The following is a 54201-nucleotide window of genomic DNA, read 5'->3' as shown; positions in this document are numbered from 1 at the left end:
TGAGCCGTTACCCCACCAACTAGCTAATGCGCCGCAGGCCCATCCCCAAGTGACAGATTGCTCCGTCTTTCCAGTTTCCTTCAGGAGAAGAAAACAACTATTCGGTATTAGCTACCGTTTCCGGTAGTTGTCCCAAACTTGAGGGCAGGTTGCCTACGTGTTACTCACCCGTCCGCCGCTAACCATCGGAGAAGCAAGCTTCTCTTCAAGTCCGCTCGACTTGCATGTATTAGGCATGCCGCCAGCGTTCGTCCTGAGCCAGGATCAAACTCTCCAATAAAGTATTGAAAAGAGCGATATGCTCATTTTGAATCTGACGAGATTAAAAATCTCATTTGTGCTCCAGTCGATTCAAGCCAAGGCTTGTTTCATACTTTCGCGTTCATTCTGCAAGCAGAATGTTTACTCACTCGTTGTTCAGTTTTCAAAGATCAAACTTGTTTCGCTACTAAGTTTCGTTCAACTCAGCAACTTTTATATCTTATCACATCCGAACCAACTTTGCAAGCTGTTTTTTTAAGTTTCTTTCGAAGCTTATTTGTTTCGCTTGCCGCACCGTGTTTCTCGTGTTTTCTTGGCCGGAATTAGAATATACCATGTACAGATTCGAAACGCAAGCTTTATTTTCAATTAATTTATCTCTTCTACGCTCTATTTAATATAGATGCCCTTAATTGGTTATTCATCTCTATATTAACTAGCTCTTTATATCAAGATTGAAAATCTTTCCCCTTCTAATTCCTGCTATCCGCTTGCTTCTCATCCTTTACTTATGGACATCCATTAAAAAAAGCCATTCCTATTCGGAAAGGCTTTTTTTAATGGATTAGCCGATGACTTCCTGGATGTGGAGCTGTCTTTGCTGCATCAAATTAATAATCGTTCCCTCTACCGATACCATTGGCCTTGTAGGATGATCCCGATCCGAGAAAATGATTTCACCAATTTGATTATTGCTGAGTTTCACTCGGATACCATTATGGATCTGTGTAGAACGCTGAATAAATACATTCACGATAGCAGGGTCTAATTTGCCAAATGCCTCACTCTGAATTTGTTCCAGAACCAGGTATGGTGACTGCGCCTTACGATAGATCTTCTCCAGAGTCATGGCGTGAAAGATATCAGCGATGGCTACAATCTTGGCATAGATATGAATTTGCGTGCCGCTGAGCTGCAGCGGGTAACCTGATCCATCCACTTTTTCATGATGCTGCAACGCTGCGAGTCTGGCTCCTTCATTGATGGCCTTTGCCTGTTTCAGCACCTGATAGCCATATTTCGTATGCTGCCGGATCTCTGCCTGCTCTGAGGCCGTTAACGTTGATGGTTTATGGAGGATCTGTGGGTCTACTTTGCTATTACCGATATCATGGAACAATCCTGCAAAAGCTACCTGCATCCAGTCCTTAGACGGCAAATCCATCCACTGGGCCAATTGATAGGATGTCATGGCACTCAATACGGCATGGTGATATACATAATCATGTTCTTGAATAACTCGTGGACTAAAAGTAAGCACATTATATTGTTTGAGATGAACAAACAATGCCTCAAGCTGTGTACGCAGCTCATATACAGGTAATTCAGCCGCCAAGGAGGACAGGAAAGCCTTTTTGGTCAATCCAACCATCTTTTCATACTCTTCGTGAAGGGACGTTAATACCGGGGTTGAGACTGCGCTGCCGCCTTTGCCTACCCGTTCTCCGTTCTTCTCATTACCTGCATGGCCTGAAGACGTGGATGAAGCCTTGGAACCTGTGCTGCTTGTCCCCGTTCTCTCTTGCTCGATGTCTACTTGATGAATCATAAAAGCTCTGAGCACTTCCACATCTTTGGGCAAAATGACTTTGCCTTTCTGAAACAAAACATTTCCACGAAGCGTTTGCACGTCATTTCCCAGTTTAAGTCCTGGTTTGACTTCTGACAGGGTGATTAATCCCATGTAAATTCCCCCCACTCCTCGTTCTTCTATGATGAAACAAGACCATAGTCCCGGTTTTTCACGTTAATTCCCATTATATTACTCAAGAATCAGGCTGTACATCCTATATTTCCAGGAGAGAGGTCCTGAAGCTGTGAAAATAACAAAGGGCCCCCATATGGGAGCCCTCCAACTTCATTGCAATCATAAAATGATTTTCGTTATAGAAAAATGGATCCTATGCTTCGGAACCTGAATCATCGCCCTCAACTTCAGCATCGGAAACCGAGCCCTCATCCAGAGTTGACTCTTGACCTTCAGAATCAGAGGATTCCGCACCTTCAATCCATTCTTCGTCTTCAGGTTCTTCCTCATTCTTGTCAATTCGGCTGACTGTAGCTACGGAATCTTCATCGCGAATATGAATCAGCTTCACACCTTGCGTGTATCGACCCATGGTGGATATGCCTTCCATACTCATCCGAATGAGCGTACCGCTGGAAGTGATGATCATCAGATCCTCTTCCGTCTTAACCATTTTCAGGCTGACTACTGCACCATTTTTATCTGTGACGTTAATGGTTTTAATCCCTTTACCGCCACGAGTCTGCATCCGATAATCGCTGACAGGGGTACGTTTACCGTAACCTTTGGCTGTAACAATCAGTACATCCAGCTCCTGATCTACAACGTCCATGCCGATTACGACATCCTGCTCATCCAACGTGATCCCTTTAACCCCGGTCGCACTCCGTCCCATGGAACGGACATTTCCTTCCGAGAATCGGATCGACATCCCGTGAGCTGTACCCATAATGATCTCTTGCTGTCCATCTGTCAGCTTAACATCAATAAGGGCATCATCATCACGCAGGGAAATCCCGATCAGACCGCCTTTGCGAATATTGGTGTAATCCTCAAGTGGCGTCTTCTTCACAACCCCTTGACGGGTAGCAAAGAACAGATACTTGTCACTTTCGAATTCCTGAACTGGAATCACGGCATTGACCGATTCACCCTGCTCGATCTGAATCAGGTTGATAATCGGGGTTCCCCGTGCTGTACGTCCAAGCTCTGGAATCTCATAAGCTTTAAGACGGTACACTTTACCTTTGTCGGTAAAGAACATGAGGTAATTGTGAGAGTTGGTCACAAACAGATGCTCAACAAAGTCGGTATCTTTGGTGTCCATACCCACTACCCCACGTCCGCCACGCTTCTGACTGCGGTATGTGGATACCGGCAGACGTTTCACATAGCCTGTATGGGTAATCGTGATGATAACCTCTTCACGTGGAATCAGATCCTCGTCCAGAATGCTCTCTTCACCTACAGTAATCTCGGTACGACGATCATCGCTGAAGCGATCACGGATTTCTTGCAGCTCCGTGCTGATAATTTCAAGCACCAGGTGCTCGTTGGCCAGAATTTCGCGATACTCCTTAATTTTGACCATCAGTTCGTTGTATTCATTTTCGATACGTTCGCGTTCCAAACCTGTAAGGCGTTGCAGACGCATATCGAGAATAGCTTGAGCCTGATCGTGACTGAGTGAGAAACGCTCGATCAGACCTTCTCTGGCTGCATCGGTATTGCTGGAAGAACGAATCAACGCAATAATCTCGTCGATATGATCCAACGCGATACGCAAGCCTTCCAGAATGTGTGCGCGTGCTTCGGCTTTTTTCAGTTCAAACTGCGTACGTCTGCGTATAACCTCAATCTGATGCTGCAAGTAGTGATACAACACTTCACGCAGGTTCAGAATTTTAGGTTCTTTATTTACAATCGCGAGCATGTTAATCCCAAAGGTGGACTGCATCGCTGTATGCTTGTACAGGTTGTTCAGCACAACACCCGGATTCACGTCTCTGCGAAGCTCAATCACAATCCGCATACCGTTACGGTCAGACTCATCACGAAGATCCGTAATGCCATCAATCTTTTTATCACGTACCAACTCAGCAATTTTCTCAACGAGTCTTGCCTTGTTCACCTGATAAGGAAGTTCCGTAACGATAATCCGTGCCTTGTTGTTGTTCTCTTCGATGTTGGTTTTGGCCCGCATCGTTACTGAACCACGTCCGGTTTGATACGCTTGACGAATTCCGGAGCGTCCCAAAATGTAACCGGAGGTTGGGAAGTCTGGTCCTTGAATGTAATCCATCAATTCCATGGAAGTGATGTCCGGATTTTTGATCATGGCCTGTACGCCGTCAATGACCTCTCCCAAGTTATGAGGAGGAATATTTGTCGCCATACCTACCGCAATCCCGCCAACACCATTGACAAGCAAGTTAGGAAAACGAGCTGGAAGAACGATAGGTTCACTTTCTTCACCGTCATAGTTCGGCTGGAAGTCAATTGTATCCTTGTTGATGTCTCTGAGCATTTCCATTGCAATCTTGGACAACCGAGCTTCCGTATAACGCATGGCTGCTGCCATATCGCCATCCACCGATCCAAAGTTACCATGCCCATCTACGTGCATGTAGCGCAGGGAGAAATCCTGTGCCATCCGTACCATTGTTTCGTATACAGCAGAGTCACCGTGTGGGTGATACTTACCGATAACTTCGCCGACGATTCTGGCTGATTTTTTATGTGGTTTATCGGGTGTCATGCCTAGCTCGGACATTGCGTACAGAATACGCCGGTGAACCGGCTTCAATCCGTCACGCACGTCAGGTAAGGCACGGCTCACAATAATGCTCATCGCATAATCCATAAACGATTCACGCATCTCGACGCCAATATCCCGATCTTTAATCTGCGAGTTCATTTCTTCCGCCATGCTGGACCTCCTTCTTGTCCTTCAACAAACATTCCATTCGGTCATTCAAAAATCGATTATATGTGAAGAGCCTAACAAGGCTAAAACCGCACAAGGACGCTACTCTTTATTATATTACTTTCACAAAAGGTAAACAATTAAACGTCCGCTGGGCAATAGCCTTTCTTCCGGGAACTTCAGAGAGTCTGGGGGTTCGCCCTGCCTTCCTCTCCATTTGCACATACAATGCTAAAAAAAGCGGCAAATGTACTGTGTATATTCAGGCTGAAGCTGTTCCCGTTCTACGATCAAACTACATCTGTGCAACAAAACCGCACAAAACGCCATATTTCTCTATTATACCACTGAAATCATCTCTTGTCCTTTGATTTCTCCGCGTCTGTCACTCTTAGAAACCCCATCATAACAGGAAAGGACTGATGGCTCTTGGGTATCCAGCGTGTCTCCAGCAAATGGACCAAGACAGCTGTGTTACAACGCAGCCGTAATGTGAATGGATATATACCGGTAACACGACAGTATAGCCGCCAAGCCCTTGAACGAATGACTGAACTATTTGAGTCAAACTATATCAAACCGGATCGGGGAACTTATGGCAATGGCGTCATGCGGGTAAAAAAAATCCGTAAATTTCCACTGGCAATCCCTTCAGCCGTATCCACCATCGAGGAAACACGATCCGAAAACGTTGACGAGCAACTATCTGCTTCAAGCGATGAAATTAGCGCTGAAATCTCTGCTGCAATCCCCATGACAACATATGAGCTTCGATATGGGACCGACAAGAGATACTTCCATTCCCTAGATGAACTGGACTTGGCGCTCACTAAACGTATTCAGAAGCGTGACTACATCATTCAACAAGGTATTCCACTGATGAAGCATGATGAATTGCCTTTTGACCTGCGGGTATTAACCCAGAAAAATCTACAGCGCAACTGGGAAACGACAGGCATTCTGGGAAGGATTGCTGCACCAGGCAAGATCATTACCAACATTCATGGCGGCGGACGATTGGCCACCTTTGATGAGTTGGTACGCCCTCATTTTGACAAGGATCGGTTTCAGCAACTGCGCAGTGAGCTATATCGTTTAGGCATTCATACAGCGGTACAACTGCAGAAGTCATTTCCAAGGCTCAAAGAGATCGGGATTGATATTGCACTGGATGAAGATGGACGGCCATGGATTATTGAAGTCAACACCTTGCCAGGCATCTATGCTTTTGGCCTGTTGCCTGATAAGGAAACGTACCGGAAGATCAAACGTTACGCGAGGGCGTACGGCAGATTACCCTCCAAAAAAGGGAAAACATCTCGTACCTCCCCCAAAGCCCAGGCCCCCTCTGCCAAAAGCCGTATACACCGATAACAGCCACGCCAATGTCCAGACTAAGATTCTCTAGACTATGATCCCATAATGTAAAAAGGCGCCCTCGCAGGCGCCTTATCGAATATCGTTAGATGTCGAGGTTTTTCACGTATTTTGCATTTTCCTGAATGAAGTCACGACGAGGTTCAACATTATCTCCCATCAGGGTATCGAACATGGCATCAGCCAGCATCGCATCGCTGATGGATACTTGCAGCATCGTCCGGCTCTCAGGGTCCATCGTCGTTTCCCACAATTGTCCGGCATTCATCTCACCGAGACCTTTATAACGCTGGATGTTAAACTTCGCATTTTCGCCGAGCGTTGCAATGATTTCATCGCGTTCCTTCTCGGAGCCAGCATAACGAATCACTTTATTGCGCTCAATCTTGAACAATGGCGGTTGGGCAATGTATACATAACCTGCCTCAATGATTTTGCGCATATAGCGATAGAGGAATGTCAGAAGCAATGTCCGGATGTGGGCGCCATCGACGTCGGCATCCGTCATCAAAATAATTTTGTGATAACGTGCTTTGGCAATATCGAAGTCATCACCAATTCCGGTACCCATTGCGGTAATGATCGCTCTGATCTCCGCATTGCCCAAAATCCGGTCAAGACGTGCTTTTTCCACGTTCAGAATCTTACCACGCAGCGGCAAAATCGCCTGGAAGTGACGATCTCGTCCTTGCTTCGCTGATCCACCGGCGGAGTCACCCTCGACGATGTACAATTCACTGATTGAAGCATCCTTGGATGAACAGTCGGCCAATTTACCTGGCAAAGAGCTGACTTCGAGTGCACCTTTACGACGTGTCAGTTCACGGGCTTTACGTGCTGCTTCACGTGCACGGGCAGCTTGCAGTCCTTTTTCCAAAATGCGACGGGATACGGAAGGGTTCTCTTCCAGGAATTCCTGCAGCTTCTCAGCAAACAGGGATTCGACAATTCCGCGCACTTCACTGTTACCCAACTTGGTCTTCGTCTGTCCCTCAAATTGCGGTTCAGGGATCTTGACTGAGATGATCGCTGTTAGACCTTCACGTACATCATCCCCGGACAGGTTGCCTGTGCTGTCTTTGATTACGCCCGCTTTGCGCGCATAATCATTGATAATCCGGGTAAGAGCGCTCTTGAAGCCAGATTCATGCGTTCCGCCCTCATGTGTGTTGATGTTGTTCGCAAAAGAATAAATATTCTCGGTGTAGCTGTCATTGTATTGCAACGCCACTTCCACTTGGATGTTGTCTCTTGATCCTTCCACGTAAATCGGGTTTTCGTGCATCACTTCACGCTTCTGGTTCAGGAAGGAGACATACTCGATAATACCGCCCTCATACAGGAAAGAGTTGGTTACACCTGTACGTTCATCGGTTAAAGTCATGCCAATTCCCTTGTTCAGGAACGCGAGCTCACGAATACGAGTCAGCAAAATTTCATAGTCATACACTCTTGTTTCCGTGAAAATCTCCGGATCCGGATGGAACGTAACTGTTGTTCCCGTTTCCTCCGTTGTACCGATCGTTTTCAGATCGTACTGAGGAGCACCGCGACGGTATTCCTGTTGATACACGTGGCCGTCAACCTTAACTGTAACAACAACTTTTGCTGATAGAGCATTGACGACGGATACACCTACCCCATGTAGACCACCGGATACTTTGTACCCGCCACCGCCAAATTTACCGCCCGCATGCAGAACAGTCATTACAACCTCAAGCGCAGGACGTTTCATTTTGGCATGTTCGCCGACAGGAATTCCCCGCCCATTATCGACTACAGTGACGCTGTTATCTTCATGAATAGTAACTTCGATATGATCACAATAACCTGCGAGTGCTTCGTCAATACTGTTGTCCACTACTTCCCAAACGAGATGATGCAGACCTTTGGCACTGGTGGAACCAATATACATCCCCGGTCGTTTACGTACGGCTTCCAGCCCTTCAAGTACCTGAATTTCATCTGCACCATATGACGGTTGATTCATAGACATGCCTTTCACCTACTTCTATAGATTCAATATCGTAAATATGCGTTAACTAAGAATGCATGCTGAAACGAACAAATCCCCTTAATTCCAGTAAGCAATCTAAATAAAAACAAGCAGCAAAAGGTACAATAACTCGTACCGCCGATAGGCTAGAGATCAGGAAAAATGTGAGCTCGCTTCTTGAGCGTAGCTGAGGAAATAGGCGAGTAGTACACAATGTTTTTGGTCACAACAATGGACTTGGCTTCCTCTTCACCGATATGCTCCACTGTTTTTTCCTGCTCGGCATGCGTGACATACTGCTTGGAGATTTTTGAGGATTTTTCAATCGATATATCAAAAATAGCAACCAATTCGGAAGAACGGATGATCTTCTCACCGCCCAGATGAATGTACATAAGCCCTCACTCCTTAGCGTTCAACCTGTCCGGCATGAACGTGATAAATACTGGCATCCTTGAGTTTGTCAACGTTCAGACTCTCGATACCGGTAGCCGTAATAAAGGTTTGCACCTTGCTCTGGAAAGTTTCGATCAGCTGCGTCTGACGAAAAGGATCCAGTTCAGACAGTACATCGTCCAGTAGCAGGACCGGATATTCTCCGATTTCTTCGTGAATCAGTTCAATTTCCGCAAGTTTAAGGGACAACGCCGTTGTGCGCTGCTGCCCCTGCGAGCCATACGTTTGTACTTCCCGATCGTTAATGAAAAAGGACAGGTCATCCCGATGCGGCCCACTAAGCGTTGTGCCTCGGCGAATCTCCTGCTCTTTCATTTGTGATAATTTTATCATAAATTGGTCCATTAAGACAGCTTCATCTTCCTCAGCGGCTTCGCTGAAGGAAGGAAGGTAGGCCAGGCGCAGGACTTCTCCGCCTCCGGTGATGCCCTGATGAATCGTTTCAGCCCACTTTTGCAGTTTCTTTATGAATTGTTTCCTTTTTTTGACGATTTTAACACCGTGCTCCACCAGCTGTTCATTCCACACCTCAAGCATGGTCTGGGCTGAAGCATTCTGTCCCCATAATTGCTTGAGCAGATTGTTACGCTGGACGAGCACTTTTTGATATTGCTGCAAATGATACAGGTAGCCCGGAGCCACCTGGCCAATCTCCATGTCAAGAAACCGACGGCGGACCCCCGGTGTGCCTTTGACAATCTCAAGATCTTCCGGTGCAAACATCACCACATTGAGCGCTCCGACAAAATCACTCAGCTTGCGCTGTTCCAGTCCGTTGATTTTTGCTTTTTTGCCTTGTTGCGACAAAGATAGCTCGAGCTTGACTGATCCGTACTTTTTGTCGACCTCTGCTGCAAGCCTGGCACGTTCTTCACCGAAACGAATCAGTTCCTTGTCGCGGGATGTACGGTGGCTCTTGGTGAGTGCAAGCACAAAAATGGCTTCTGCAAGATTGGTCTTGCCTTGGGCATTTTGCCCGATTAATAGATTCACAGGACCAAAAGAATCCAGTCTCAGATGTTCATAATTGCGGAATTGCTGCAGATCTATGCTGTTCACAAACACGCGGTAACCTCCCTTTTATCCCGTCCGTCAGGAGGCAGCAGGATCTAACTGGTCTTCTTATTGTGCGACAACTTCGAACGAACCTTCTCCGTCCACCTCAACGATATCCCCAGGGTATAACTTGCGTCCCCGGCGTTCCTCAGGCTCTTTATTCACACGTACAAGTCCGTCCTGAAGCAGAGCTTTGGCCATGCCTCCGGTTGGGATGCAATCGGCCAGTTTCAAAAATTGGTCAAGCTTAATATATTCCGTACGTATCGCTACTTGGTTCACTATGATCTTCCTCTCGTTAGTTGGTCGTCCGGTAAGGCAATATGACGTACAAGCTGTGACTGTCGTCCAGCGGTTTAAGGATGATCGGGCTCATGACGCCAGTAAAAGCGATCATCAGCTGCTCACTCTCCACCACTTTCAGCACATCCAGCATATATTTGGAGTTGAACGAGATTTTCAGCGGTTCGCCGTTAAAGTCGGCAGGTTCGATCTCTTCTCTTACTTTTCCCAGTTCGGAAGAGCTTGATGAAATTTCGATCGATCCCGAATCCATCGTTTGCATCCGCACAATGTTTGTTTTTTCTTCACGCGACAGCAAATAAGCCCGGTCGATAGATTCGCTTAATTTTCTGGTATCCAAAACAAGTTCTGTTTTGTACGAAGTCGGAATAATTCTAGAAGTATCCGGATAAGTTCCGTCCAAAATACGCGAATAGAACAGAACACGGTCGATTTTGAACAGGACTTGATTGTCAGCGACAACGATATCCACAAGTGTATTTTGATCCGGCACAATTTTGCTGAGTTCGTTCAGCGTTTTACCCGAGATCACGACATTGTTGAATCGCACACCTTCTGCATTATCCAGCATTGCTGAACGAGTAGCAAGACGGTGACGGTCCGTTGCCACAAATTTCAGTTCATTGTCACCCAAACTCCAGAGTACACCTGTCAGAATCGGCGTGGTTTCATGGGTGGAAATGGAGAATACGGTTTGTTTGATCATATTTTTGAGCAAATCTCCTGGGATGGAGACGGTTTGGTTTTCTTCGATGCTTGGCAATACTGGGAATTCTTCCGGATCAAGACCAACCAGTTGAATTTCGGTAGCTCCTGCGGAGATAAAGGTGTTGAAGTTTTCTTTTACCTCCATGTGCACTTCTTGCGAAGGCAGCTTTTTGATGATCTCGACAAAAAACTTGGCTGGCAGTACAACACTACCTGGTTGTTCTACCTGAACCACACTTTTATCTCCATCTTCAAGCGGGATGAAGGATTGAATTGAAATATCGGTGTCGCTTGCTGTCAACGTCACCCCTTGATGATTAACGTCGAATTTGATACCGCTCAGAATCGGAATTGTCGTACGGCTTGAGATGGCTTTGGAAACTTGCTGGATGGATTCGTTCAAGTAGTTTTTCATTATGCTGATTTTCATGGTTTCACTCCTAGCGGGTTTTTTGGGTGTTGAGGTGTTGAAATGTGTTTTTCAAAAGGCCGGAGGCCGAGCTTCAAAATCGCTTATTTGGAGATGATATCTTTTAGATCTTTATAGTAATAATAGTAATAGGGGCACTGAATATGTGGATAAGTGGGTATAAACCCATAAGCCCAAGCCTATCCACATGTGTATACGTTGTGCACAGGCTTGGGACTTATTCAGGTTGGATTCTTGATTTTTTCGGTTAAGTTGTTGATAACTTTATAGAGATCTTGATCGACTTTAATCGCCTGGGAGATCTTTTCATGCGCATGTATGACCGTGGTGTGATCTCGGCCTCCGAATGCTTCCCCAATCTTGGGCAGAGAGAAGTCAGTTAGCTCACGAGAGAGATACATGGCGATCTGTCTTGGAAAGGCAACAGCCTTGGTCCGCTTCCGTGCTTTGAAATCTTCAAGTTTAAGGCTGTAATACTCGCCGACCTTTTGTTGGATGTCGTGAATAGTGATCATTTTCGGACGACTGGAAGGAATAATATCCTTCAGTGCTTCAGCTGCCAGATGAGTGGTTACATCTTGATTCGTCAACGAAGAATAGGCAACAACCCGAATCAAGGCACCTTCCAGTTCGCGAATATTGGTATCAATCTGGTTGGCGATGTACATCATCGCCTCATTCGGAATATCCAGATTTTCCGCACGCGCTTTTTTACGCAAAATAGCAATCCGTGTCTCCAGATCTGGAGGCTGGATATCCGTAATTAGCCCCCACTCAAAACGGGAACGAAGCCGTTCTTCCAGAGTCGGAATTTCCTTCGGCGGTCTGTCGCTGGAGATGATGATCTGTTTCCGTTCCTCATGCAGCGCATTAAACGTATGGAAAAATTCCTCTTGCGTCGATTCTTTTCCCGCCAAGAACTGAATATCATCAATGAGCAGAATATCGACACTACGGTATTTGTTACGGAAGCTCTCCCCGCGGTTGTCACGGATCGAGTTAATGAATTCGTTCGTGAATTTCTCAGATGACAAATAAACAACTTTGCTGCCCGGATCATGCTCCAGGACGTAATGCCCGATTGCATGCATCAAGTGAGTTTTGCCGAGACCTACCCCTCCATAGAGAAACAGAGGATTGTATGCTTTGGCGGGCGCTTCAGCGACCGCCAGCGATGCCGCGTGGGCAAAACGGTTGCCCGGCCCAATGACAAATGTATCGAATGTATATTTTGGATTCAGCATGCTGAGTACCGCTTCTTCCTGAACAACTGTAGGCGTTGGCGCTGGCAGTTGAGGATCCGGTTCAGCAGGCTTGTTCTCCTCGATGACAAATTTCACATCGACCTGTTTGCCAAGCAGCTCATATACCGTCGATCCGACCAGTTTGGTGTAACGGCTCTCCAGCCATTCGACGGCAAACGTGGTTGGTGCGGATATGACGATCGAACGATCATTCAGCTTGGTTGCTTTGGTTGCTTTGAACCAAGTGTCAAAGCTGGGTTTGCTGAGCTTGTTTTGTATAATTGATAAAATTTGCTGCCATAAATCAGAAGTATGGCTGTCCACAGACTGTCACTCCTTTTACATGTTCCAAGTGTGGCTTAAGCCATGATGCAGTGTCGAAATACGAGATATATTGTTGAATTTATCCCCAAACCCCCGCAGGTCGAAAACAAAAAAAGAATGAACAACGGAAAATTGTTCACAACTTTATCCACAGGCTGTTGATAATATTATGGGTCAGATCACATATTCACATCCAAAAGTAATACAATCATAGCAAAAGAAGCCCGGCATTTCAATGTATCACGTGATTTTATCCACAAATTCAATAACTTGTGTATAATTTTTAATCACAACACAATATATTGTTTATAAATTGTTTAACTTTCGACAAGATGACCCAAAAACCCAAATTATTTTATACACAGGTTATTCGTCAAATGATGCCGAATTGTGTGTAAAAGTATTCTCGATTTGTGAATAACCTCTCTGTGGATAACCGTAAAGTGAAAATGGTCGTATTGGGGATTTACAGGAGGGTGCCTCTTCATGCTCGTCTTCCTTTTTTCGAAAAGCGGAATGGAGGAACGACAAAATGAATGGTATGGGAGATCAAGGAGAAGCCTGATAGTACGTGAGGAGCGTTTACTAATTTGTATGATCTGAATGAAGAATTTATACCTAAAAGAGGTAGGATACTAGATATGCACGCAAACATTGAAGATGGATGTGACTCCATTGCAGCAGATTGGTTTATGCCTAAAAGAGGTTGTTCTTTAAGACCGAATGGTGGTCAAAGAGAACAACCTCTTTTAGGTGGTTATAAGAGGAGGATTTACTCGATATGAGCAGAAAATTTACGCTGGAATTCCGCGATGTCTGCATATTCTTCTTCCAATTTTCGCGAAATGCGAATAAAGATGGGGAGCAGCTCCTGGTAGATCGATGCATGTTCTTTGATAGGGGTATGCTTGTGCGTTGTACCTACCATAGATGAAACGGCATGAAGGGACTTAATTCGCCCTGTAGCATAGAGACCGAGCACAACGGCCCCCAGACAGGAACTCTCGAAGCTCTCGGGCACAATGACTTCTTGGTTGAATATATCGGACATCATCTGACGCCACAGTGGGGAACGAGCGAAACCACCGGTTGCCTGAATGGAGGTTGGTTGTCCGATCTGTTCTTCCATGGCCAGCAGTACCGTATACAGGTTGAAAATAACCCCTTCCAGCACAGCACGGATCATATGCTCTTTCTGATGATGAAGGGTCAAACCAAAGAAGGAACCGCGGGCGTCCGGATTCCATAAAGGGGCACGTTCCCCTGAAAGGTACGGATGGAATAGAAGTCCTTCCGAACCGGGGCTGACGCGTTCAGCAATTTTGGTGAGTACATCATAGGAATTGATGCCGAGCCGTTTGGCTGTTTCCACTTCCGAGGCAGCGAATTCGTCTCGTACCCAGCGGAAAAGCATGCCACCGTTATTCACAGGTCCTCCGATGACCCAAAGATTCTCGGTGAGGGCGTAACAAAAGGTTCTGCCTTTCGGATCGGTAACGGGACGGTCCACAACGGTGCGGATGGCACCGCTGGTGCCGATCGTTGCTGCCACAACGCCAGGCTCAATGGCATTCACGCCCAGATTGGACAAAACCCCGTCACTTGCACCGATGACGAAGGGTGTAGAGGGGGAGAGAGCCATTTTTTCAGCCCATGTCCGATCCATTCCTTCTATAGTATGTGTGGTCGGGACGAGCTTCGATAGATGGTCAGCTGTAATGCCTGCAACCTCAAGGGCTTCGGCATCCCAATCCAGCTGTTCCAGATTGAGCAGGCCGGTACAGGAGGCGATGGAGTGATCCACGACATATTGACCAAACAGTCGGAAGAACAAATATTCTTTAATAGAAACAAATTTGGCCGTGCGTTGAAAAAGTTCAGGTTCGTCATGGCGCAGCCACATTAATTTGGTCAGTGGCGACATGGGATGAATCGGTGTACCTGTTCGCGAATAGATCCGATGTCCCAGTCCATTCTCCTGCAGCTTGGCAGCCCAAGCTGCACTCCGGTTATCAGCCCAAGTGATGCAGCGGGTGAGGGGAGTATCATCCTTCCCCATCGCAATTAGACTGTGCATGGCAGAGCTGCAGGACACGAACATAATTTGTTCCGCAGTTACGCCACTATTATCCATCACGCCGCGTACGGAGCGAAGGGCAGCTTGCACAATTTGTTCTGGATCCTGCTCAGCCACATCCGGAGCTGGGGTGTATAAAGGATATTCCTGAGTTGATGTGCTTACCACTTCACCCTGCTCCGTAAATAGTACGGATTTGGTACTGGTTGTACCAATATCCATACCAATCATATAGTTGTTCATATTACATAAACCTTCTTTCTTTTGAACCCGTAAAATTAAAACTCTAAGTGTGTGAATTTAAATTCTTCTTCTATATAGATATTCAATTTACAGGACTGTATTTAGCAGCAAAATAAAGATCAGTCCAACGACAGATAGTAGTGTTTCCATAACGGTCCACGTCTTCAACGTCTGTGAGACGCTCATATTGAAGAATTCCTTGATCATCCAGAAGCCTGCGTCATTCACGTGGGAGAGAACAAGTGAACCTGCACCGGTAGCGAGTACAACCAACTCAATATTGGCACCTGGTGTTAGTGCAAGAACCGGAGCTACAATACCAGCAGCTGTCGTCATTGCCACAGTTGCTGAACCGGTAGCAACCCGAATGAGTGCGGCTACAAGCCAGGCGAACAGGATTACATTAATATTGGCATGTGTTGCGACCTCAGCAATGGCATTACCTACACCACTGTTAATTAACACCTGTTTGAACGCACCGCCCCCGCCAATAATGAGAATGATGGTCGCCGTAGGCGCCAGACATTCACTGGTGAAGCGGGAGATGTCATGTTTGTTGAACCCGCGTGAGAATCCGAGTGAAAAGAGGGCGAACACGACAGAGATCAGCAAAGCTATAATTTCATGGCCGATAAATTCACAGAAAACGGTAAATCCGCTTGTGGCGTCCGGGTCTACGATATTGGCGATGGAGCCAATGAGCATCAGAATGACCGGCAGCAAGATGGTAAACAAGGTTATTCCGAAACCGGGCAAGTCGTTACTTTTTTTCGTAGCGAATTGTTCAGCCAGCTCTGCAGGCGGTTCGGTATGTATTCTTTTACCGATAAATTTACCGAACAGAGGTCCAGCGATAATAGCAGTAGGGATACCTACAATAAGAGAGTACAAGATCGTTTTACCCAAATCGGCGCTGAACGCTTCGATGGCAATCATGGGTGCCGGATGAGGTGGAACCAGACCATGTACAGTAGAGAGACCTGCCAAAATCGGAATACCGATCTGCAGCAGCGACATATTGGTTTTACGTGCAACGGTGAAAATGATCGGGATCAGCAGAATGACGCCAACTTCGAAGAATACAGGAATACCGACGATAAAACCGACAATCATCATCGCCCAGTGCACACGTTTCACACCGAAACGATCCACAAGTGTGGTAGCTATACGCTCGGCTCCGCCGGATTCAGCCATCATCTTACCAAGCATGGTGCCCAGACCGATAACGATGGCGATCGTTCCAAGTGTGCCGCCAAGTCCGCCAGTAATAGAAGTAATTACATCGGCAGGCTTCATACCCGCGAGTAAACCAAGCATTAATGCTGATAACAAAAGAGTAATGAAAGGATTCCATTTATATTTGGAGATCAATACGATTAGAAATACAATTGCAATCAATGTCCATACCAATAATGTTGCATTGTGGGATAGCCCAAAAAGAGTGCTCATGAGGTTTGCTCCTTTTTTTATGATATATAGCGCTTACAACTGATCTAGGATCAGGTGGAGGGAATTTGCTCTACGTTTCATGTAGCGTGGGATGCTTAATCCTCCTTAATATGCCCCAAAAAATTGAAACAAATCGCATTTTGTATACTTGTCGACAAGTTGGAGAGCAATCATTCACAATGGATATGATTGCAAACTCCCTGCACGATATGCCATCAAGTGAATGAAATTTCACCACCGTGTCATTAGGAATCAAAGCTTTCGTGCAGCGTCTGGCCTGAATCCTGGAAATACGTGCGGACTCCAGATTGAATCCGTGCCTGGTCACCTGATTCAAGGGCCTCAATTAGCAGACGGTGTTTATCAATAACAGCGCTTACTTTCTGTTCGCCCTGAATAAATACCCTGCGGGTGGTGAGCAGCATGACTGTCATGACAACATAACGAATGCTTCTCCATAGATGTAAAATACGGGAATGCTGGGCGGCTTCAATTATGGTCTCGTGAAAGACCAAATCCTGATAAGCAAATTCAACTGCATCTTGGTGGCGTCCAGCCAAATCCATTTTGTCTATTACATTACGAAGCTGGGTAATCAATTGTTCTGGCACATCCCCGGCAAGTCGCTGCTGTACAAAACTTTCAATCAGGAAACGGACGTCATACAATTCCTCGACATCTTTAATTTTCAATCCAATGACAACGACACCCATACGCTCCAGCCGAATAAGTCCTTCATTCGACAATGTTCTTAATGCTTCACGTACAGGCGATCGACTGCTGTCAAAATCAGCGGCAATCCGATTTTCTGACAAAATTTCGCCAGGGCGAAGGGTTCCGCTGATGATCCGCAGCCTTAATTCGCAGGCAATGGCTTCCCCGCGGGAAGCTCCCTGAAGCCAGGATGATGGAAACAGCATAATGGCTAACGCTCCTATTATAAGTAATCAGTTCAATACTGATCATAGCACAACTATTTTGTGGATTGAGCATATTGAATCAATCCTTATAACGAGAATAAATGGCAGCTTCTCTGTGCGCGTGCAGAATATAGGAACGTCATACTGTTTCCAATGGATTTTTCAAAGAGCTTGAGGACGTAATGTATTCCCTTAGATAAGGCTAGATATTCACTTCATTTTGGATGAGTATACTTGTATACAAGATGTGATTTTTTTATCCTACACCTTTCTTGAAAACTTGTAAACCATAATAATAAAGCGGATACATTAAATTTTAAGAATATCATTTTCTAAAGCCATAATTCATTGGTCTCTTAAGTTATAACTATCTATAGCTAACGACTACAGTCTTTAGAAACGTATCTATATTAACCGAAAGTAGAGCCAGTGAAACAAACCTGTGAATCGGCAAATAATCCTTATCCACATGTGAATAACTTGGAAATAATAATCAAACTTAGAATGAAGGGGTTTAAAGGGTGTGGATAACCGTATAAATCGATTTTTGGTGAATGAAACGGGACTTGGGGATAACTTTTGAAGCTTCTACATGCTGCTGTAAGAAGGTTGTAAACAGGGGGACGTATCCATGGCCGTTAAAACAGGGTGGAATAGGCATTAAAAGGAGAAAGGAGGCAAGAGGCTCGCAGTTGACTTTTCCAGTTGTTCGTGGTTAAATGTATAAAGGTGTTTTCTGTGAAGATGAAAGTGATTCATCACATAAGTATTTCCTTGTAAGGAGGTGCAATACATTGAGACCTACATTCAAACCGAACGTTAGTAAACGTAAAAAAGTTCATGGTTTCCGGAAAAGAATGAGCACGAGCAACGGACGTAAAGTTCTGGCTGCACGTCGCCTTAAAGGCCGTAAAGTCCTGAGTGCTTAATGCATGTGAAGACCACCGAGGTGGTCTTTTTTTTCTTAAATAGGTCATTTCAGACTGGATGCTGGTATAGGTCAGGTCTGAATTGGCTGCGCAAAAGCATAAGTGCATATTGATGTTCAATGAATGAGATGTCCGTTTTTTCGAAAACGTTCCTTATATAATGAAGTTGCCGCCAAGACGGTTTATCGTTATTCAAGAAAGCCTATACTAAATCAGTAATGAGGGCTTCGTCAATAATGTTGGTGGAAAACAGCAAGGAGAAGCGCCGTGTATAAAAGACTGCGTTTACGAAACCGGGCGGACTTTAGCCGCGTATACCGGTATGGGAAATCGTTTGCCAATCATCAGTTTGTGGTGTATGGCTGTCGTCGTAAAGATACAGAACAATTCCGAGTGGGTGTATCTTGCAGCAAGAAAATCGGAAACGCTGTCGTACGCAACCGGATGAGACGCATGATTAAGGAAATTGTACGTCATCATGAGAAAGAGATTGTCACGCAGATGGATCTGATCTTTATCGTCAGAAAAGGTGCATTGGACATGTCCTATAAGGATATGGAAAAAAGCCTGCTGCATGCGATGCGCAAGGGCTCTCTTTTGAAGTCGGGCAAGCGGTAAGCTTCGGTTTATTTGTCCTCCTAATTATGGTATGATTTACGGTGGAATGGAATGGTTAAGAGAGGGGTTATGAAGTGTCGCGATTGAAGACATCAAAGGGGAAGTGGATTCTCCTCATTGCAGTCATTGCAATGGTCACCGTGCTCGCCGGATGTACTCCGCAAGGGGCCGGGGTCACTACGGAAGATCTAAGAAACGGATCATTCTGGCAAAGCAATGTTATTTACTGGTTCTCCCTGGCGCTCGATACATTTGCCAACTGGTTTAACGGTGAATATGGACTAGCCGTCCTTGTGATGGTGTTGATTGTACGGACGTTAATCTTGCCGCTGACAATGAAGCAGGTACGCAGTTCCAAGGCGATGCAGGCTATTCAACCGAAATTGAAAGAAATTCAAGCCAAGTATAAAGATACACCTGAGAAAGTTCAGCAAGAAACAATGAAGTTGTTTCAGGAGAACAAAGTTAATCCGATGGCGGGTTGTTTACCACTTCTGATTCAGATGCCGATTTACATCGCACTTTATAACTCAATTTACGGAAACTCGAGTCTGAGAACCCATGATTTCTTGTGGCTTCAACTCGGATCGCCGGATCACCTGTTTATTCTTCCAGTGCTGGCTGCCATCACAACATTCGTGCAAACGTGGATGATGATGCGCATGAATCCTGCACAGCAGGTTGGACCGATGCAGTTCATGCTGTGGGTGTATCCGATATTGATCTTCGTCATGTCGTATCAATTCCCGGCTGCATTGCCGTTGTACTGGTTCTACAGTAACATCTACACGATCGTGCAAAACTATTTCCTTTACCGGAATAATGATAAAGTCGTGGCTGAGGTCAACGTGAAGCAGAGCAGCTCTTCCAGAAATGGAAATGGAGCTAAACGCAAAAACGGTGGCAAGGCAACTGTCTCTGGAAAAGGGTCGAAAGGGGCCAAAAAATCGAAATGACCAAAGTCATTGCGTCAGGAAAAACCGTTGAAGATGCTGTAAACCAAGGATTGGCTGAGCTTGGCGTGAGCCGGGACAAGGTCGAGATACAAGTGTTAGAGCAGCCGTCAAAAGGATTCCTGGGTTTGATCGGGGTAAAGGCCGCTAAAGTGGAAGTGAAACTTATGTCTGTGCCTGAACCTGTTCCACAGCCGATCAAGCCGGCCGCACAGATACCTCAGGTTGAAGCAACACTTGAGGGTGTGGCTGCTAAAAATCCCTATGAGGAAGCGGCTGCTTTCTTAAAAGAAGTGGCAGCAGGTATGGGACTGGATGTTGAAGTGCATATCAAAAAACAGCGTGATGGACATATCTTCAATATTGCCGGTGAAGACCTGGGCATGATTATTGGCAGACGTGGACAGACACTGGATGCCCTTCAATATTTAACAAACATTGTAGCCAACCGTTATTCGGAAAGCTTCGTTCGCATCGTTCTCGATGCTGAGAACTTCCGCCAACGTCGACGCAAGACGCTGGAGGATCTGGCTGAGCGTTTGGCTGGACAGGCCATTCGCACCGGCAAGGAAGTTGTGCTGGAGCCTATGCCCCCGCTCGAACGCAAAGTCATTCATGCGAAACTGCAAAATCACTCGCAGATTAAGACATACAGCAAGGGCGAGGAGCCCAATCGGCGCGTGGTCATTACGACGAAATAACATGAAATTGAAGACGCAATGGCTTCCTGCTCGGTGCAGAAGCCATTGCTTTTTTCGTACAGAAGTATATTTTACAGAACCAAAAAGCGGCTTTAATAAAGTCATTTAAAGATTGAATGATGCGGTTAGAAGCATTGTGAACTGAACTTATATTGAAATTAATATGGCGTCCCGAGGGGCGCAATTTTAAAATAGAGCAAGGAGAGATAACCATGATTAGTGATACGATTACAGCGATATCAACAGCTGTCGGAGAAGCGGGTATCGCTGTAATCCGGGTAAGCGGCCCGGATGCAGTGACGGAGACGGAGAAGATTTTTCGCAGCAAAACCCCACTAACGCAGGCAGCATCCCACACGGTTCATTACGGTCATATTATAGATCCAGGCACCAGCGAGAAGATTGAGGAAGTATTGGTTACGGTGATGCGGGCGCCACGTTCATTCACAACAGAAGATGTCGTGGAGATTAGCGCCCATGGCGGAGTGGTTTCGGTTAAGCGCGTCATGGATCTGTTGTTGCAGCTCGATATTCGTCTTGCTGAACCCGGCGAGTTCACGAAGCGTGCTTTTCTCAATGGACGGATTGATCTGTCCCAGGCGGAAGGGGTCATGGATCTCATTCGTTCCAAATCCGATCGGGCCTTCTCGGTTGCACTCAAGCAAGTGGAGGGCAAATTGTCATCCAAGCTGCGTGATCTAAGATACACATTAGTCGAGACGCTTGCTCACATTGAAGTCAATATCGACTATCCCGAGCATGATGTAGAGTCACTAACATCTGAATTTATTAAAGAAAAATCCAGTCAAGTGATGACTGAAATTGATAAATTGCTGGTAACTGCAGAGCAAGGTAAGATACTGCGGGAAGGGATTACAACCGCTATCGTAGGCCGTCCAAACGTAGGGAAATCTTCTTTGCTCAATACGTTGGCCCAGGACAATCGCGCAATTGTAACGGATATTCCGGGTACCACGCGTGACGTTATTGAGGAGTTTGTTACGATTAACAATATACCGCTCAAGCTGCTCGATACGGCAGGTATTCGGGAAACGATGGATGTCGTGGAGAAGATCGGCGTGGAGCGTTCCCGGTCTGCTGTGAACGAGGCGGATCTGTTATTGATGGTTATCAATGCTGCCGAGCCGCTGCACCCGGACGAGATTGAATTATTGGAACAAATACGCGGTAGACAATCCATTATTATTATGAATAAAATGGACTTAGCGCCGCAGGCGGACCGCGATGTGCTGCTTCGTTATATCCCCGAGGAACGGATTGTTCCGATGTCGGTGAAAGATGATCTGGGCGTGGACCGATTGGAAGATGCCATCTCAACGTTGTTCTTCAGTGGCAAGCTGGAATCGGCCGATCTGACATATGTCAGCAATGTGCGTCATATTGCTTTGCTCAAAAAAGCGAAGCAGTCGCTCATTGATGCTTATGAGGCGGCAGAGCAGCTGATACCCATTGATATGATTCAGATTGATGTTCGTCTGGCATGGGAGCAGTTGGGTGAAATCGTGGGCGATACAGCGCATGATGCATTAATTGATCAGATTTTCTCTCAATTCTGCCTTGGAAAATAACCCGGGGTAAACATACCGGCTCTGAAAAGTAGTATGATAATAAAGTCCATCTGTGGGTGGTCAAAGAATCCGCGAAAATGTCTGAAGTACGTATAGACTTGATGGCTTAATATAGATCGAAATGCATTCCGTGGCGTATGGATCGTGTTTCGTGATTTTTACAAAAAATTGATCGTATGCATGAATTTAGGCGTGCAGCGGCAAAAAGGAGGTAAACTGGAATGGCTTTTGATGGCGGAAGTTATGATGTAATCGTCGTTGGGGCAGGACACGCTGGTGTGGAATCGGCACTGGCTGCAGCTCGTATGGGCTCTAAAACGCTAATGATTACAATCAATCTGGATATGGTGGCCTTCATGCCTTGTAACCCATCTATTGGGGGACCGGCAAAAGGACATGTGGTACGTGAGATTGATGCACTCGGTGGAGAGATGGGACGGAATATTGATAAGACCTTTATTCAGATGCGAATGCTCAACACAGGTAAAGGACCTGCTGTTCATGCGCTTCGTGCTCAGGCCGATAAATTCTCTTATCAGCATACGATGAAAGAAACGATGGAGAATGAACGCAACCTGACAATGCGTCAAGGCATGGTTGATCGCCTGATCGTTGAAGACGGACAGTGCGTAGGTGTAGTTACTCAGACGGGTACAGAGTATCGGGCCAAAGCTGTTGTTCTGACAACAGGTACGTATCTGCGCGGTAAAGTAATTATGGGTGAATTGATGTACGAGAGTGGTCCGAACAATCAACAGCCTTCACTTAAGTTATCCGAACATCTGCGTGAGCTTGGTTTCGACCTGGTTCGTTTTAAAACAGGTACTCCACCACGTGTGCATAAGGATACGATTGATTTTAGCAAAACGGAAATTCAGCCTGGCGATGACAAGCCAAAATTCTTTTCCTATGAAACGGAATCTTCCGATAACGAGCAGCTGCCTTGCTGGCTGACATATACGTCTGTGGAAACACACCAAATCATTAACGATAACCTTCACCGTGCACCTATGTTTTCGGGAGTTATTGAAGGTACCGGACCACGTTATTGTCCATCGATCGAGGATAAAATTGTGCGTTTCAGCGATAAGCCGAAGCATCAGATTTTCCTGGAGCCAGAAGGCAAAAATACATCAGAATACTACGTACAGGGTCTGTCCACGAGTCTGCCTGAGGATGTTCAATTAGCGGTTCTGCGTTCTATCCCGGGTATGGAAAAAGTAGAAATGATGCGTAACGGTTACGCCATTGAATATGATGCGATGGTGCCTACACAGCTGTGGCCTTCACTGGAAACAAAACGTCTGCCAGGTTTGTTCACAGCAGGGCAAATTAATGGTACCTCCGGGTATGAAGAAGCGGCAGGACAAGGCGTAATGGCTGGTATCAATGCTGCACGTAAAGTACAGGGTAAAGAGCCTGTCGTACTTGATCGCTCCCAAGGGTACATTGGTGTACTGATTGATGATCTCGTAACCAAAGGTACGAATGAACCTTATCGTCTGCTGACTTCCCGCGCAGAATACCGTTTGTTGCTTCGTCATGATAATGCAGATATGCGTTTGACGGAAATGGGCCATGATATTGGATTGATTCCTGAAGAGCGTTACGCCAAATTCCTGGACAAAAAAGCTAAGGTAGAGCAGGAAGTGGCTCGTCTGAAGGCAGCCAAAGTTCGTCCTGTCGAAGTGAATCCGAAGCTGGAAGAGATCGGCTCTACACCAATTCAGGATGGCAGTACACTTCTGACATTGATGCGTCGCCCAGAGATCGGGTATGACTGGATTGAGCAGATCTCACCGTCCAAGGTGGAGCTGACTGCTGACATGAAAGAGCAAGTGGAAATTCAAATTAAATATGCGGGTTATATTGAGAAACAATTGATCCACGTGGAACGTTTGCAAAAAATGGAGAAAAAGAAAATTCCGGATACGATTATATATGACGAAATTCATGGCCTTGCGATGGAAGCAAAGCAGAAGCTCGCTACAATTCGTCCAATCTCGATCGGGCAGGCATCCCGTATTGCCGGGGTTACTCCTGCGGATATCTCCATTCTGCTGGTTTACCTGGAGCATTATAACCGTGTAACCGCAGCAAGGGGACAATAATGGACGATATTCAACAGCAGCTACAACGACGCCTGAAGAAACATGGGTTGGAGCTGGATGAACGCCAGCTGGAGCAATTCGAGTTGTATTTTCAGGAGCTGGTAGCTTGGAATGAAAAGATGAATCTAACCGGTATTACCGAACGTGAGCAAGTATATACCAAGCATTTCTATGATTCGGTATCGCTGGCGTTTTATACAGATATGTCAAAGGTAAACAAACTTGCTGACATTGGTTCAGGGGCAGGGTTCCCTGGACTACCGCTTAAAATTTGTTTTCCGCATATCAAGCTGACCATCATTGATTCGCTGAATAAACGTATTGGCTTTCTGCAGCATGTTGTGGATACGCTTGGCTTAACGAATGTGGAACTGATTCACGGGCGTGCGGAGGAGCTTGGACGCAAAGAAGGATATCGTGACAGCTACGACCTTGTTACTGCTCGTGCAGTTGCTAAGCTAGCGGTGCTTAACGAATTCTGTCTGCCATTTGTTCGCAAAAGTGGATTATTCGCTGCTATGAAGGGTGGAGACCCGCGCGAAGAAATGAAGGAAGCCGAGTTCAGCTTTAACCAGCTGAAAGGACGGGTAAAAGCAGTTCATCCGTTCCAGCTACCTGTTGAAGAATCGGCACGTCATATCATTCTGATTCAGAAGTTTGATAAGACACCATTTAAATATCCGCGTAAACCAGGAACACCACTAAAAACACCTTTGGTATAGTTTTGTTATAGGTTCAACTGTTTTTAGTTGGAAAAGTTCTTTATGCAACATCGTTTGTGTGTAAAAGGTAAGATGATATTTGCTCGGTTTCTTAACGAAGAATGTAGATAAGGGAAAGAGGATGTTTCACGTGAAACATCCTCTTTTTGTGTTTTGATTTATTAATCTATGAGTAGATCGGTTCTACATCTCCATTTCCATTACATAATTAGAGAAAAGTAAATTAAAGATTCATTTCGGGTTTGAAAGTTATTTTGTTATAGCTATCTTCTAGTAAAGATATGATTTGTTGGATAAAGGGCTGCTTGTAGGAGAAAGGCAGAGGATTGTACAGGGGAGCAAGCAAGCGCAAACTTGTTCTGCCGCGGAAGCTGTCTTTTGAAAATTCAATTTCAAATGGTATTAAACCAGTACACAATTGTAGCTACTAGAAGCAGGTGCAGTGTGTTGAGATCTTCCATATCTTATTGTGTATAAGCAGTCATATTGCTAATGTTCATGAAGAAAAAGCAGGAGAATTAGAAGAGTTTAAAGAATAGGTAAACATAGGATTATGGAAGAAAAGATGATAGAATAGAAGTAGCCGATCCTGAATTACAGAGATCATAGATTATATGTATAGATAGATTTTCTAGCAATACGGACTTGGATACAGAAAGCGTCATGAAAGGCAAAACTTATTCGAAGAACGACAGCATTTGAAAGGGTCGCATTTTGAATAAGAAGCACCTGCAACTCTGCGGGAGCTATTACGAAACTAGGTGGTAATATACGGAATGAAAGAACAATTTTCGAAGTTGTTTGGTTTGGCGGAGCGCAATAACGGAGATGAGATTAAACAAATTCCGGTCAACGAAATTGTGAGCAGCCCATATCAGCCCCGTACTATCTTTGATGATGATAAAATTGATGAGTTGTTGCAGACGATCAAGACACATGGAGTTATACAACCGATTGTCGTCCGCGTACGAAATGGATCATATGAGATTATCGCCGGGGAGCGTCGCTGGCGTGCAGTTCGGAAACTTGGCTTGGATCACATTCCGGCCATTGTACGTGAATTCAACGACTCTCAGGCAGCATCCATCGCATTGATTGAAAACCTGCAACGTGAGGGACTCACTTCAATTGAAGAGGCTGTTGCTTATCAGAAATTGATTGACCTGCACCAACTTACACAGGAAAGTCTTGCGCAGCGATTAGGCAAAAGCCAATCGACGATCGCCAACAAAATCCGGTTGTTACAGCTTCCGGATGGTATTAAGACAGCGCTGATGGAACGTAAAATTTCGGAGCGCCATGCCAGGGCGTTACTTTCATTGGATACGGAAGAGTTGCAAATGAAATTGCTCGGCGAGATTATCGATAAAGAGTTGAATGTAAAACAAACGGAAGCGAGAGTTGCCTTTTACAAGGAATCCTCGAAGATCAAAAAATCCAAACGTATCTCATTCACGAAGGATGTCAGACTCGCACTTAATACGATTCGTCAATCCATTGATATGGTATCGGGCTCCGGTCTGGACATCAAAACCAAGGAAGCAGACCATGAGGACCATTACGAGATCGTTATCCATATTCCGAAACGCAAATAATTGAAGCTTCAGGCGGCAATGGGCCGCTTTTTCTGTCTATAAAGTTGAGTGTGGCATGAACAGCGTAGAATATAGCAGCATAAGAAGGAACGGTAGTTGAGGTTTTGTGGATGGTAGCCACCTGCTTTTTGTTAACTGTAGCTTACAACCTACAAGAAAAGACTCCTATTTTATTTGAGGTGAAGGTATTGTCTAAGATTATGGCCGTAGCAAATCAAAAGGGCGGTGTGGGGAAAACGACGACATCTGTTAACTTGGGTGCAGGACTGGCTTCGCTCGGGAAAAGAGTATTGCTTGTCGATATTGACCCCCAGGGGAACACAACCAGCGGAGTCGGAATCAACAAAGCAGACGTGGCCAATTGTATATATGATGTCATCATTAACGAGGTTCCTCCACAGGAAGCCATTGTGGAAACTCAGATTGAAGGCCTTCATATCATACCTGCAACGATTCAGCTTGCCGGAGCCGAGATTGAGCTGGTATCCACGATATCACGGGAAGTTCGCCTGAAAAAATCACTCGCCATGGTGAAAAAAAACTATGACTACATACTGATCGATTGCCCACCCTCCCTTGGTATGTTGACGATCAACTCGTTGACAGCTTCCGATTCGGTGATCATTCCGATTCAGTGTGAGTATTATGCGCTCGAAGGATTGAGCCAATTGCTCAACACCGTTCGTTTGGTGCAGAAACATTTGAATACCTCGTTGCAGATTGAAGGGGTTTTATTGACGATGTTTGATGCACGTACGAATCTGGGCATTCAAGTGATTGAAGAAGTGAAGAAGTATTTTCAACAAAAGGTGTATCAAACGATTATTCCGCGCAATGTGCGGCTTAGTGAAGCACCATCACATGGTCAGTCCATCATTACGTATGATCCTCGATCCCGAGGGGCTGAAGTGTATTTAGAGCTCGCAAAGGAAGTGATTTCTTATGAGTAAGCGGCTTGGAAAAGGTCTTGATGCCCTCATTCCTTCGCTTTCAATTAATGACGATGATAAAGTCGTAGAAATCCCGATTAGTCAGCTGCGGGCGAACCCTTACCAACCTCGTAAAGTATTTGATGAAGATGCAATACATGAACTAGCCGAATCAATTCGCCAACATGGTGTCATTCAGCCTATTATTGTACGTCCTGTTTTGAGAGGGTATGAGATCATTGCTGGTGAACGGCGTTTCAGAGCTTCCCAATATTGCGGTAATGCCACTGTACCTGCCGTAGTTCGTAATTTCAGTGATCAGCAGGTTATGGAGATTGCTTTAATCGAGAACCTGCAGCGGGAGAATCTGAATGCGATGGAGGTTGCAGTTGCTTATCAGGGGCTGATGGACCAATTCGGATTAACACAGGAAGAGCTCTCCGTAAAAGTGGGCAAATCACGTTCTCACATCGCAAACTTCCTGCGTTTGTTATCATTGCCGGAAGAAGTGAAGGATCATGTTTCACGTGGAACATTGTCAATGGGGCATGCACGTGCTATCGTCGGTGTTAAAGATGAGAGCCTTGTGAAACAGCTGGCAAAACAAACCATTGATCAGCAATGGAGTGTACGTGAGCTGGAAGAGGCTGTTCAACAATTGGATCGTTCTAAAACGGGTGAAGCGAAAGCCAAATCCAAGTTGAAGAAAAAAGATCCATTCATTGATACATTGGAAGAGTCTTTGCGTGAAAGATTCAAAACAACGGTGAAAATTAAGCATAACAAAGATAAAGGCAAAATCGAGCTCAACTACTACAGCAAACAAGATCTGGAGCGACTGTTGGAACTGTTGCAGTAACAGTTGTGATTCCATGATTGATGAACAACATGCGGGGCTTTTTCATGTGATGACATATCGCCTCTGTACCATGGAGAAACGATATGTCATTGTTTGTTTTTAGGGAATCTATTGAAACAGAACAATCAATTAGGACAGAGGTGGTTATGAGGTGGAGGGAGTTATCTATCTGGATCATGCAGCGACATCTTGGCCTAAACCACCTGCTGTCGGGGAAGCCATGATGAAGGCTCTGGATGTTGCAGGGGCCAACCCAGGCAGAGGCAGTCATCGGATGGCAGTACAGGCAAGCCGAGTTTTATTTGGTGCCAGAAAAGCGATATCCACTCTGTTGGGTGTTCGTAATGCCAACGATATCGCTTTGGGGTCGAATACGACAGAAGCTTTGAATTTGGCTATTCAAGGATGGTTAAGAGAAGGCGATCACGTTATTGCTACAATGGCTGAACATAATTCAGTAAGACGGCCCCTGGAGTACATGCGTCGATCTCGTAATGTAGAGGTTGATTATGTGGCTGTTAATGCTGCCGGGCAGATCGATCTGGCCCAATTTGCACGGTTGTTTCGGCCCAATACAAGATTAGTTGTCTGCACACATAGTTCTAACCTGTTGGGTAGTATTCTGCCCATTGGTGAAATTGCGCTGATGTGTCAAAAACATCAGGTGACTTTGCTTGTTGACGCTGCTCAAAGTGCTGGGATTCTGCCTGTGGATGTGAAGCAGCTCGGCATTGATATGCTGGCCTTCCCAGGGCATAAAGGACTGTTGGGTCCGCAGGGAACGGGTGGTCTTTACATCGCTCCTGAACTGGATGTACAGCCATTGCTTCACGGAGGAACAGGAAGCCAGTCTGAGGCGATTGAACAGCCGCATGTTCGTCCTGATCGCTATGAAGCGGGTACGCCAAATACAGTGGGTATAGCAGGTCTGGCAGCCGGAGTGCAGCATGTGCTTGAATTGACACCTGAAATCATATATAAACAAGAGTGGGATTTGACTCAGCATATGATGGAGGGGTTATCATCAGTACAGGGGATTCGAATGCTTGGTCCTGAGCTTGGACAGCCGCGTACCGGATTGTTATCTTTTACTGTTGAAGGATATGATTCGGCACAGCTCGCTTTTCAATTAGACCGAAATTATGGCATCGCTGTGCGTTCGGGCTTTCATTGCACACCTCTTGCCCATGAGTCGGCTGGGACAACGGCAAGTGGGGCTGTCAGAGCGAGCGTGGGATATAACACATCCATAAATGATGTTAATGCCCTGATTGAAGCAGTTATTGAATTAACAGCGAATTAACAGCGTCCAATTCTGTATGAAACATCCCTGATAAAACATGAATTATAATCGCTTGAATAAGCAAATTGCAAAAGAGGCAAGTAGCCCAAACGAATGATTAGCCCTAAGAGTTATCTGGTGAATAATAGGAGTAAGCTTGAGGGTTATATTAGAACGTTGGATGGTTTAACTTGGCTGAATGGATCGATGATTTGGAACACGTTTGATGCTACAAACGTTAACCTGAACAAACCAACAGAGGGGTAGTTGCACTACATGGCTGAATTAAATGGGCTGATTCTGGAACAGCTGATATGGATTATTGGCGGCATGGCAGTACTTATGGTGATTTTGCTTATTATAAGTATTGCTCAAGGCGCAAAGCTACGGAAGTTTAAACGGAAATATGAGGCCATGATGGCTGGCAGTGGAGTGGAGGATCTGGAGTCGCTGTTGATCAATCTGAAAATCCAGATGGACAGCATCGAGGATGAACACATGCTGCAAACGAATCAGTTACAGGTTGTGATGCAGAAGCTGACCCGCATTCAGGGTAAAGTGGGTGTGAAAAGGTATAACGCCTACGGAGAAAATGGCAGCGACCTGAGCTTCTCAATGGCGATGGTTAACGATAGCCAGGATGGTATGGTGCTTACGGGCATTTATAACCGTGATGGTTCCTATGTATATGCCAAACCTCTTAAAGGGGGAGAGTCCACGTATACACTTTCCCCTGAGGAAAAAGAAGCCATTACTCTGGCACAGCAAGCAGAGTAGAGCGTGTATGCCATTCGCGAATGGCGGAGTAAAGACTGCTGGATATAATCTCGGACATGCGCATGACGAGACTGAGACGTGTGTTTTGCAAAACAAAGTATTCCATAAAGCCGCCGACGTTAACGATACCTGTAAGATGGATATCGCCGACCGGCGGTAATTCTTTATTTACACCTGCTCCTGGTTTGAGCGGTCCATTCACGACCTGGATACATCCAACACTTGAAGACTGTCCGAGACAGGCGTCAATCCCGATCACATAAGGGTTGTGATGTGTGGTGTGTATTTTGTGAAGAGTGTCCTGCAGGTTCATTGCGTGTACGGGTTCATCCAATGTGCCATAGAGATGGAATAGAGGGCTGTCCCACTTAGCAAGTGACGAGCCAACGAGCGGGCCAAGGCAGTCTCCGGTAGAGCGATCTGTACCGATACAGACTACAACTACATTTTGCAAAGAATGGGCTTTATAGAGATGGAACATTAAACGATGAATGATGGCAGAGTGAATGCCTGGATCTGTATGTGGGATTTTCAGGCTGGCCATGTCTTGAGATGAGAAGGAATGCGAAATGGGATTCATAGGATCTATCCTTTCCCTTGGAATAGTAGTAACAGTATATGGAAGGATAGAACGTTTTATACTTCGTGAGGACAAGCTTTTTCAAAGGGATGAATGTATCGTGAAAGGAGCCGCACATGGACGAGTGGATAGATGATTGGATGCTGATTGCTTTTGATTCCACCCAGCAGGCGCTGCGTGCAGAAATGCTGCTGGAGTTTGCCGAGATTGAGATCGACTTATTTCCTACCCCGAAAGAGATCACAGCGGGTTGTGCTCTATGTATTCAGTTTCCAAAAGAAGATCTGCAGAGAGTAAAACAGATCATTCGTAACGAATTTGTGGAGATCCGTGGCCTCTATTTCAAAACCGCTGACAGCTATGATAACATACCCATGTAGAGGAGGTTTGATCTATGTTGCCATTTAAGTTTGCTGAGGCTCCGACTGATCCAGTGAAGACTATAGAGGGAGCCATTCGATGGACAGATCGATTATGGAATAAAGTCGCCGATGCAGACATGTGGTTTAATATACTGTTTAGCTCGATCCGCATCATTATTATTTTCATTATTACGCGTATTGTGATCAAGATTGTATCACGTATCATAGATCGTACGATGGCACGAAAGCAGGAAGGCAAGATTCGCGTCGATCCGCGGCGATTTATAACGGTAGGAGAGTTGATGAAAAATGCGACCTCCATAACATGTAATTTCATTATGATTCTGTTACTGTTATCTGAGATCAATGTAAAAGTCGGACCATTGCTAGCAAGTGCGGGTGTGCTCGGACTGGCGATCGGTTTTGGTGCCCAAGGCTTGGTGAAGGATGTTATTACCGGTTTCTTCATTATATTGGAGGATCAGTTCGCAGTAGGCGATGTTATTCAAACAGGTACCTATAAAGGAACGGTTGAGGTCATTGGCCTGAGAACGACCAAGCTGGTTAGCTGGCAAGGTGAGGTGCACATTATTCCAAATGGTACGATTGCAAGTGTCACCAATTTCTCGATGTCGAATTCCCTTGCGGTAGTGGACATTCCCATGAAGGGTGAACAGAGCCTGGACGAGTCTGTACACTTGGTGAAACGAGCGTTGGCTGGGATTGAGGATCGCGATCTGAACATCGTTAAAATACCTGACGTGCTTGGTATTCAGTCGATGTCTACCTCGGAATATGTGGTTCGCATTGTTGCCGAGTGCCTGCCGAACTCCAGAGCCTCTGTAGAGCGCCAAATTCAGGGTGATGTGAAGAAAACACTGGAGTATCATGAGATGAGCAATCAGGCAGCGTTAGAGCAAGCAGCAGCTCAGCAGAAGGATGAGGGGGATGGCACAGGTGGAGCGTAAAATTTTCCAGCTTGGGGACATTGTGCAGATGAAGAAGCAGCATCCATGTGGCAGCAACGAGATGGAGATTATCCGAATGGGCATGGATATTCGCATCAAGTGTGTAGGGTGTAAACACAGCGTACTAATTCCCAGAGCAAAATTCGAGAAAAACATGAAAAAGGTACTTCGTTCAACAGAGGATTCGACCGAATCCTAATGCAATAACAGGGCCATTTTTACTTGTTCTCTTGCCTGTAACACCGTTTACATGTAGGTGTGGCTTGGGTATTGCGTTCTGTAAATGATCATGCTATAATCATTATTGCTGCGGAAAGGTACCCAAGAGGCCCAAGGGGGCTGACTCGAAATCAGTTAGGCGTGTCACAGCGTGCGTGGGTTCGAATCCCACCCTTTCCGCCACTCACAGATTTTGCCTAATTAATGAAATTCACAATTTACTCAACGTGTGTTGAGTTCTATACATGCAAAAAGACCTTCCAACATGGAAGGTCTTTTCATTTTCGATGTTGTTGTCGAACAATTTGTAATTGAAAAAAACAAAGAGCCCCTAAGGGCTCTCCATTCGGCGATGCATTCGGTTTGTTAGGAAACAATCGGTCGTAACAATCAGAAACCAGGCGTATTGCGATTAACAATACTCGTGCTTCAGACATAGGCCTTACACACAACCATCGTGCTTCTTAAATTACGTGATGAATCTCCAACATTAAATGTTCGGCTTCGTTGTCCAACGGAACCACACCTCTCTCGTGCACCGCCTGATTGTATTATGTGCATTAGTTCGTTTTATATACAGCAGTCTGAAAAAATCTTTACGATTAGTGAACGCGGGCTTTGGTAAGCTTCTTCCACTTACGATTCTGGTTGCTTGTTTCAGGGAAAGCTTCACCCTTTTGCAGGGTTACCCGTTTCGGATTGTTAATCTCCGTATGAAAGCTTTTCTCACCAACTTCGTTGTATTCACCATCGTTTGGAGCTTTGTCTCCTGGTTCAAACTCGGTTTTTTCACCCATGATAAGACCTCCTTGGCATAATGGATTTCAATGTTGCTTCTGTAGTGTGCTCCATTGGAGTTATGATCATGTGTAATAAGAAGAGGGAACGTTTGCTTGCATTGAGACGTCATTTTTGTTATATTAATATAGTTCGAGTTTGTGCTCGTTCCTTGCTCTCAACGTAGATTGAGGGCCAGAGTCCATAAGGAGGTGAAAATTATGCGCAAATATGAAGTGATGTACATTATTCGTCCTGATGTTGAGCAAGAAGTTGTTCAAGCTACAGTCGATAAATTCCAAGGCATCATCTCCAACGGCGGTGGTGAAGTTACAGCTCACGACGTTATGGGTAAACGCCGTCTTGCGTATGAGATCAAGAAATTCCGTGATGGTGTTTATGTTCTGGTACACTTCACTGCTGAACCAGCAGTAGTTACTGAGCTTGAGCGTCTCATGAAGATTTCTGACGAAGTCATTCGTTATCTCATTACAAACGACGTTAAGTCTGCTTAAGACGACTCGTGATCAACGCACCAATACGCTCTGAAGGAGGGGATTACATTGTTGAACCGTGTCATTCTGATCGGCCGGTTAACCCGGGATCCTGAGTTGCGTTATACTCCAGCTGGAGTAGCAGTTACGCAATTTACTTTGGCAGTGGACAGACCGTTTACAAGCCAAGGGGGAGAACGGGAAGCGGATTTCATTCCGGTCGTAACCTGGAGACAGCTTGCTGAGACTTGTGCAAACTATTTGCGCAAAGGACGCCTAGCTGCAGTCGAAGGACGCATTCAAGTACGGAACTACGAAAATAACGAAGGAAAACGTGTATACGTGACCGAAGTCATTGCCGATAACGTCCGTTTCTTGGAGTCAGCTAACCGTGATAATAACGGTGGTGGCGGTGGGCAACCGATGCGTGAAGAGCCTTCTTACGGAGGCGGCGGGCGCGCGAACAATAACAATAATTCGCGTAGCAACAATCAGGATCCTTTTTCCGATGACGGAAAACCGATTGATATATCGGATGATGATTTGCCATTTTAACGTGAACCGACACTCTTAGAGTGATTGGTTAAACGATAGGAAAGGACTGAAAAGCATGGGCTTCAAGCAAAGAGAAGGCGGAGACAACGATAAAAGACCGGCACGTCGTGGCGGCCGTAATAAACGTCGTAAAGTGTGCTTCTTCACAGCCAACAAAATTACTCACATCGATTATAAAGATACGGACTTGCTTCGTAAATTTATCAGCGAACGTGGAAAAATTTTGCCACGCCGTGTAACAGGTACTAGCGCTAAATATCAACGCATGCTGACGATTGCCATCAAACGCTCCCGTCAAATCGCATTACTGCCATACACAACTGAGTAGTCTTACTCAGCTTGGATACAAAGCGGTCGGCTTATAGCCGGCTGCTTTTTTGCATTCAAAAAATATTAGAGCCTGATGCCTGGGTTTAATAATGAGCTGCAACGATGGAAGCAATTAAGGCGTAAATGATTTATAATAGAGTCTATTATATTGCTGGTATCTCAGGTAGCGTAAATATGAATGAATACAGATTCCACCATCAGGAGAGAGCATGAATACATCTAAACGTAAAGTAAAACAGAGACGAAAGAGTAATCTGAGATTTTGGATCGTAGCTACGTTGTTACTATCCATTATATATGTGTGGTTACAGCAAAAAGGAGACACCTATGATATATGGCCACGAACGAACGTGCAAGAATTGGTGCCGATTACAGGGCTTCACCCGGTAGTAGCTGAAAGTGAGAAGCTGTTGGTTCGAAAGGCGGCTAGACGAGGGATTGAAATCGTGATTACGCATGGTTTTCGCAGCAATGAAGAACAGGATGCTCTGTTTGATCAAGGACGTTCGATTGCCGGTAATATTGTGACCAATGCCCAAGGGGGAGAGTCCTATCACAATTACGGTTTGGCCATTGATTTTGCTTTGCGGACGCCTGAAGGAGATGTGGTCTGGGATATGGAACGTGATGATAACGGCAATGGGCAGGCGGACTGGATGGAAGTTGTAGAGCTTGCCAAAGAACTAGGGTTCACTTGGGGCGGAGACTGGGCTAACTTTCCGGATTACCCTCATCTGCAGATGGATTTTGGGTTAAGCATCAACGATTTGAAGCGTGGTAAAAGGCCTCCAGAAACACAGTAAATACGGTATTATATATACATCTATATGTATAATTATTAGAAAATCCTTGCATTTTGCAGGGCTTTTTGCTTGCTTTTGTAAAATAAATGATAAAAGATGACAATTTGTTCTTTACATAAGCGAATAAATGAAACTATACTATAATAACTAGAATTTTAACTTCAATCCTATAGCAATATCTAAATTATGCCTCTAACCGTACAAATTATGGTTAGAAATTAATTTCACTTCCAAATTGAAGATTTCCTCTACAAATCCCTCAAACCTAACATAATAGTTGGTTATATCTATATTTCTAACATTTAACTACACATTCCGTGTAATATTAATGTCACATATTTGGATATCTGGTTTTTCTAAAATTTAAACTCTGCCTTTCAAAGCATCCAACTAGCTCTAGAATTCGTTGATACATTCCCTTTAAAGTATAACTAATACCCAAAACTGTAGTATAAAAAACATTTATACCATAAATCTCAAAATAAACATTGACGTCATCTAAATTTACACGTATGATTACATTAATTATTTGGCTTTATTATTCCGCTAGGAATTATCAGCATTAATTGACCATCGGTCTAAATAGCAGTATGAAAAATGGATTCTCCTAATGATTTGGTATTTTGTATACACTTTCGTTCGTTATCTTAAAGAACATGGAAATATACAGTGGATGCATTCTTCTACACTGAATACAGTCTGCAGAAATAGAAATTATGGGGTTAGGGTGATTGATTTGAATACAGAGCTATTGGAAGTCAGAAATCTAACTACATCATTCAGAATTGAAGATGACTATTATGCAGCAGTTGATCACGTTAACCTAACGGTTAAAAAAAATGAAGTATTGGCTATTGTGGGAGAGTCAGGCTCAGGCAAAAGTGCCTTTGCATTTTCAATTATGGGACTGCATAACAAAGCCAAAATTGATGGTGAGATTTTGTACAAAGGGCAGAATATAGCGAATATATCTCCCAACAAATTAAACAAACTCCGCGGTAAAGAAATGGGAATGATCTTTCAGGACCCACTTTCCGCACTAAATCCTCTGATGGTGATCGGTGAACAGATCGAAGAGATTCTGACACTGCATCAACCCAAGCTATCTTCGAAAGAAAAGAAAGACAAAGTAATTGATTTACTCAACCAAGTAGGGATTCCGCGTCCCGAACAATTATACAAGCAATATCCTCACGAACTATCGGGTGGTATGAGACAGAGAGTTGTTATCGCGATTGCGATTGCCAATAAACCTGAATTGCTGATTGCCGATGAACCAACGACAGCGCTTGACGTTACGATCCAACTGCAAATTCTGGAGCTTATCCGCGAATTGAAGAACGAGATTAACGCAGGAATCATCCTGATCACGCATGATCTGGGAGTCGTTGCCGAGATGGCTGATCGCGTGGCAGTTATGTATGCAGGTGAAATTGTTGAGATCGCAGATATCTATACTCTAATGACGAATGCCAAGCATCCATATACACGGTCTCTACTAAACTCTATTCCTACCATTTCTGAAGAAAAATCGAAGCTTCATGTCATTCAAGGCATAGTTCCTTCACTGAAAAATCTTCCTCGCCAAGGGTGCCGATTCAAGGCTCGAATTCCATGGATAAGTGATTCGGCTCATGAAGAAAACCCACAGATGCATGAAATTGCACCAGGTCACTTTGTAAGGTGTACCTGTTATCAGCACTTTCATTTCCCTGATCAAGCTGAGGAGGAATAACATAATGGCATTACTCGAAGTAGAAGGACTAAAAATACACTTTCCGATTCGCGGAGGGTTGCTCAAGCGTGAGATTGGCAACATCAAAGCGGTTGATGATGTGAGCTTCTCCATTGAGCAAGGGAAAACGTACGGACTTGTAGGGGAGTCAGGCTCAGGCAAAACGACAACGGGGCGAGCCATTATTGGTCTCAACCATGTGACGGCTGGTAAAGTTCTTTTCAATGGAAAAGATTTGGCTACCGAGCGGCGTAAAGACCGTCAGCTACAGCGGGATGTGCAAATGATCTTCCAAGATCCGTACTCTTCGTTGAACCCCAAGAAACGGGTTATCGACATTATTGCTGAACCATTCCGCAATTATGAACGAATGACGGCTACGGAAGAGAAACGCCAGGTTCGAGACCTCCTGGAGAAGGTCGGTTTGAGTCCAGAGTCGATCTATAAGTACCCTCATGAGTTTTCCGGAGGACAGCGGCAACGGATTGGCATCGCTCGTGCGATTGCATTAAAGCCTAAGCTGATCATCGCAGATGAGCCAGTATCCGCACTCGACGTATCCGTACAAGCTCAGGTGCTCAACTTCATGCAGGAAATACAAAAAGAGTTGAATCTGACTTATCTGTTCATCAGTCACGATCTCGGCATTATCCGTCATATGTGTGATCAGATCGGAATTATGTACAAAGGCCGATATGTGGAGCAAGGCACAACGGATGATATTTTTGAGAATCCACAACATATCTATACCAAGCGTTTACTTGCAGCCATTCCGGATATGGACCCAACCAAACGTGAAGAAATGGTAGCCTTCCGTCAGCAGGTCAAATCCGAGTATGAACATTCATACCGAAATTTCTTTGATGAGGAAGGGCTGGCATACTCGCTCCAATCCATTTCCGATACTCACCGAGTAGCTCTACCTCAGAAAGGTTGAAGACCATATGTGGAAAACGATAGTACGCAGAATTATCATTATGATTCCTCAGATCTTTTTGCTTAGCCTGTTGGTTTTTCTAATGGCTAAGGCGATGCCTGGGGATGCACTCACCGGACTACTCGATCCGAGTATTGATCCAAAAGCGTTGGAGGAACAGCGTGAACGACTGGGATTAAATAATCCATGGTATGTACAGTATTGGGATTGGATCAAAAATGCTGCACAAGGCGATTTCGGACAATCTTTCCGATTCAAAATGCCTGTATCCGATTTAATTGGTCAGCGTGTTGCTAATACATTTTGGCTTGCACTGGCAACACTCATCTTTACGTATCTGATTGCCATTCCACTTGGCATTATCAGTGGTCGTTACAACGATACTTGGTCTGATCGGTTGATCACAGGTTACACCTACTTGGGCTTTGCAGCCCCGTTGTTTATATTCGCACTGGTGATGTTATGGATATTTGGATTTCATTTTGGCTGGTTCCCAACCGGGGGCAGCGTGGAACCTGGACTTACACCAGGTACATTCAGCTATATAACAAGCAAGTTCTATCATCTGTTATTACCATCACTATCCATGGCATTAATTGCAACGGTATCTACCGTCCAATACTTACGTAGTGAAATTATTGATATCAAGCACAAGGAATTCGTTCTTACTGCGAGAGCCAAGGGCGCCTCGGAATCTCGAATCTACAACAGGCATATTTTAAGAAATTCCCTGTTGCCGATCGCCGCATTTTTCGGTTATGAGATTACGGGACTTATCGGAGGTACCATCTTCATTGAGAGTATATTCAGTTATCCAGGTATGGGACAGTTGTTCCTGAATTCCATTTCTCTTCGGGATTTCAGTGTAGTAACTGCGCTCGTCTTGTTATATGGCATAGCTACAATCCTGGGATCGTTGCTGTCTGACATTATTCTGGGTATTGTTGATCCGCGTATACGGATCAAGTAAGAACTTGAAGATTTCGGGGTGAAAATAAGATGAGCAAGACCAATGATGTCGTTATAACTTCACAGAAGATTGATAAGAGCCCCTCCAGCTTGAGTATTTTATGGCGGGAGCTTGTCAGAGATAAGGTGGCACTAATCTCGCTCATATTTTTGGGACTGATCATATTGCTGGTTTACGGTACTTCTTTGATCCTGGATCAAGCTGAGATTGTAAAGGTAGATTTGTTCGCCTTGTATGAACCCCCTTCCGCGCAGTATTGGCTGGGAACTGATTACGGCGGTCGTGATGTGTTCGGACAACTGATCATCGGTACGCGTAACTCTCTAACCATTGGTATTATCGTCACGCTAATGACTGGTTGTATAGGTATCCTGGTGGGTTTGTTATCCGGTTACTTCGGTGGAATGATCGATAACATGTTTATGCGGGTTGTTGATTTCTTCATGATTCTTCCGTTCTTGATGATCGTAATCGCGTTTGTTACAGCAGTACCCAAATATAATATCATCTCGTTCTCTTTAATCATGACAGCCTTTCTCTGGATGGGAATCGCCAGACTGATCCGTTCTAAGGCATTGCAGGAGCGTGAACTCGATTATGTCAATGCTTCAAAAACGTTGGGATCATCCCATCTGAAGATTATGCTCTCACAGGTACTTCCTAATCTCAGCTCCATCATCATCGTCACGATGACGTTGAATCTCGCTGCCAACATTGGCCTCGAATCGGGACTGTCCTTCCTAGGGTTTGGATTCCCGGAAAGTACACCCAGTCTTGGAACACTCGTAAGCTATGCTCGTAATCCGCAAACACTGGAATTCAGATGGTGGATATGGCTACCTGCGTCAATACTAATTCTGTTATTGATGTTGAGTATAAATAATGTCGGACAAGCCCTGAAGCGTGCGACTGATGCAAGACAAAGAAGAGGTTAATAAAAGGGAGGAAAGGTTCATGAAAAAGGGATTATTTTCACGGGGACTATTTTTCACGATGATGTTGGTCTTTGTACTGGCGCTTGCGGCGTGCTCGGAGAAAGAGGCGGCAACACCGACGCCTTCTACGAACACAGGGGAAACAAAGACAGAGGAGAAGCCTGCTAAAGAAGAGGGCGTTTACTCTATCGAAGATTTTAGCAATGTCAAAACGAATGAAGGCACTGCAATTGAGGGTGGATCCATAACATACGGACTTGTATCCGATACTGCATTTGAAGGAACTTTGAACTTTAACTTCTACTCCGGTAACCCGGATGCAATGGTTCTGCAATGGTTTGATGAAGGTTTGCTGACTTGGGATAAAGACTATGTATATACTAACGATGGTGCAGCAACGTATGAAACATCGGAAGATGGCAAAACGTTCACACTGACCATTCATGATAATGTTAACTGGCATGATGGTAAGCCGGTAACGGCTGAAGATTTACAGTTTGCTTATGAAGTGATCGGTAACAAGGCTTATGATGGCCCACGCTATGATTCCAACTTTACAAGTGTAGTAGGTATGGATGATTATCACGCTGGAAAAGCAAAAACGATCTCTGGGATCAAGGTTCTCAGCGAAAAACAAATCAGCATTACGTACAAGGAATCTACACCTTCCCTGCTGACAGGTGGCGTATGGACATATCCGCTGGCTAAACATATCTTCGGTGATATGGATGTAGCAAAAATGTCTTCTTCCAAAGAAGTACGTGAGAAACCGATCGGTTTCGGTCCATTCAAAGTGGAAACAATCACTCCAGGTGAGTCTGTAACTTTCGTTAAAAATGATGACTACTGGCGTGGAGCTCCAAAACTGGACAAAGTGACTTTGAAAGTAATCAACCCAACAACGGTTGTTCAAGAATTGAAATCTGGCGGGGTAGACCTCGTGGATTCATTCCCGACAGATCAATATAAAGACAATGCCAATATGTCCAACGTTGAGTTCCTGGGTGCAATCGATCGTGCTTACACCTACATCGGTTTCAAACTGGGCACATGGGACGCCGACAACGGCAAAGTTGTAACAAACCCAGATGCCAAAATGGCTGACAAAATCCTGCGTAAAGCAATGTGGCAGGCTGTAGATAACGACCAAGTTGGTAAACGTTTCTATAACGGTCTGCGTTGGAATGCAACAACGCTGATTCCACCGTCTCACCCAGAATTCCATGATTCCAACAATCCGGGTGTAACTTATGATCCAGAAGCAGCGAAGAAGTTGCTCGACGAAGCAGGTTACAAACTGGATGGAGAATTCCGTACGAAACCGGACGGTTCCCCACTTGAAATCAACTTCGTATCCATGACAGGTGGCGACACCGCTGAACCACTGGCACGTTACTACGTTCAATCCTGGGCAGCAATTGGTCTGAAAGTAAACCTGGAAATGGTTGAGTTCAACAATTTCTATGATCGCGTAGGTAACACAGGTAAAGATGATCCGAATATTGATGTGTATCAAGCTGCTTGGGGCGTAGGTATTGACGTAGATCCAGCTGGTCTGTATGGCCGTGATGCACTGTATAACTTCTCCAGATTCTCTAGCGAAGAAAACGACAAATTGCTGGCACAAGGTGTATCTGCTGAAGCGTTTGACGTAGAAAAACGTAAAGAGATCTACAATCAATGGCAGCAGTACATGGTTGATGAAGTTCCTGTATTCCCGACACTGTACCGTGCAGAAGTAGTACCAGTTAACAAACGTGTAATGAACTATGCGATTGGTGACGGAACAGGTTTATATCTGAATGACATTCAAGTTAATGCAGATAAAGCAGTTGCAGCTGAGTAATAAAAAAGCATCAGCAGCAATAAGGATTGGGGTCCTTTAAAGCGTTCGGTTGCTAGATCTAATGGATAAGATTCTCCTAGGTATGAATAGAAAAATTCTTGAAAAACATGGATTCCGTACACTCTGGCATGGGGGTATGGGGTTCATGTTTTTTTTGGTAACAAATAAATAAAAAAAATTTAACTTTTTTTATAAAAATTGCAGACAAAATGCCTCTTCACTTCGTCTATAACTGTAAGAGGTGATTTTTGATGAAAAGATGGTGGAAACGGGCAGGAATGCTGCTGGCTCTACTGGTCATTATATATTTGGGTTTAAAACCGGACATGCTGGTGGGTAAACCGGGAATTAAAGCTGAGTCTGCTGTATTAATGGATATGAACTCGGAACAGATTTTGATCAATTTTAATGGTTCAGAGGAAATTGCCCCTGCAGGGATCAGTAAATTGATGACAGAACTGTTGGTCATGGAAGCTGTCATTAACGGAGAATTACGCTGGGATGACCCTGTTAATATCAGCCTGTATGCAAGTTCAGTAGGTGGCAGTCATCTGGGTTTGAAACAAGGGGAGCAATTTACAGTACAGGAGCTATTCCAGATTGTAGCCGTCTATTCCGCAAATGACGCTGCTATAGCTCTGGCTGAACATATTAGTGGGACAGAGCAGACTTTTGCACAAAAGATGAATCAGAAGGCTGCCGAGATTGGACTGTCTGACAAGACGGTGTTTACCAATGCAACAGGTTTAAGCGAAAAACTACTTGGTCCGAATCGGCCGAAGGACATACAAGGGCAGACTGTAATGACCGCTGTAGATGCATGCAAGCTTGCACGTTATTTGCTGAATAACTATCCCGAAATATTGAGAGTTTCCAGCCAAATGCAGGTGTCGATCCACCAAAAAGGAATGTACATGAGCAACACCAACTGGATGTTATCCTCGATCGGCGGGACATACGCCTACGACGGAAACGATGGATTGAAGACCGGATATGATGAGGATTCTGGCTATCACTTCGTGGGTACGGCTGAGCGAAATGGCAAGCGGCTAATTTCCGTTGTATTAGGTTCAGATAGTCGTGAGGGACGTTTTAACGAGACACGAAAGCTGTTCAATTATGGATTTTCCGGTTCAAAGTAAGGGGGAATGGAACTTCGGAGGGCTACGCTGTTAACCTATGGTTGATCATGGTAAAATAATTTACGTATAGTTCCAAATTATTATGTAATTTACTTTAAAGGGGGAAATGATTTGAAAGCAATAAGTAAAAAGGTATATGCTCTCACCCTTAGCATGGCGATGTCAATCGCATTGATTCAACCAGCGGTCCAGGCAGCAGAAGCGGTGAAGCCTACGGCGTCAGTCGCTGAATCCATTGCTTCGAAGGCAGCACAGACCCTACAGCAACTGGGATACATAGATGGCATAACAGATGGAATGAAAGAGCCACAAACACCAATTACTCGTGCTCAAGCGGCTATCATCCTGCAGCGTGTACTTCAACTGGTTGCTCCAGCCACTCTTACAGGTTTCGCAGATGTATTGGCTAAGGATGAAGCTGCTCCTGCCATTTACGCCCTGAAGCAAAGTGGTCTTATACAAGGACAAGCCAAAGGATACGCACCAGATGCACCACTAACAAGAGCCCAGATGGCATCGTTGTTTACTCGGGCGTTCGAACTGAAAGATAATGGCATTCAGGTTGTATACAGTGATATGGCGCAGATTCCGAAGGTACATACGGAGGATGCCATTCGTTTGAAGCAGCATTTTATTATCGAAGGCAGCGCGTTTAACGCCAAAAATTCGGTAACCCATGGCGAGTTTGCTGATGCGCTGTACCTCGCTCTTGGACTTGATGTGCAGTCAGAAGGTCTCACACCGCTGGAAGACTTCTTCAAACAGCCGGCTCAAGCAGGATTCCAAATGTCTCCGGATGGTAAACATCTGGCCTACATGGAGCCTTGGAACAACCGAATGAATATTGTGGTGAAAGAGAATGGTCAGGACAAGTCGGCACGTATCACAAGTGAGACTGAGCGCAGTATAGCTGCATTCGTATGGAAAACAAAGGATAAGCTGCTGTATGTCAAGGATGAGGCGGGAGATGAGAACTATCATATTTATGTAACGGATATCGATGGTAAGAACAGTAAGGATCTGACGCCCTATCCGAATACAAGAGCGATCCTGGTAGACTCTCTGGAGAATATCCCGGATGAGATTCTAGTGGGCATGAACAAACGTGATCCTCGGATCTTTGACGTGTACCGGATTAACATCAAGACAGGTGAGGCGGTGCTTGCTGCGGAGAACCCGGGCAATATTACGGGCTGGCTTACGGACCATGAGGGTAAAATCCGTGTGGCCATATCCAGTGATGGTAATGTCTCTTCGTTGATGTATCGTGAAACGGAAGATAAGCCATTCGAAAACTTGATGACCACCAAGCTCGGAGAAACATTTGCTCCGGTGATGTTCACGTATGATAACAAAAACATCTATGCCGTATCCAATCTGGATCGGGATAAAACAGCTATCGTAGAATACAGCCCAAGCAGCAAAAAAGTAACGAAAACCATCTATCAAAACAAAGACGTGGATGTATCCAGTTTCGTTCCTTCTAAAGAAAAAGGCACAATCCTTGCAGCTGTCTATGAGACGGACAAGGTTAACTATGAATACTTCGACAATGATTTCAAAAAATTGATGCAGGATATTCAGGCAAAGGTTCCGGGTAAAGAAGTAAGCATTTCAAACATAAGTGAAGAAGGCCAGGTTTTGTTCGTTGCGTATAGCGATAGAACGATGGGTACGAATTACTTCTATGATTCCAAGACGGGTAAGCTCGATAAATTAGCTGACGCGGCACCTTGGATTGATGAGAGTAAAATGTCGGATGTAAAACCCATTACGTACAAATCTCGTGATGGCTTAACGCTTCATGGTTATCTGACGCTCCCCCAAGGGGCCGAGGCTTCCCAATTGCCACTGGTTGTTGTTCCACATGGTGGACCTTGGGCCCGGGACTCGTGGGGCTTTAATCCGGAAATTCAATTTCTCGCAAGCCGGGGCTACGCCGTACTACAGGTGAACTTCCGCGGGTCTACTGGATACGGCAAGGAATTCCTGGATGCCGGGAACAAAGAGTGGGGTAAAGCGATGCAGAACGACCTCACAGACGGCGTGAATTGGCTGGTAGAAGAGGGAACGGTTGATGCGAAGCGTGTAGCCATCTATGGTGGATCTTATGGTGGTTATGCAGCCCTGGCAGGACTGGCATTCACACCGGAAGTGTATGCGGCAGGAATTAGCTATGTTGGACCTTCCAATCTGTTCACGCTGCTGGATTCACTGCCACCTTACTGGGAATCGGAGCGCAGCATGTTCTATGAACGGATGGGTGATCCGGTGAAAGACAAGGAGCTGCTGACAGCTGTTTCACCACTGTTCCATATTGATCAGATGAAAGCCCCATTGTTCGTGGTTCAGGGCGCAAATGATCCACGTGTCAAACAGGCCGAGTCTGATCAGATCGTGGAGGCTCTGCGCAAGCGTGGCGTGGATGTGCCTTATATGTTAAAAGCAAATGAAGGACATGGTTTCGGCAATGTTGAAAATCAATTGGATTTATATCGTGCGATTGAGAAATTCCTGAACCGCCATCTGATGCAGCAATCGTAGTCTAGTTCAACAAGAAGGCCGTCCCACAGGTTCTAATTAACCCGAGGGACGGCTTTTTGTTGTGGAGTAGGGTGGTGAATGAACGTGGTGTCCAAAATGGGTTCCAAACATATCAACAAATTGACATATGGGATAATTGCATTTTAAAATGACCAATGAGTCATTATTATTCGGTTTAGTTTAATATATATGTATCATTACAGCCTTACACTACTGGATTGCAATCTGATCGGGGAGGAAACATGTGATGCAAAAACAAATGAAATGGCCGCTTATCCTATTTGCTATCGGGGTGTTTATGGCTGCGCTGGATAACGGAATTATCACCTCGTCTCTAACCACTCTAAATGCATCGTTTGGCGTGTCGCCGACGTGGGGAGCATGGACAATTACGCTCTATACGCTTGGACTCGCGGTGAGTGTGCCGATTGCAGGCAAGCTTTCCGACCGTTATGGACGCAAGAAGCTGTTTCTGATTGAAGTAGCTTTGTTCGGAATCGGGTCTTTACTCGTTGCGCTAAGCACATCTTTTACCTTCTTCCTGATGGCTCGTGTCATCCAAGCGTTGGGCGGTGGCGGGATATTTATCATTGCGAGCTCTTACGTATTAAGCAAGTTCCCAGCGGAGCGTCAGGGCACAGCCTTGGGTCTTCTGGGAGGGATGAACGGGGTTGCCGCGATTCTTGGGCCGAATATTGGTGCCTTTATCCTCGATATCACGGGGAATTGGCATTGGTTGTTTTTGATCAATGTACCGATCGCCATTTTGCTGTTTATTGCAGGTATTCGTTATATTCATGAAGAACAGGAGTTGAGCCGTAAGGCGGTGGACTGGAGCGGTATCGCGGTCCTGACGTTGGGTGTGCTCTGTCTGATGTACAGCTTCAGCAATCTGGATGGCGTAAATATGCTGCAAAGTCTTGGCTCGCCGATGTTCTATGGCTTTTTTCTGGCAGGTGTGGTCATTCTGGCCCTCTTCTACTTTCTTGAAAAAAGGCTTGAAGGATCACAACGTGAACCTGTTGTATCTACACAACTTCTGGGCATTGCGTCCTTTCGTTGGACGCTGCTGATTGCCTTTTTCTCCGGAGCCATTCTGGCATCCGTGATCTTCATTCCAGGCTTTGTTGAGCAATACCTCGGGGTATCCAACACAGCCTCCGGCTACTGGTTTACGCCGCTTGCATTGGCTTCAGGAATTGGTGCAGGGGGTGGGGGTTATCTGGTTGACCGCAAAGGGCCAATCTGGACCTTATCCGTGGCAGGAGTACTGTCGGCTATCGGCTTCCTGCTCTTCCCGCTGTGGGTAGAGCATATCTGGCAATTCGTAATTGCGAGTGTGCTCGTGGGGATCGGCTTCGGTATGATGCTGGGAGCTCCGGTGAACGTGCTCGTTACCGAACAGGCGGGTGAGAACAACAAAGGTATTGCGGTGGCGACCAGTTCCTTGTTCCGTCAGATGGCTATGGCAATCGCGCCAACCATTTTTGCCGGCTTTCTGGCTCGTTCCTTCTCCAACCTGGGATCCAATATTCAACAAGGACTCGCAGATCAGAGCATTCAGGTGCCACCCGAAGCGCTTCAACAATATGCATCTGGTGGCAGCGCAGCTTCAGGAAGCGATATTTCCAGCATAACCGAAGGACTCTCTCAAATTCCGGATTCGGGCATTCGAGATGTGCTGCTACAGGCTCTTCATCAGACAACCGGTGAGGGGTATAGTGGGCTGTTCTGGTCTGCGGTCATTTTCAGTGTGCTCACGCTGGTGGCTGCGCTTATTACAGGACGTCAGCGTCATAAAGAGAAACAGAATCTTGTAGAGACCGCATCAACAAACTGAATGGTTGGACATTCCACATCAAGAGAGCAGTGCTCCTTTTGCCAGTAAAAAAGGGGGCTGTTCTTTTCAATTTAACCGTATTGTAACTTTTCATCATCCAGCAATGATTACAATAGAACGAGCGTGAGCGGCGCTTTCTTTTCAGATAGAGAAAACTTCAGAGAACACCGTGTCACAAGCCATTCCGCACGTTTAATGGTAATTATATAAGTTGAATGAATAATTAAAACTGGACCATTGCGGGGTCAGGACAAGTTATATTCAGCTTATATAGCAGGCAGTATCGAATTTCATTTTGACAGTGAAGAAGGAATCGATGGATGAAAAGCAGAACTAAAGATAAGAAGAAGAAAAGAAGAAAAGGTCTATATATAACGCTCGTTTCGCTCGTTGTTTTGTTAATCGGGGGCTATTTGTTTCGTCAGCAGCTTGCTGTAGCAGCCTTCGATCTGTTTCTCGCTGGTTCAGTTGAAGATCAGTTGTCCCGTTCCTATGTTCCCCAGGAGGGTAACAATACGCCAGATCCAACCGTATATCGCAAAGAACCGTTCTCGGTGCTGCTGCTGGGTTCGGACAAACGTGCTTATGAGAAAACACGTGGACGCTCTGACACGGTCATCTATGCCGTTGTTCGTCCGAAAGAATCCCGTGTACTTCTGGTATCCATTCCGCGCGATACCTATGTTCAGATTGTTGGACGTGATGCCAACAAGGATGGCGAGGATGATTATGACAAGCTTGCGCATGCCTACGCCTTCGGTGGGGAGAATATGTCTATCAATACGGTGGAGAAGTTTCTCGATGCGGATGTAGGCTACTATGCAACGATTAACTTTGACGGGATCAAAAAAGTCGTTGATGCACTTGGTGGCGTGAAGCTGCCGATCGATGAGGACATTGTGAACAAGAACCCGGATCATGTACAGTTCACGATAGAAGGCGGCAAGCCGATCTATGACGGACAGGAAGCACTTTACTATGTAAGATACCGCGAGGATAGCGATTTTAATCGGACCAAGCGGCAGCAAATTTTCCTGAATGCGATGGCGAATGAGATGCTTAATCTGAATGCCATCAGCAAAATTCCGGAATTGATTCAGATTATGGGAGACAGCTTCCAGACGGATATGCAGCCTTCCTTCATTATTGATCTGGCCAAACAGGTACTGACGCAGGAAAAACCGCAAATCTCAAGCTTCACTATCTTGGGCGAAGGGATGCGGAAAGACGGAATTTATTACGGCAAGGCAGATGAGAAAGACGTCCAATATGCCAAAGAGCTGATTAACAACTGGATGGATGAATCGACCCCAGCCGGTGAAGTGATGATTCCTGACCGGCAGAAGATCGAATAACCAATTCCATACAGACGTTATGTTTCAGAGAATGATCAGCAGTGCGTTTATTGGCGGACTGCTGTTTTTTTTCTTTGTAGAAGGAATTGAATGTTGTCCTTTTGGAACATCTGGCGTTCTGATTCGTATGATATAAGTTGAGTGAGATAAGCTGAATGATGAAATTCACAAGGAGGATACGTACGGGTATGAACATCGCATTTTTTTTGCTGCCCAAACAGGAAGTTACATGTGTAACGTCGGATTCTACTCTGCGGCAAACGCTGGAACGAATGGAATATCATCGGTTCACGGCGGTGCCCATTTTGAATAAGGAAGGCAAGTATATTGGCACGGTAACCGAGGGTGACCTGTTGTGGTATATGAAGAACTCCGAGGGAAAGATCTCATTTGAAAACGCTTCAAAATTTTTGCTTAAAGACGTCCCACTTCGCCTGGATATCAAGCCAGTATCCATTGAAGCCAATATGGAGGACTTGATTAATCTGGCCAAGGTTCAGAACTTTGTGCCGGTTGTCGATGATATGGAGCGCTTCATTGGGATCGTAAGACGGAGTCAGATTATTGAATATTGCGAAGGCATTGTAGCGAAGGAATCCATGAAAGTGAAGTAAGCCGAAAACAAATTTCAATATTGTTGCAACAGCGTGGATAATCACAGCCGTCCGGTATCATGTTAAACTTAAGAAGAGCTGAACAAGATCGAACTTAAATGAATTTCTACAAGTTAAAATGCGAATTCGTTGTATGGGGTCCCCGCAAAGTTCCTAAAATGAGTTTCGGAGGACTTCTCCGCTTTTTGGGGTAATTTTGCGGCCCCCCTTTTTATGCTATAATGGAGAATAAAGCTTTTTCGGGGAGAGTGACTTTCGCCAATATGCCTAAAGAACTGGATGTAGCCAAACGCGCTAAAGTGATTGAATGGCTTAAAACCGAAGTGCTTGATCAGGTATCCCGATTGTTCAAAGCGTTATGGGAAGGCAGCACAACCCGAATCGGGGACAGTCTCGCCAGTTTGATGATGAGTAGTTACATATTGGGCCGCAGGCTCGGTATTCCTTTCAAGGATCTGGATGCACTGCTTGTTGAGAAATTGAAAAAGCATAAACAGGAAGGTCACCAGCTGGAAGACTGGTACCAGGATATTTCCGCGCTAGAAGATCACATGCGTAAGAGGTGAATTTGTTGAAATTTAGCTTTAAATCAGCTGTCTGGAGCGTAGTCTATCTGCTCTTGCTACTTTCGCTGTTAACTCCTTTATCGGTTTTGGCCATATTTTTCATGATGATACCAGGAGTTATTTTGTTTGCTTCATTACCTGTAAAATCATTTATATGGCATCTCGTCCCAGTGGCGATTATTTTGGTCGTGTTTAGCCCAATTTATCTGTTATTACTGCTTTTGTTCACCCTGCCCGCGATTGTTATGGGCAATGCGTATAAGAAAAAGAAATCGGCCCTGTTCGCCCTAATGGTTGGAAGTGGAACCATGCTGGCCGAATATCTATTGCTTTTGTTGATTGGTAGTGTAATCTTCCAATTTGATTTGTCGAGTTATATTGATGATGTGGTTAGATTGACGATTGAACCCTTGACGAATACATCCAGTCAGATGGTAAATGGGTTTGTATGGACACCTGAAATGACTCAGGATGTTGCTAGGCAGACGCAGCTTATGATTCCGTTCGCCCTGGTGGTCACGTCTCTGGTCATGGCTCTAATTACACATCTCATTGCACGTCCGATTCTGAACGTTATGGGCGTGGTTGTACCGAAATTTCCACCTGCGCGTGAATGGCGTATGCCGCGTGCACTAATCTGGTATTACTTCCTGGCATTGTTGTTCGAGGTGATATCCAGACAAAGTGATGGAACATACTGGACCATGATTGCCATGAACCTGTCGCCTCTGATTAATCTGGGCTTCATGATTCAGGCTATCGGCTTCTTCTTCTTTCTCTCACATGCAAAGAAATGGAATCCGGTTGTACCGTATTTGCTGGCGGCAGCAGTCTTCTTCATTGGACCGCTGCGGATTATCGGGATTATCGATCTGGCGTTCCCGCTTCGCGAGGCAATATCGAAACCAAAACGATAGGGTGATGAGTCATGCCTAAATTTCTGAAGAAACGCTGGCACGGCTACTATACCGTATGGGCGTTCATACTGCTGCTTCTGCTTGTTATGTCCGTGACCATCTATAACTGGACGCTTGGTTTGATTAGTCTGATACTGGCTTCGGCGCTGGGAATCGTCATGATTAAGGCGGAGCTCGCGTTCCGTCGTGAGCTTAACGACTACATTAATGGCCTGTCCATTCGGATTAAGCGGATGGAGGGGGAAGCGGTCAGCATGCTTCCATTCGGTATTGTGCTGTACAGTGAGGATCGTACGGTAGAGTGGCATAACCGCTTCGTCGCGGACATGTTCCAGGAAAAGACGATGGTGGGCAATCCGCTGCAAAATTTGTTTCCCAAACTTCCTCAACCGAAGGAGAAGAAGGATGGGAACAAGGAGTCGTCCAAGGAACTTCATGACGAGTTCCAACTGGATGACCGTTATTATGGAGTCATTCATAATCCGCAGGAGCGGTATGTATATGTCTACGAAATTACGGAGCTAGCCATTCTACGTGATAAATATGAGAATGAACGCATTGCACTGGGCATTCTGGTTCTCGATAATCTGGACGAGGCTTCTCAAGGCATGGACGACCAACAGCGGACTGCGCTGATTGCTCGTGTAACCAGTGAGATTACGTCCTGGGCGAAACGGTATGAGGTTTACCTGCGCCGCCTCTCCTCTGATCGTTATCTCATGATGCTGAATTATAAGTCTTTGCAGGAGCTGGAGCAGAGCCGATTCGTCATTCTGGATGAAGTCCGGGAGATGACCGCTGATCTTAAAGTACCGATGACGCTAAGTGTTGGACTGGCATTTGGTTCGGATACCATCAGTGAGATGGGAGAACTGGCTCAGTCCAGTCTGGATATGGCACTTGGTCGTGGTGGCGATCAGGCTGCCGTAAAATCTGGACAACGGTTGTCCTTTTACGGTGGAAAGTCCAACGCGGTGGAGAAACGAACACGGGTAAGAGCCCGGGTTATCGCCCATGCATTACGTGATCTGATGCAGGAGAGCGACCGGGTAATTATCATGGGCCACAAAATGCCCGACATGGATGCGATTGGCGCGTCTATTGGGGTATGGAAAGCGGCGAGTCTCTACAATGTAGAGGCACGAATTGTGCTGGACGGGCCCAACCCATCCATTGAACGCATGATGGAACAGGTGAACAAGGATGAGAAATTGTCCAAAGCTTTTGTGTTACCGGAACAGGCTACTCAGATGATGACAGAACATACGCTGCTTGTTGTAGTGGATACGCATAAGGCATCCATGACCATGGAGCCGAAGCTGGTGCAATCCGCTACACGTGTCGTGGTTGTGGATCACCACCGTCGGGGTGAAGAATTCATTAACGATGCAGTGCTAATCTATCTTGAGCCATATGCTTCCTCGGCTGCGGAACTGGTGACTGAGCTTCTTCAGTATATTCATGACAAGGTACAATTCACTCCGCTGGAAGCGACGGCGTTATTAGCCGGAATTACAGTGGATACGAAGCATTTTGCACTCCACACAGGTTCGAGAACGTTTGAAGCGGCAGGCTTCCTGCGTCGTAGTGGTGCAGACACGATCATGATTCAGCGGCTCATGAAGGAAGATCTGTCAGAATATATTGCTAAGGCAGAAATCATAAAGCATGCTAAAATGGTATACGGGAACATTGCGCTGGCGGTCACGGACCCTGGCAACAAGATTCCACAGATGATGATCGCTCAAGTGGCGGACACATTGCTCAATATGACCGACGTGGTCGCTTCATTTGTCATTAGTGAACGTCCGGATGGACTGATTGGCATCAGCGCGAGATCGCTGGGGCGCATGAATGTTCAGGTGGTTATGGAACGACTGGGCGGTGGCGGACATTTGACAAATGCTGCCGTGCAGCTTGAAGGAACGCTTGGAGAGGCAGAAAAACGGCTGACGAACGTACTGGCTGAAATCGAAAAGGAAGAGGGGCTGTTCGAATGAAAGTCATTTTTATAAAAGATATGAAGGGTCAAGGGAAAAAAGGGCAAGTGAAGGAAGTGTCCGAGGGATACGCACAGAACTTCCTTCTGCCACGGGGAATCGCACGTCCAGCAACAGACGGAAACATGAAAACACTGGACAACCAGAAGGCAGCGGAAGACAGACGTAAACAGGAAGAGAAAGCAGAAGCGGAAGCTCTGGCTAAAAAGCTGGAAGCTGAAGTGACTGAACTAAAAGCAAAATCCGGCGAAGGCGGCCGTCTGTTCGGTGCAATCACGAGCAAACAAATCGCTGAAGCTCTGGCAGCGAAAGGTCTGAAAGTCGACAAACGCAAAATCGAACTGGACGAGCCTATTCGCACACTCGGCGTAACGCAAGTCACCGTCAAGGTTCACCCTGAAGTGAAGGCTACCTTGAAGGTACAGGTAACGGAGGAGTAAGATGGGCGGCGAAATGTTATTCGACCGGATTCCCCCACAGAACCTGGAAGCCGAACAGGCCGTGCTGGGTGCAATCCTGTTGCAGGGCGAGGCCCTGATTACAGCGATGGAACGGGTGCAAACCGAGGATTTCTATGATAAACCCCATCAATTAATCTTTGAAGCGATGATCCAGCTTGGCGAGGGAAATCAACCGATTGACCTCGTGACTCTGACTTCGCTTCTGAAGGATAAAGGCGAGCTTGAGGACATTGGCGGCGTCAGTTATCTGGCGAAGCTGGCTCATGGTGTACCGACTGCCGCGAACGTGGATTATTACGCTCAGATTATTGAAGAGAAATCCATGCTGCGTCGCCTGATTCGTACGGCTACGCAGATTGTAAGTGAAGGATACACGGGCGGCGAGGATGTTGCGGCTATGCTTGGAGAAGCAGAGCGGCGCATTCTGGAGATTTCCAACCGACGTTCCAGCAGTGGTTTTATAGCCATTCAGGATGTACTGATGGAAGTATTCGATCGTGTGGAGACGCTGCATCAGAACAAGGGCACCACAACGGGCATTCCGTCTGGGTTCATCGATCTGGACAAAATGACCGCCGGATTCCAACGGAGTGACTTGATCATTGTAGCGGCACGTCCATCTGTAGGTAAAACCGCCTTTGCCTTGAATATCGCTCAGAATGTAGCCATTCGGGCCCAGGAGACGGTTGCTATATTCAGTCTGGAGATGTCAGCCGCACAGCTCGTGCAGCGTATGATCTGTGCAGAGGCTAATCTGGATGCAGGTGTCATGCGTATGGGTGATTTCAAAGGTGATGAAGATTGGCAGAAGCTCACGATGGGTATTGCAGCTTTGAACGAAGCAAACATCTACATCGATGATACGCCAGGGATTACCGTAGCTGATAT

The 54201-nt window shown here is 45.6% G+C and carries 48 protein-coding genes, 1 tRNA gene and 1 rRNA gene (1 of these 50 running past the window's edge); 36 read left to right on the top strand and 14 right to left on the bottom strand.

Features of this window, described 5'->3' with window-relative positions:
- The 3 genes from QP794_RS11145 to gyrA all read right to left on the bottom strand — a co-directional run.
- Positions 1–280, bottom strand: a 16S ribosomal RNA gene (locus QP794_RS11145); the annotation flags it as partial.
- Positions 281–826: 546 nt separating this feature from the next.
- A complete protein-coding gene (locus QP794_RS11140) occupies positions 827–1945 on the bottom strand; it encodes an HD-GYP domain-containing protein (RefSeq protein ID WP_285076445.1) in 1119 nt (372 codons plus the stop codon).
- Positions 1946–2162: 217 nt separating this feature from the next.
- On the bottom strand, positions 2163–4718 hold the full coding sequence (gyrA, locus tag QP794_RS11135; protein WP_285076443.1) for a DNA gyrase subunit A: 2556 nt from the start codon (positions 4716–4718) through the stop codon (positions 2163–2165).
- 426 nt (positions 4719–5144) lie between these two features.
- Between gyrA and QP794_RS11130 the strand changes: the two genes are divergently transcribed.
- Positions 5145–6089: a YheC/YheD family protein gene (locus tag QP794_RS11130; protein ID WP_285076441.1), complete on the top strand. Its 945-nt coding sequence runs from the start codon at positions 5145–5147 to the stop codon at positions 6087–6089.
- 88 nt (positions 6090–6177) lie between these two features.
- On the opposite strand, the gene gyrB is transcribed toward QP794_RS11130, so the two are convergent.
- From gyrB to QP794_RS11085, 9 genes are all read right to left on the bottom strand, one after another.
- A complete protein-coding gene (gene gyrB, locus QP794_RS11125; protein WP_024629509.1) occupies positions 6178–8088 on the bottom strand; it encodes a DNA topoisomerase (ATP-hydrolyzing) subunit B in 1911 nt (636 codons plus the stop codon).
- A gap of 146 nt (positions 8089–8234) precedes the next feature.
- On the bottom strand, positions 8235–8483 hold the full coding sequence (gene remB / locus QP794_RS11120; RefSeq protein WP_017691405.1) for an extracellular matrix regulator RemB: 249 nt from the start codon (positions 8481–8483) through the stop codon (positions 8235–8237).
- Between the two features lie 13 nt (positions 8484–8496).
- Positions 8497–9609: a DNA replication/repair protein RecF gene (gene recF, locus QP794_RS11115; RefSeq protein WP_024629510.1), complete on the bottom strand. Its 1113-nt coding sequence runs from the start codon at positions 9607–9609 to the stop codon at positions 8497–8499.
- Positions 9610–9666: 57 nt separating this feature from the next.
- Entirely contained in the window at positions 9667–9882 is a 216-nt protein-coding gene (gene yaaA / locus QP794_RS11110) for a S4 domain-containing protein YaaA (RefSeq protein WP_024629511.1), read from the bottom strand.
- A gap of 16 nt (positions 9883–9898) precedes the next feature.
- A complete protein-coding gene (gene dnaN, locus QP794_RS11105; RefSeq protein WP_285076435.1) occupies positions 9899–11041 on the bottom strand; it encodes a DNA polymerase III subunit beta in 1143 nt (380 codons plus the stop codon).
- 221 nt (positions 11042–11262) lie between these two features.
- Positions 11263–12609, bottom strand: a complete 1347-nt coding sequence (gene dnaA / locus QP794_RS11100) for a chromosomal replication initiator protein DnaA (protein WP_024629513.1) — start codon at positions 12607–12609, stop codon at positions 11263–11265.
- Positions 12610–13381: 772 nt separating this feature from the next.
- Positions 13382–14929 (bottom strand): gluconokinase, encoded by a 1548-nt coding sequence (gntK, locus tag QP794_RS11095; protein ID WP_285076433.1) that lies wholly within the window; start codon positions 14927–14929, stop codon positions 13382–13384.
- A gap of 87 nt (positions 14930–15016) precedes the next feature.
- Positions 15017–16378, bottom strand: a complete 1362-nt coding sequence (locus QP794_RS11090) for a GntP family permease (protein WP_024629515.1) — start codon at positions 16376–16378, stop codon at positions 15017–15019.
- Between the two features lie 245 nt (positions 16379–16623).
- On the bottom strand, positions 16624–17298 hold the full coding sequence (locus QP794_RS11085; RefSeq protein WP_285076431.1) for a GntR family transcriptional regulator: 675 nt from the start codon (positions 17296–17298) through the stop codon (positions 16624–16626).
- Positions 17299–18092: 794 nt separating this feature from the next.
- Between QP794_RS11085 and rpmH the strand changes: the two genes are divergently transcribed.
- The 12 genes from rpmH (at position 18093) to QP794_RS11025 (ending at position 30363) form a co-directional block, all read left to right on the top strand.
- Positions 18093–18227 carry a 50S ribosomal protein L34 gene (gene rpmH, locus QP794_RS11080; RefSeq protein WP_024629517.1) on the top strand — a complete coding sequence of 45 codons (135 nt, stop codon included), beginning with the start codon at positions 18093–18095 and terminating at the stop codon, positions 18225–18227.
- 267 nt (positions 18228–18494) lie between these two features.
- Positions 18495–18845: a ribonuclease P protein component gene (gene rnpA, locus QP794_RS11075; RefSeq protein WP_024629518.1), complete on the top strand. Its 351-nt coding sequence runs from the start codon at positions 18495–18497 to the stop codon at positions 18843–18845.
- Positions 18846–18919: 74 nt separating this feature from the next.
- Positions 18920–19801: a YidC/Oxa1 family membrane protein insertase gene (locus tag QP794_RS11070; protein WP_285076428.1), complete on the top strand. Its 882-nt coding sequence runs from the start codon at positions 18920–18922 to the stop codon at positions 19799–19801.
- Positions 19798–20499 carry an RNA-binding cell elongation regulator Jag/EloR gene (gene jag / locus QP794_RS11065; protein WP_285076426.1) on the top strand — a complete coding sequence of 234 codons (702 nt, stop codon included), beginning with the start codon at positions 19798–19800 and terminating at the stop codon, positions 20497–20499. The genes QP794_RS11070 and jag overlap by 4 nt, the downstream gene beginning before the upstream one ends.
- Positions 20500–20711: 212 nt before the next feature.
- A complete protein-coding gene (mnmE, locus tag QP794_RS11060; RefSeq protein ID WP_079348440.1) occupies positions 20712–22088 on the top strand; it encodes a tRNA uridine-5-carboxymethylaminomethyl(34) synthesis GTPase MnmE in 1377 nt (458 codons plus the stop codon).
- 221 nt (positions 22089–22309) lie between these two features.
- Positions 22310–24199 carry a tRNA uridine-5-carboxymethylaminomethyl(34) synthesis enzyme MnmG gene (gene mnmG / locus QP794_RS11055; protein WP_285076424.1) on the top strand — a complete coding sequence of 630 codons (1890 nt, stop codon included), beginning with the start codon at positions 22310–22312 and terminating at the stop codon, positions 24197–24199.
- Positions 24199–24921 (top strand): 16S rRNA (guanine(527)-N(7))-methyltransferase RsmG, encoded by a 723-nt coding sequence (rsmG, locus tag QP794_RS11050; RefSeq protein ID WP_285076423.1) that lies wholly within the window; start codon positions 24199–24201, stop codon positions 24919–24921. Before mnmG ends, rsmG begins: the two co-directional genes overlap by 1 nt.
- Positions 24922–25697: 776 nt before the next feature.
- Positions 25698–26516: a nucleoid occlusion protein gene (gene noc / locus QP794_RS11045; RefSeq protein ID WP_024629524.1), complete on the top strand. Its 819-nt coding sequence runs from the start codon at positions 25698–25700 to the stop codon at positions 26514–26516.
- Between the two features lie 188 nt (positions 26517–26704).
- Positions 26705–27466: a ParA family protein gene (locus tag QP794_RS11040; RefSeq protein ID WP_024629525.1), complete on the top strand. Its 762-nt coding sequence runs from the start codon at positions 26705–26707 to the stop codon at positions 27464–27466.
- Positions 27459–28304, top strand: coding sequence for a ParB/RepB/Spo0J family partition protein (locus QP794_RS11035; RefSeq protein WP_024629526.1), 846 nt, complete (start codon positions 27459–27461; stop codon positions 28302–28304). Before QP794_RS11040 ends, QP794_RS11035 begins: the two co-directional genes overlap by 8 nt.
- A gap of 151 nt (positions 28305–28455) precedes the next feature.
- Positions 28456–29607 (top strand): aminotransferase class V-fold PLP-dependent enzyme, encoded by a 1152-nt coding sequence (locus QP794_RS11030; RefSeq protein ID WP_285076420.1) that lies wholly within the window; start codon positions 28456–28458, stop codon positions 29605–29607.
- Positions 29608–29862: 255 nt separating this feature from the next.
- Positions 29863–30363, top strand: a complete 501-nt coding sequence (locus tag QP794_RS11025) for a DUF4446 family protein (RefSeq protein ID WP_024629528.1) — start codon at positions 29863–29865, stop codon at positions 30361–30363.
- On the opposite strand, the gene yyaC is transcribed toward QP794_RS11025, so the two are convergent.
- Positions 30338–30943 (bottom strand): spore protease YyaC, encoded by a 606-nt coding sequence (gene yyaC, locus QP794_RS11020; protein ID WP_024629529.1) that lies wholly within the window; start codon positions 30941–30943, stop codon positions 30338–30340. The genes QP794_RS11025 and yyaC overlap by 26 nt on opposite strands.
- Before the next feature lie 116 nt (positions 30944–31059).
- On the opposite strand from yyaC, the gene QP794_RS11015 reads away from it, so the two are divergent.
- The 4 genes from QP794_RS11015 to QP794_RS11000 all read left to right on the top strand — a co-directional run bounded on the left by QP794_RS11015 (position 31060) and on the right by QP794_RS11000 (position 32675).
- Positions 31060–31323 (top strand): putative Se/S carrier protein, encoded by a 264-nt coding sequence (locus tag QP794_RS11015; RefSeq protein WP_285076418.1) that lies wholly within the window; start codon positions 31060–31062, stop codon positions 31321–31323.
- Between the two features lie 14 nt (positions 31324–31337).
- Complete coding sequence (locus QP794_RS11010; RefSeq protein WP_285076416.1) at positions 31338–32273, top strand: mechanosensitive ion channel family protein; 936 nt, start codon at positions 31338–31340, stop codon at positions 32271–32273.
- Positions 32263–32472, top strand: a complete 210-nt coding sequence (locus QP794_RS11005) for a DUF951 domain-containing protein (RefSeq protein WP_024629532.1) — start codon at positions 32263–32265, stop codon at positions 32470–32472. Before QP794_RS11010 ends, QP794_RS11005 begins: the two co-directional genes overlap by 11 nt.
- 112 nt (positions 32473–32584) lie before the next feature.
- Positions 32585–32675, top strand: a tRNA-Ser gene (locus QP794_RS11000).
- 419 nt (positions 32676–33094) lie between these two features.
- On the opposite strand, the gene QP794_RS10995 is transcribed toward QP794_RS11000, so the two are convergent.
- A complete protein-coding gene (locus QP794_RS10995; protein ID WP_285076413.1) occupies positions 33095–33289 on the bottom strand; it encodes a YjzC family protein in 195 nt (64 codons plus the stop codon).
- Between the two features lie 201 nt (positions 33290–33490).
- On the opposite strand from QP794_RS10995, the gene rpsF reads away from it, so the two are divergent.
- The 19 genes from rpsF to dnaB form a co-directional block, all read left to right on the top strand.
- Complete coding sequence (rpsF, locus tag QP794_RS10990; RefSeq protein WP_024629534.1) at positions 33491–33784, top strand: 30S ribosomal protein S6; 294 nt, start codon at positions 33491–33493, stop codon at positions 33782–33784.
- A 48-nt stretch (positions 33785–33832) separates the two neighbouring features.
- On the top strand, positions 33833–34318 hold the full coding sequence (gene ssb, locus QP794_RS10985) for a single-stranded DNA-binding protein (RefSeq protein WP_024629535.1): 486 nt from the start codon (positions 33833–33835) through the stop codon (positions 34316–34318).
- A 55-nt stretch (positions 34319–34373) separates the two neighbouring features.
- Positions 34374–34646 (top strand): 30S ribosomal protein S18, encoded by a 273-nt coding sequence (gene rpsR, locus QP794_RS10980; RefSeq protein WP_017691433.1) that lies wholly within the window; start codon positions 34374–34376, stop codon positions 34644–34646.
- A gap of 211 nt (positions 34647–34857) precedes the next feature.
- On the top strand, positions 34858–35451 hold the full coding sequence (locus QP794_RS10975; protein ID WP_285076397.1) for a M15 family metallopeptidase: 594 nt from the start codon (positions 34858–34860) through the stop codon (positions 35449–35451).
- 736 nt (positions 35452–36187) lie between these two features.
- Positions 36188–37186, top strand: a complete 999-nt coding sequence (locus QP794_RS10970) for an ABC transporter ATP-binding protein (protein ID WP_024629537.1) — start codon at positions 36188–36190, stop codon at positions 37184–37186.
- A gap of 4 nt (positions 37187–37190) precedes the next feature.
- The gene (locus QP794_RS10965) at positions 37191–38123 is read left to right on the top strand and encodes an ABC transporter ATP-binding protein (protein WP_024629538.1); all 933 of its coding nucleotides are present in this window, start codon (positions 37191–37193) and stop codon (positions 38121–38123) included.
- Positions 38124–38130: 7 nt separating this feature from the next.
- On the top strand, positions 38131–39093 hold the full coding sequence (gene opp4B / locus QP794_RS10960) for an oligopeptide ABC transporter permease (RefSeq protein WP_024629539.1): 963 nt from the start codon (positions 38131–38133) through the stop codon (positions 39091–39093).
- A gap of 29 nt (positions 39094–39122) precedes the next feature.
- Positions 39123–40028 carry an ABC transporter permease gene (locus QP794_RS10955; protein ID WP_285076394.1) on the top strand — a complete coding sequence of 302 codons (906 nt, stop codon included), beginning with the start codon at positions 39123–39125 and terminating at the stop codon, positions 40026–40028.
- 19 nt (positions 40029–40047) lie between these two features.
- Positions 40048–41874, top strand: coding sequence for an oligopeptide ABC transporter substrate-binding protein (locus QP794_RS10950; RefSeq protein ID WP_285076392.1), 1827 nt, complete (start codon positions 40048–40050; stop codon positions 41872–41874).
- 248 nt (positions 41875–42122) lie between these two features.
- Entirely contained in the window at positions 42123–43016 is an 894-nt protein-coding gene (locus QP794_RS10945; RefSeq protein WP_483311891.1) for a D-alanyl-D-alanine carboxypeptidase family protein, read from the top strand.
- A gap of 111 nt (positions 43017–43127) precedes the next feature.
- Complete coding sequence (locus QP794_RS10940; protein WP_285076388.1) at positions 43128–45560, top strand: S9 family peptidase; 2433 nt, start codon at positions 43128–43130, stop codon at positions 45558–45560.
- 247 nt (positions 45561–45807) lie between these two features.
- A complete protein-coding gene (locus QP794_RS10935; protein ID WP_285076387.1) occupies positions 45808–47400 on the top strand; it encodes an MFS transporter in 1593 nt (530 codons plus the stop codon).
- Positions 47401–47720: 320 nt separating this feature from the next.
- On the top strand, positions 47721–48755 hold the full coding sequence (locus QP794_RS10930) for an LCP family protein (RefSeq protein WP_285076385.1): 1035 nt from the start codon (positions 47721–47723) through the stop codon (positions 48753–48755).
- 188 nt (positions 48756–48943) lie between these two features.
- A complete protein-coding gene (locus tag QP794_RS10925) occupies positions 48944–49369 on the top strand; it encodes a CBS domain-containing protein (RefSeq protein ID WP_024629546.1) in 426 nt (141 codons plus the stop codon).
- Between the two features lie 263 nt (positions 49370–49632).
- The gene (locus QP794_RS10920; RefSeq protein ID WP_024629547.1) at positions 49633–49935 is read left to right on the top strand and encodes a MazG-like family protein; all 303 of its coding nucleotides are present in this window, start codon (positions 49633–49635) and stop codon (positions 49933–49935) included.
- Between the two features lie 5 nt (positions 49936–49940).
- Positions 49941–50852, top strand: coding sequence for a DUF2232 domain-containing protein (locus tag QP794_RS10915; protein WP_079348522.1), 912 nt, complete (start codon positions 49941–49943; stop codon positions 50850–50852).
- A gap of 11 nt (positions 50853–50863) precedes the next feature.
- Positions 50864–52852, top strand: a complete 1989-nt coding sequence (locus tag QP794_RS10910) for a DHH family phosphoesterase (protein ID WP_285076379.1) — start codon at positions 50864–50866, stop codon at positions 52850–52852.
- Positions 52849–53292 carry a 50S ribosomal protein L9 gene (rplI, locus tag QP794_RS10905; RefSeq protein WP_024629550.1) on the top strand — a complete coding sequence of 148 codons (444 nt, stop codon included), beginning with the start codon at positions 52849–52851 and terminating at the stop codon, positions 53290–53292. Before QP794_RS10910 ends, rplI begins: the two co-directional genes overlap by 4 nt.
- Before the next feature lies 1 nt (position 53293).
- Positions 53294–54201, top strand: the 5' portion of a protein-coding gene (gene dnaB, locus QP794_RS10900; protein ID WP_024629551.1) for a replicative DNA helicase. It continues 454 nt past the right edge of the window; only the first 908 of its 1362 coding nucleotides appear in the window; its start codon is at positions 53294–53296; its stop codon lies beyond the right edge, outside the window.

It is taken from the genome of Paenibacillus sp. UMB7766-LJ446 (assembly GCF_030226665.1).
In the GTDB taxonomy this organism is placed as follows: domain Bacteria; phylum Bacillota; class Bacilli; order Paenibacillales; family Paenibacillaceae; genus Paenibacillus; species Paenibacillus vandeheii.
This window is presented reverse-complemented; position numbering and strand designations above follow the sequence as displayed.

Coding starts and splice junctions, on each gene's coding strand:
- QP794_RS11140 (WP_285076445.1), bottom strand. CDS start 1,945: ATGGGATTAATCACCCTGTCAGAAGTCAAACCAGGACTTAAACTGGGA.
- gyrA (WP_285076443.1), bottom strand. CDS start 4,718: ATGGCGGAAGAAATGAACTCGCAGATTAAAGATCGGGATATTGGCGTC.
- gyrB (WP_024629509.1), bottom strand. CDS start 8,088: ATGTCTATGAATCAACCGTCATATGGTGCAGATGAAATTCAGGTACTT.
- remB (WP_017691405.1), bottom strand. CDS start 8,483: ATGTACATTCATCTGGGCGGTGAGAAGATCATCCGTTCTTCCGAATTG.
- dnaN (WP_285076435.1), bottom strand. CDS start 11,041: ATGAAAATCAGCATAATGAAAAACTACTTGAACGAATCCATCCAGCAA.
- gntK (WP_285076433.1), bottom strand. CDS start 14,929: ATGAACAACTATATGATTGGTATGGATATTGGTACAACCAGTACCAAA.
- QP794_RS11090 (WP_024629515.1), bottom strand. CDS start 16,378: ATGAGCACTCTTTTTGGGCTATCCCACAATGCAACATTATTGGTATGG.
- QP794_RS11085 (WP_285076431.1), bottom strand. CDS start 17,298: ATGCTGTTTCCATCATCCTGGCTTCAGGGAGCTTCCCGCGGGGAAGCC.
- jag (WP_285076426.1), top strand. CDS start 19,798: ATGACCAAAGTCATTGCGTCAGGAAAAACCGTTGAAGATGCTGTAAAC.
- mnmE (WP_079348440.1), top strand. CDS start 20,712: ATGATTAGTGATACGATTACAGCGATATCAACAGCTGTCGGAGAAGCG.
- mnmG (WP_285076424.1), top strand. CDS start 22,310: ATGGCTTTTGATGGCGGAAGTTATGATGTAATCGTCGTTGGGGCAGGA.
- rsmG (WP_285076423.1), top strand. CDS start 24,199: ATGGACGATATTCAACAGCAGCTACAACGACGCCTGAAGAAACATGGG.
- noc (WP_024629524.1), top strand. CDS start 25,698: ATGAAAGAACAATTTTCGAAGTTGTTTGGTTTGGCGGAGCGCAATAAC.
- QP794_RS11035 (WP_024629526.1), top strand. CDS start 27,459: ATGAGTAAGCGGCTTGGAAAAGGTCTTGATGCCCTCATTCCTTCGCTT.
- QP794_RS11025 (WP_024629528.1), top strand. CDS start 29,863: ATGGCTGAATTAAATGGGCTGATTCTGGAACAGCTGATATGGATTATT.
- yyaC (WP_024629529.1), bottom strand. CDS start 30,943: ATGAATCCCATTTCGCATTCCTTCTCATCTCAAGACATGGCCAGCCTG.
- QP794_RS11015 (WP_285076418.1), top strand. CDS start 31,060: ATGGACGAGTGGATAGATGATTGGATGCTGATTGCTTTTGATTCCACC.
- QP794_RS11010 (WP_285076416.1), top strand. CDS start 31,338: ATGTTGCCATTTAAGTTTGCTGAGGCTCCGACTGATCCAGTGAAGACT.
- QP794_RS10995 (WP_285076413.1), bottom strand. CDS start 33,289: ATGGGTGAAAAAACCGAGTTTGAACCAGGAGACAAAGCTCCAAACGAT.
- rpsF (WP_024629534.1), top strand. CDS start 33,491: ATGCGCAAATATGAAGTGATGTACATTATTCGTCCTGATGTTGAGCAA.
- rpsR (WP_017691433.1), top strand. CDS start 34,374: ATGGGCTTCAAGCAAAGAGAAGGCGGAGACAACGATAAAAGACCGGCA.
- QP794_RS10975 (WP_285076397.1), top strand. CDS start 34,858: ATGAATACATCTAAACGTAAAGTAAAACAGAGACGAAAGAGTAATCTG.
- QP794_RS10965 (WP_024629538.1), top strand. CDS start 37,191: ATGGCATTACTCGAAGTAGAAGGACTAAAAATACACTTTCCGATTCGC.
- opp4B (WP_024629539.1), top strand. CDS start 38,131: ATGTGGAAAACGATAGTACGCAGAATTATCATTATGATTCCTCAGATC.
- QP794_RS10955 (WP_285076394.1), top strand. CDS start 39,123: ATGAGCAAGACCAATGATGTCGTTATAACTTCACAGAAGATTGATAAG.
- QP794_RS10950 (WP_285076392.1), top strand. CDS start 40,048: ATGAAAAAGGGATTATTTTCACGGGGACTATTTTTCACGATGATGTTG.
- QP794_RS10935 (WP_285076387.1), top strand. CDS start 45,808: ATGCAAAAACAAATGAAATGGCCGCTTATCCTATTTGCTATCGGGGTG.
- QP794_RS10930 (WP_285076385.1), top strand. CDS start 47,721: ATGAAAAGCAGAACTAAAGATAAGAAGAAGAAAAGAAGAAAAGGTCTA.
- QP794_RS10925 (WP_024629546.1), top strand. CDS start 48,944: ATGAACATCGCATTTTTTTTGCTGCCCAAACAGGAAGTTACATGTGTA.
- QP794_RS10920 (WP_024629547.1), top strand. CDS start 49,633: ATGCCTAAAGAACTGGATGTAGCCAAACGCGCTAAAGTGATTGAATGG.
- QP794_RS10910 (WP_285076379.1), top strand. CDS start 50,864: ATGCCTAAATTTCTGAAGAAACGCTGGCACGGCTACTATACCGTATGG.
- rplI (WP_024629550.1), top strand. CDS start 52,849: ATGAAAGTCATTTTTATAAAAGATATGAAGGGTCAAGGGAAAAAAGGG.